Annotated in this window: 53 protein-coding genes (1 of these 53 running past the window's edge); 14 read left to right on the forward strand and 39 right to left on the reverse strand. The window is 43.3% G+C overall.

Annotated elements, in window-relative coordinates; all coding sequences use genetic code 11:
• The 6 genes from sucC to Q0R52_RS09005 all read left to right on the forward strand — a co-directional run.
• Positions 1 to 1,141, forward strand: partial view of an ADP-forming succinate--CoA ligase subunit beta gene (gene sucC, locus Q0R52_RS08980; protein ID WP_295794102.1) — the 3' portion only. The gene continues 53 nt to the left of window position 1, outside the view; the window shows 1,141 of its 1,194 coding nt (coding positions 54–1,194); its start codon lies off the left edge, out of view; its stop codon occupies positions 1,139 to 1,141.
• A gap of 83 nt (positions 1,142 to 1,224) precedes the next feature.
• Entirely contained in the window at positions 1,225 to 1,428 is a 204-nt protein-coding gene (locus Q0R52_RS08985) for a fructose-6-phosphate aldolase (protein WP_094572917.1), read from the forward strand.
• Positions 1,429 to 1,513: 85 nt separating this feature from the next.
• Positions 1,514 to 2,191, forward strand: a complete 678-nt coding sequence (locus Q0R52_RS08990) for an ATP-binding cassette domain-containing protein (RefSeq protein ID WP_295794103.1) — start codon at positions 1,514 to 1,516, stop codon at positions 2,189 to 2,191.
• A gap of 222 nt (positions 2,192 to 2,413) precedes the next feature.
• Positions 2,414 to 2,986 (forward strand): nucleotide exchange factor GrpE, encoded by a 573-nt coding sequence (locus Q0R52_RS08995; RefSeq protein ID WP_295794104.1) that lies wholly within the window; start codon positions 2,414 to 2,416, stop codon positions 2,984 to 2,986.
• A gap of 162 nt (positions 2,987 to 3,148) precedes the next feature.
• A complete protein-coding gene (gene dnaJ / locus Q0R52_RS09000) occupies positions 3,149 to 4,315 on the forward strand; it encodes a molecular chaperone DnaJ (RefSeq protein ID WP_295794105.1) in 1,167 nt (388 codons plus the stop codon).
• 122 nt (positions 4,316 to 4,437) lie between these two features.
• On the forward strand, positions 4,438 to 5,601 hold the full coding sequence (locus Q0R52_RS09005) for an exo-alpha-sialidase (protein ID WP_295794106.1): 1,164 nt from the start codon (positions 4,438 to 4,440) through the stop codon (positions 5,599 to 5,601).
• A gap of 96 nt (positions 5,602 to 5,697) precedes the next feature.
• Here Q0R52_RS09005 and Q0R52_RS09010 read toward each other — a convergent pair whose 3' ends face one another.
• A complete protein-coding gene (locus Q0R52_RS09010; RefSeq protein WP_295794108.1) occupies positions 5,698 to 6,840 on the reverse strand; it encodes a nucleoside hydrolase in 1,143 nt (380 codons plus the stop codon).
• A 239-nt stretch (positions 6,841 to 7,079) separates the two neighbouring features.
• On the opposite strand from Q0R52_RS09010, the gene Q0R52_RS09015 reads away from it, so the two are divergent.
• The 3 genes from Q0R52_RS09015 (at position 7,080) to Q0R52_RS09025 (ending at position 10,254) form a co-directional block, all read left to right on the forward strand.
• Positions 7,080 to 7,988 carry an ATP-binding cassette domain-containing protein gene (locus Q0R52_RS09015; protein ID WP_295794109.1) on the forward strand — a complete coding sequence of 303 codons (909 nt, stop codon included), beginning with the start codon at positions 7,080 to 7,082 and terminating at the stop codon, positions 7,986 to 7,988.
• A gap of 3 nt (positions 7,989 to 7,991) precedes the next feature.
• Positions 7,992 to 9,239 (forward strand): ABC transporter permease, encoded by a 1,248-nt coding sequence (locus Q0R52_RS09020; protein ID WP_295794111.1) that lies wholly within the window; start codon positions 7,992 to 7,994, stop codon positions 9,237 to 9,239.
• An 88-nt stretch (positions 9,240 to 9,327) separates the two neighbouring features.
• On the forward strand, positions 9,328 to 10,254 hold the full coding sequence (locus tag Q0R52_RS09025; protein WP_295794112.1) for an exopolyphosphatase: 927 nt from the start codon (positions 9,328 to 9,330) through the stop codon (positions 10,252 to 10,254).
• 6 nt (positions 10,255 to 10,260) lie between these two features.
• Here Q0R52_RS09025 and Q0R52_RS09030 read toward each other — a convergent pair whose 3' ends face one another.
• Genes Q0R52_RS09030 through Q0R52_RS09040 form a run of 3 tightly spaced genes read right to left on the reverse strand, consistent with a single transcriptional unit; the run spans position 10,261 to position 12,423 of the window.
• Complete coding sequence (locus Q0R52_RS09030; protein WP_295794115.1) at positions 10,261 to 11,070, reverse strand: carboxypeptidase-like regulatory domain-containing protein; 810 nt, start codon at positions 11,068 to 11,070, stop codon at positions 10,261 to 10,263.
• 16 nt (positions 11,071 to 11,086) lie between these two features.
• Positions 11,087 to 11,680: a hypothetical protein gene (locus Q0R52_RS09035; protein WP_295794116.1), complete on the reverse strand. Its 594-nt coding sequence runs from the start codon at positions 11,678 to 11,680 to the stop codon at positions 11,087 to 11,089.
• Positions 11,677 to 12,423 carry a carboxypeptidase-like regulatory domain-containing protein gene (locus Q0R52_RS09040; protein WP_295794118.1) on the reverse strand — a complete coding sequence of 249 codons (747 nt, stop codon included), beginning with the start codon at positions 12,421 to 12,423 and terminating at the stop codon, positions 11,677 to 11,679. The genes Q0R52_RS09035 and Q0R52_RS09040 overlap by 4 nt, the downstream gene beginning before the upstream one ends.
• A 131-nt stretch (positions 12,424 to 12,554) precedes the next feature.
• On the opposite strand from Q0R52_RS09040, the gene Q0R52_RS09045 reads away from it, so the two are divergent.
• Complete coding sequence (locus Q0R52_RS09045) at positions 12,555 to 14,555, forward strand: M1 family metallopeptidase (RefSeq protein ID WP_295794120.1); 2,001 nt, start codon at positions 12,555 to 12,557, stop codon at positions 14,553 to 14,555.
• 29 nt (positions 14,556 to 14,584) lie between these two features.
• On the opposite strand, the gene Q0R52_RS09050 is transcribed toward Q0R52_RS09045, so the two are convergent.
• The 5 genes from Q0R52_RS09050 to Q0R52_RS09070 all read right to left on the reverse strand — a co-directional run bounded on the left by Q0R52_RS09050 (position 14,585) and on the right by Q0R52_RS09070 (position 17,270).
• A complete protein-coding gene (locus Q0R52_RS09050; RefSeq protein WP_295794121.1) occupies positions 14,585 to 15,166 on the reverse strand; it encodes a Maf family nucleotide pyrophosphatase in 582 nt (193 codons plus the stop codon).
• A 95-nt stretch (positions 15,167 to 15,261) separates the two neighbouring features.
• Positions 15,262 to 15,783 carry an HAD hydrolase family protein gene (locus Q0R52_RS09055; protein ID WP_252792373.1) on the reverse strand — a complete coding sequence of 174 codons (522 nt, stop codon included), beginning with the start codon at positions 15,781 to 15,783 and terminating at the stop codon, positions 15,262 to 15,264.
• 75 nt (positions 15,784 to 15,858) lie between these two features.
• Positions 15,859 to 16,101, reverse strand: a complete 243-nt coding sequence (gene iscX, locus Q0R52_RS09060) for a Fe-S cluster assembly protein IscX (protein WP_252792374.1) — start codon at positions 16,099 to 16,101, stop codon at positions 15,859 to 15,861.
• Between the two features lie 34 nt (positions 16,102 to 16,135).
• Positions 16,136 to 16,468, reverse strand: a complete 333-nt coding sequence (locus tag Q0R52_RS09065) for a 2Fe-2S iron-sulfur cluster-binding protein (protein WP_252792375.1) — start codon at positions 16,466 to 16,468, stop codon at positions 16,136 to 16,138.
• Between the two features lie 19 nt (positions 16,469 to 16,487).
• Entirely contained in the window at positions 16,488 to 17,270 is a 783-nt protein-coding gene (locus tag Q0R52_RS09070) for a Rossmann-like and DUF2520 domain-containing protein (RefSeq protein WP_295794125.1), read from the reverse strand.
• A gap of 291 nt (positions 17,271 to 17,561) precedes the next feature.
• Here Q0R52_RS09070 and Q0R52_RS09075 point away from each other — a divergent pair, with 291 nt between their 5' ends.
• Positions 17,562 to 18,278: an alpha/beta hydrolase gene (locus Q0R52_RS09075; RefSeq protein WP_295794127.1), complete on the forward strand. Its 717-nt coding sequence runs from the start codon at positions 17,562 to 17,564 to the stop codon at positions 18,276 to 18,278.
• Between the two features lie 212 nt (positions 18,279 to 18,490).
• Here the strand turns inward: Q0R52_RS09075 and ccsA are convergent, their stop codons facing one another.
• The 23 genes from ccsA to Q0R52_RS09190 all read right to left on the reverse strand — a co-directional run bounded on the left by ccsA (position 18,491) and on the right by Q0R52_RS09190 (position 42,102).
• Entirely contained in the window at positions 18,491 to 20,962 is a 2,472-nt protein-coding gene (gene ccsA / locus Q0R52_RS09080; RefSeq protein WP_295794129.1) for a cytochrome c biogenesis protein CcsA, read from the reverse strand.
• A gap of 9 nt (positions 20,963 to 20,971) precedes the next feature.
• Positions 20,972 to 21,382 carry a cytochrome c maturation protein CcmE gene (locus Q0R52_RS09085; RefSeq protein WP_295794132.1) on the reverse strand — a complete coding sequence of 137 codons (411 nt, stop codon included), beginning with the start codon at positions 21,380 to 21,382 and terminating at the stop codon, positions 20,972 to 20,974.
• A 256-nt stretch (positions 21,383 to 21,638) separates the two neighbouring features.
• Positions 21,639 to 23,318 carry a gliding motility-associated C-terminal domain-containing protein gene (locus Q0R52_RS09090; RefSeq protein WP_295794133.1) on the reverse strand — a complete coding sequence of 560 codons (1,680 nt, stop codon included), beginning with the start codon at positions 23,316 to 23,318 and terminating at the stop codon, positions 21,639 to 21,641.
• A gap of 304 nt (positions 23,319 to 23,622) precedes the next feature.
• Positions 23,623 to 25,059, reverse strand: a complete 1,437-nt coding sequence (locus Q0R52_RS09095) for a Glu/Leu/Phe/Val dehydrogenase (RefSeq protein WP_295794135.1) — start codon at positions 25,057 to 25,059, stop codon at positions 23,623 to 23,625.
• Positions 25,060 to 25,212: 153 nt separating this feature from the next.
• Entirely contained in the window at positions 25,213 to 25,422 is a 210-nt protein-coding gene (locus tag Q0R52_RS09100; protein WP_295794138.1) for a CcmD family protein, read from the reverse strand.
• The gene (locus Q0R52_RS09105; protein ID WP_295794140.1) at positions 25,422 to 26,141 is read right to left on the reverse strand and encodes a cytochrome c biogenesis protein; all 720 of its coding nucleotides are present in this window, start codon (positions 26,139 to 26,141) and stop codon (positions 25,422 to 25,424) included. Before Q0R52_RS09105 ends, Q0R52_RS09100 begins: the two co-directional genes overlap by 1 nt.
• A gap of 250 nt (positions 26,142 to 26,391) precedes the next feature.
• Positions 26,392 to 26,580, reverse strand: coding sequence for a hypothetical protein (locus Q0R52_RS09110; protein WP_295794141.1), 189 nt, complete (start codon positions 26,578 to 26,580; stop codon positions 26,392 to 26,394).
• 137 nt (positions 26,581 to 26,717) lie between these two features.
• The gene (locus Q0R52_RS09115) at positions 26,718 to 27,107 is read right to left on the reverse strand and encodes a hypothetical protein (protein WP_295794143.1); all 390 of its coding nucleotides are present in this window, start codon (positions 27,105 to 27,107) and stop codon (positions 26,718 to 26,720) included.
• A 114-nt stretch (positions 27,108 to 27,221) separates the two neighbouring features.
• Positions 27,222 to 27,617, reverse strand: coding sequence for a hypothetical protein (locus Q0R52_RS09120; RefSeq protein WP_295794145.1), 396 nt, complete (start codon positions 27,615 to 27,617; stop codon positions 27,222 to 27,224).
• Between the two features lie 693 nt (positions 27,618 to 28,310).
• On the reverse strand, positions 28,311 to 28,631 hold the full coding sequence (locus Q0R52_RS09125) for a hypothetical protein (RefSeq protein ID WP_295794147.1): 321 nt from the start codon (positions 28,629 to 28,631) through the stop codon (positions 28,311 to 28,313).
• A gap of 226 nt (positions 28,632 to 28,857) precedes the next feature.
• Positions 28,858 to 29,580, reverse strand: a complete 723-nt coding sequence (locus tag Q0R52_RS09130) for a hypothetical protein (RefSeq protein WP_295794148.1) — start codon at positions 29,578 to 29,580, stop codon at positions 28,858 to 28,860.
• Positions 29,581 to 29,835: 255 nt separating this feature from the next.
• Complete coding sequence (locus tag Q0R52_RS09135) at positions 29,836 to 30,267, reverse strand: hypothetical protein (RefSeq protein WP_295794149.1); 432 nt, start codon at positions 30,265 to 30,267, stop codon at positions 29,836 to 29,838.
• A gap of 110 nt (positions 30,268 to 30,377) precedes the next feature.
• Positions 30,378 to 30,737 (reverse strand): hypothetical protein, encoded by a 360-nt coding sequence (locus Q0R52_RS09140; protein WP_295794151.1) that lies wholly within the window; start codon positions 30,735 to 30,737, stop codon positions 30,378 to 30,380.
• A 52-nt stretch (positions 30,738 to 30,789) separates the two neighbouring features.
• Positions 30,790 to 31,257 carry a hypothetical protein gene (locus Q0R52_RS09145; RefSeq protein ID WP_295794152.1) on the reverse strand — a complete coding sequence of 156 codons (468 nt, stop codon included), beginning with the start codon at positions 31,255 to 31,257 and terminating at the stop codon, positions 30,790 to 30,792.
• Between the two features lie 528 nt (positions 31,258 to 31,785).
• Positions 31,786 to 32,106 (reverse strand): hypothetical protein, encoded by a 321-nt coding sequence (locus Q0R52_RS09150; RefSeq protein ID WP_295794154.1) that lies wholly within the window; start codon positions 32,104 to 32,106, stop codon positions 31,786 to 31,788.
• A 113-nt stretch (positions 32,107 to 32,219) separates the two neighbouring features.
• Positions 32,220 to 33,410, reverse strand: a complete 1,191-nt coding sequence (locus Q0R52_RS09155; protein ID WP_295794156.1) for a carboxypeptidase-like regulatory domain-containing protein — start codon at positions 33,408 to 33,410, stop codon at positions 32,220 to 32,222.
• A gap of 298 nt (positions 33,411 to 33,708) precedes the next feature.
• Positions 33,709 to 34,392 carry a heme exporter protein CcmB gene (locus tag Q0R52_RS09160; protein ID WP_295794157.1) on the reverse strand — a complete coding sequence of 228 codons (684 nt, stop codon included), beginning with the start codon at positions 34,390 to 34,392 and terminating at the stop codon, positions 33,709 to 33,711.
• A 392-nt stretch (positions 34,393 to 34,784) separates the two neighbouring features.
• On the reverse strand, positions 34,785 to 38,423 hold the full coding sequence (locus tag Q0R52_RS09165; protein WP_295794158.1) for a hypothetical protein: 3,639 nt from the start codon (positions 38,421 to 38,423) through the stop codon (positions 34,785 to 34,787).
• A gap of 21 nt (positions 38,424 to 38,444) precedes the next feature.
• Positions 38,445 to 39,332, reverse strand: a complete 888-nt coding sequence (locus Q0R52_RS09170; protein ID WP_295794160.1) for an ABC transporter ATP-binding protein — start codon at positions 39,330 to 39,332, stop codon at positions 38,445 to 38,447.
• Positions 39,333 to 39,355: 23 nt separating this feature from the next.
• Positions 39,356 to 40,093 (reverse strand): hypothetical protein, encoded by a 738-nt coding sequence (locus tag Q0R52_RS09175; protein ID WP_295794162.1) that lies wholly within the window; start codon positions 40,091 to 40,093, stop codon positions 39,356 to 39,358.
• Positions 40,080 to 40,484, reverse strand: coding sequence for a GntR family transcriptional regulator (locus Q0R52_RS09180; RefSeq protein ID WP_295794164.1), 405 nt, complete (start codon positions 40,482 to 40,484; stop codon positions 40,080 to 40,082). Before Q0R52_RS09180 ends, Q0R52_RS09175 begins: the two co-directional genes overlap by 14 nt.
• Positions 40,485 to 40,493: 9 nt before the next feature.
• Positions 40,494 to 41,264, reverse strand: coding sequence for a hypothetical protein (locus Q0R52_RS09185; RefSeq protein ID WP_295794166.1), 771 nt, complete (start codon positions 41,262 to 41,264; stop codon positions 40,494 to 40,496).
• Between the two features lies 1 nt (position 41,265).
• Positions 41,266 to 42,102 carry an ABC transporter ATP-binding protein gene (locus Q0R52_RS09190; RefSeq protein ID WP_295794168.1) on the reverse strand — a complete coding sequence of 279 codons (837 nt, stop codon included), beginning with the start codon at positions 42,100 to 42,102 and terminating at the stop codon, positions 41,266 to 41,268.
• 132 nt (positions 42,103 to 42,234) lie between these two features.
• Between Q0R52_RS09190 and Q0R52_RS09195 the strand changes: the two genes are divergently transcribed.
• A complete protein-coding gene (locus Q0R52_RS09195) occupies positions 42,235 to 42,717 on the forward strand; it encodes a methylated-DNA--[protein]-cysteine S-methyltransferase (protein WP_295794170.1) in 483 nt (160 codons plus the stop codon).
• Between the two features lie 202 nt (positions 42,718 to 42,919).
• Here Q0R52_RS09195 and Q0R52_RS09200 read toward each other — a convergent pair whose 3' ends face one another.
• From Q0R52_RS09200 to Q0R52_RS09230, 7 genes are all read right to left on the reverse strand, one after another.
• On the reverse strand, positions 42,920 to 43,507 hold the full coding sequence (locus Q0R52_RS09200; RefSeq protein WP_295794171.1) for a chemotaxis protein CheB: 588 nt from the start codon (positions 43,505 to 43,507) through the stop codon (positions 42,920 to 42,922).
• Complete coding sequence (locus tag Q0R52_RS09205; protein WP_295794173.1) at positions 43,497 to 44,327, reverse strand: protein-glutamate O-methyltransferase CheR; 831 nt, start codon at positions 44,325 to 44,327, stop codon at positions 43,497 to 43,499. Before Q0R52_RS09205 ends, Q0R52_RS09200 begins: the two co-directional genes overlap by 11 nt.
• A 2-nt stretch (positions 44,328 to 44,329) precedes the next feature.
• A complete protein-coding gene (locus Q0R52_RS09210) occupies positions 44,330 to 47,776 on the reverse strand; it encodes a response regulator (RefSeq protein WP_295794174.1) in 3,447 nt (1,148 codons plus the stop codon).
• A 93-nt stretch (positions 47,777 to 47,869) separates the two neighbouring features.
• Complete coding sequence (locus Q0R52_RS09215) at positions 47,870 to 48,310, reverse strand: hypothetical protein (RefSeq protein WP_295794177.1); 441 nt, start codon at positions 48,308 to 48,310, stop codon at positions 47,870 to 47,872.
• A 120-nt stretch (positions 48,311 to 48,430) separates the two neighbouring features.
• Entirely contained in the window at positions 48,431 to 48,760 is a 330-nt protein-coding gene (gene gldC / locus Q0R52_RS09220) for a gliding motility protein GldC (protein ID WP_295794179.1), read from the reverse strand.
• Between the two features lie 6 nt (positions 48,761 to 48,766).
• The gene (locus Q0R52_RS09225) at positions 48,767 to 49,033 is read right to left on the reverse strand and encodes a hypothetical protein (protein WP_252792401.1); all 267 of its coding nucleotides are present in this window, start codon (positions 49,031 to 49,033) and stop codon (positions 48,767 to 48,769) included.
• A gap of 111 nt (positions 49,034 to 49,144) precedes the next feature.
• On the reverse strand, positions 49,145 to 50,491 hold the full coding sequence (locus Q0R52_RS09230; protein WP_295794182.1) for a DEAD/DEAH box helicase: 1,347 nt from the start codon (positions 50,489 to 50,491) through the stop codon (positions 49,145 to 49,147).
• 240 nt (positions 50,492 to 50,731) lie between these two features.
• On the opposite strand from Q0R52_RS09230, the gene Q0R52_RS09235 reads away from it, so the two are divergent.
• Together Q0R52_RS09235 and Q0R52_RS09240 are read left to right on the forward strand one after the other, a co-directional pair.
• On the forward strand, positions 50,732 to 51,373 hold the full coding sequence (locus tag Q0R52_RS09235) for a hypothetical protein (RefSeq protein WP_295794184.1): 642 nt from the start codon (positions 50,732 to 50,734) through the stop codon (positions 51,371 to 51,373).
• Positions 51,374 to 51,810: 437 nt separating this feature from the next.
• The coding region (locus tag Q0R52_RS09240) for a dihydroorotase (protein ID WP_295794185.1) at positions 51,811 to 52,708 on the forward strand (898 nt) is incomplete at its 3' end.

Below are 52,708 nucleotides of genomic sequence, written 5' to 3' on the forward strand. Positions count from 1 at the left end.
GGTACAGGAAGGCATAGTTGCCGATACCGTTGACCAGGCTGTTGAAGCTGCGAAAAAAATGAAAGAAGATTACGGCTCGGATTGGGTTGTAATTAAAGCACAAATACATGCCGGTGGCCGCGGTAAAGGCGGTGGCGTTAAGCTGGCGAAAAACCTGGATGAGGTAAAAGAAAAAGCAACCAACATATTGGGTATGCAGCTAATTACCCCGCAAACCGGCCCCGAAGGCAAGCTGGTGAGCAAGGTATTAGTAGCACAGGATGTTTACTATCCGGGCGAAAGTGAAACAAAAGAATTTTATATCAGCGTGCTGCTCGACAGGGCAAAGGGCCGCAACATCATCATGTACTCAACCGAAGGCGGTATGGACATAGAGGAAGTTGCACACTCAACCCCGCACCTGATACATAAAGAAGAAATTGATCCTAAAGTTGGCCTGCAAGGCTTCCAGGCGCGTAAAATTGCCTTTAACTTAGGTTTATCGGGCGATGCGTTTAAGGATATGGTGAAATTTATCACATCATTATACAAAGCATATGATTCTACCGATTCTTCTCAATTTGAAATTAACCCGGTTTTAAAAACATCGGATAACAAAATATTAGCTGTTGACGCCAAGGTGAACCTGGATGACAACGGATTGTTCCGCCATCCTGATTTCGCTGCCATGCGCGATGAGGCCGAAGAAGACCCGATGGAAGTTGAAGCCAGCAAAAGCAACCTTAACTTTGTAAAGCTTGACGGTAACGTGGGCTGTATGGTTAATGGCGCAGGCCTGGCCATGGCTACCATGGACATCATCAAGATCGCCGGTGGCGAGCCTGCTAACTTTTTGGATGTTGGCGGTACTGCCAATGCCGAAACTGTAAAAGCAGCTTTCAACATCATATTAAAAGATCCTAACGTTAAAGCAATCCTGATCAACATTTTCGGTGGTATAGTGCGTTGCGACCGTGTGGCCCAGGGTGTAATTGATGCTTACCACGAAATAGGCAATATCCCGGTTCCAATTATCGTTCGTTTACAAGGCACCAACGCTGTTGAAGCCAAAGAACTGATTGACAAATCGGGCTTAAAAGTTTACTCGGCCATATTGCTTAAAGAAGCAGCAGAACGGGTTAAGGAAGTGTTAGCGCTTTAGCGCCTATCATTAGGTCATTGCGTCATTAAGTCATTGTTAAGTGGTATAATGACCTAATGACCTAATGACTTAATGACCACAAAATGTATATAATTAAAGTTAAAGGCGTTGCCAAAATACCTGATTACGTACAGTTAAGGGACGATAAGTTTACGCTACTGGCTTATTTTCGGGTCGACAGGCCTGACAAATCGCTGGATAAAGTGGGGCTCCAGGATAAGACGGAATACATTATGAATATAATTAAGGATTTGCCGTTTGGGCAAATCCTTAAATTAGAACTATAGTCATTTATCATTAGTAGTCGCTGGCCTTTGTGGTGGATTTTAATCAACGCCGAAATGGGTAGGTGATGACCAATAAACAAAAAGTATGAATTCAATTATAAAGCTGCAAAACGTTGATATTTTTCAGCAGGCTCACCTGGTGCTGTCGGGTGTTAATTTGCATATTGATAAGGGCGATTTTGTTTGGCTGATAGGGCAAACCGGCTCCGGTAAAAGCAGCCTGCTAAAAGTTATTTATGGCGATGTTACCATTAACACCGGCTCGGGATACGCTTGCGGCTATGATTTGAACCATATTAAAAGCAATGAAATTCCGTTTTTACGCCGTAAACTGGGTATTGTTTTCCAGGATTTCCAACTACTAACCGACCGCTCCGTCGAAGCAAACCTTGAGTTTGTGATGCGCGCGACCGGCTGGACAGATAAAAAACTGATTGCCGACCGCTCTCTCGACGTTTTAGAGAAAGTAGGCCTTCGCTCAAAACTTAAAAAAATGCCGCACGAGCTATCAGGCGGCGAGCAGCAGCGCGTTGTAATAGCCCGCGCCCTGCTAAACGATCCTGAAATAATGCTTGCCGATGAACCCACCGGCAACCTTGACCCTGACACATCCGAAGAAATTGTATTGCTGCTGAAACAAATCAGCCAATCGGGCACCGCGGTATTAATTGCAACACACGATTATCATATCATCCGTACTTTCCCTTCGCGCATAATTAAATGCGAGAACGGTAGGGTTTTGGAGGATGTGAAGATTGCTTAGTTTAGTTGGCAGTTATTAGCTTGCGGTAGGCAGAAAATGCCCACAAACTGCAAGTTTTTTCAGCTACTACCAACTGTACACTTTCCCTAAACACTGACAATTGCAAACTGACAACTGCAAACTTTTCCCAAATACTGCCAACTGCGCACAGCAAACTGCAAACTGACTGCCACGATGTCGGCTTTCCATCAATGGCAAGATACTTGATCGGCACTATTAGCTATGAATTTTAACGACATGTTGAAGAAAAAAAAGAAAGAACCAGTGGAGAACACCGAAGAAATAAATACAACTGTGAATGAAAACGAGCAGGATATAGATCAGCAGGCCGATGAAAATGTAACCTCGCCGGTTGATACCCTAAAACAAGAACTGTCGCTTGCAAATGACAAATACCTGCGCTTATATGCAGAGTTTGATAACTTCCGCAGGCGTACTATCAAAGAGCGTGAGGAAGCCAGGAAATTGGAAGGTAAAGACCTGATTGTTTCATTGCTGCCGGTACTTGACGATTTTGAGCGTGCGTCGCGCGCGATGGAAACCGCAACCGATGTTGCACCTGTTAAAGAAGGCGTTGCGTTGATACAGAACAAATTAAAAAATGCGCTTACCAAACATGGCCTGAAAGAAATGGAATCCATAGGTACCACTTTCGACCCTGACTTACAGGAAGCCATCACCAATATACCAGCCCCTACCGACGACCTGAAGGGCAAAGTAGTTGACGAAATGGAAAAAGGCTATTTGTTGAATGACAGGGTAGTGCGTTTTGCAAAAGTAATAGTTGGAGCGTAAGTTAATTAGTGAATTGGTGATTTAGTGAGTTAGTGACTGGCCAACCAGTTAATTCGCTAAATCACTAATTAATTTAAACATATATTGAAAAAAGAATTATCGGATCGGAATTGGGTTTAATTCACTCAATCACTAATTCAGTAATTCAATAATTATTCCCCCATGTCTAAAAGAGATTACTACGATGTGCTTGGCGTAGCAAAAGGTGCCGATGCAGATGAGATAAAAAAGGCTTATCGCAAAATGGCCATAAAATATCACCCGGATAAAAATGAGGGTGACAAAGCTGCGGAAGATAAGTTTAAGGAAGCGGCCGAGGCATACGAGGTTTTAAGTAATCCCGAAAAACGTCAGCGTTATGACCAGTTTGGTCACTCAGCCAATGCACATTCGGCCAACGGCGGCGGTTTTGGCGGCGGCGGCATGGATATGAACGACATATTCAGCCAGTTTGGCGATATATTTGGCGGCGGCAGTCCGTTCGAAGGCTTTTTTGGCGGCGGAGGCAGGCAAAGCAGCGGCGGTGGTCGTCGCGTACAACGCGGCAGCAACCTACGCATTAAAGTTCGTTTAACGCTTGAAGAAATAGCCAATGGCGCCGAGAAGAAGATAAAGGTAAACAAGCAGATTGTCTGTAAAACCTGCGATGGCACCGGCGCAAAAGATAAAGCATCGTTCCAAACCTGTAAAACATGTGGAGGCCAGGGCGCGGTGCGCAGGGTTACCAATACCATTTTGGGCCAGATGCAAACTACCAGCACCTGCCCTACCTGTAACGGCGAAGGTTCAACCATCACCTCGAAATGTACCGTATGCCATGGCGACGGCGTTACGCGTGGCGAAGAAACCATCAGCATAAACATACCTGCGGGCGTAAGCGAAGGCATGCAATTAAGCATGAGCGGCAAAGGCAACTCAGCACCACGCGGAGGTGTACCGGGTGACTTAATTATACTAATTGAGGAGATCCCCCACGAGACGCTTAAGCGCGACGGCAATAATGTAATATATGATTTGCACGTAAACTTCATCGATGCTACGCTTGGCACCAGCGTTGAGGTACCAACCATCGATGGCAAGGTTAAAATAAAGATTGACCCGGGCACCCAGGGCGGCAAAATACTGCGCCTCAAGAGCAAGGGCGTTCCCGAGGTTAACTCCTACCGCCGCGGCGACCAGCTGGTACACATCAACATCTGGACACCAAAAGCCCTGAGCCGCGAAGAGCGCGAGCTATTGGAAAAGCTGCAAAGCTCGCCAAACTTTAAGCCTAACCCAGGCAAGAATGAAAAGAGTTTCTTCGAAAGAATGAAAGAGTACTTTGAGTAAGGCATAGTCCGAAAGTCGGCAAGATCGAAAGTCCGGAAGATAATTAAGGAAAGCCCAAAGTTGTGAATGACTTTGGGCTTTTTGTTTGGCATGATTTATTATATTGCGATACATCCGGCAATATGTACTTCGATATCAAATTTAGATTTACGGTAGCTTTACTGCTTAGTTTTTCTTTTGGCTTCTCCCAACCTCTTGCCATTAGTAACAACTATCAAACAAAATCGGGGATACCGCATTTAAAAATTGAACGGTCGATGATCTATGCGCCGGGCAAAGACTGGCTGTACAACCATCACCCGTCCATTATTCATTTTAAAGGTAGGTTCATAGCCATTTGGTCCGATGGGTTGATTGACGAAGATTCACCAGGCCAAAGGGTAGTTTATGCAACTTCGGCAGATTTCTTTCATTGGTCTGCTGCAACGCCGCTAGCATTACCGACAAAAATAAATGACACATTAACGGTACTTACTGCAGCCGGTTTATACCAACATAAAGGAACGCTGGTGGCTTACTATGGTGAATACACACACAACCGGCAAAACACACATCTTTGGGCAAAAACGAGTAAAGATGGTGAGCATTGGAGCCAGCCCATTGATCTTCATGTGCCGCTGATCCCAAATCACGGCCCCGAGCCAACAAAAAACGGAAGATTAATTATAAGCGGTAATTTCCTATTCCCTTATACCGATGATCCTTATGGAATATCTGGCTGGAAGATAAGCAGCCCCTATCCCGATTCCCTTTATAAACAAGATAATTCGGCCGCTTTTTATAGCCCGGCTGCAAAACTTGGCCTACCCCCACTTTGTGAAGGTTCTTTTTTTCAGACTGACGACAACATATTGCACATGTTATTACGTGTTACCGGCAAAGGCTGGAAAGGCCGGTTGTGGGTAACCGAGAGCAAGGATAATGGCGAATCATGGTCCAGGCCAATAGAAACCCCCTTTTCCGACAACGACAGCAAGTTCCATTTTGGCCGCCTGCCTGATAAACGTTTTTACTACGTTGGCATACCCGATACCCTGCATCATTACGAACGTAACCCATTGGTGCTATCCCTATCAGCTGACGGCAAAAAATTCAATGAAAATTACATTATAGCCGACGAACTATATCATCTTAAAAAAGAGGGCTTATGGAAAGGCGGACAATATGGTTACCCACACACCATTATTTACAAGAACTATATGTATGTGATAATTTCCCGGCAAAAGGAATCAATTGAGGTTCTGAGGTTTGGGTTGAAGGGATTGGGGGAGTCCCAAACGTTTTAGGATTTTCAATTAAGAATAACCGGCATTCGCCCAAGTCAGCCAGAAGAACCTTTAATTCCTGTGTTAGTCGCTAAGCTATCTTTGAGCATTTCAGCTTCAATTGCTCTTCTCCGCCTTCGCAATTTCCTTTTCCCGTCTGTTAAGATTCGCCTCTATCTTATCAATCTTCCGGTTTAGCGCTTCAATTTTGGCTATCCTGTCGCTGGTTGAGCCAGTCATCCGGGAACTGCCGGTCGTTTTTCTATTGATGATTTTGCTGGTCGGCTGGTGCATTATCAAGGTATTGACTATGTCCTGCACCACTTTATAATCCACCTTTTCAACTATGTAGGCTTGTTTGGTTCCGCTTTCGTCCCAGCCATTGCTGCCATCCGTAGCTATCGTCATTTTGCCTTTGTGCAGCGTGTACCATTGGCCGTATCCTTTTATGGCAATCAGCACAGCAGTTTCGTCCCAACTGCAACGGCCCAGCGAATCTTCTTTGGCCATTGGTATGGAAAGCTTAAACACATCTTTTACCGGCGAGTTTTTTATAGAGGCATTACCTATCAGCGGTAAACCGGCCTTAATCTTCACCCCTATTTCAAACCCGCTGAATATTACCGGCGTACCCCAGTTATCGTATACATTTTTGGAGGCCGGGGCATCTTTCATAATGTTAAACTCATAGCCCGATGGAAATTTTCCGCCCATAGATACCAGCAGTTTTACCTTTCTTTTCACCAACTCTTTCCCTGTTAACGGCGAATACTCATCAGCCGGGGTATTTAATAAGTTGGATAAATTGGTCAAAAACCCCACTGTAACAATAGTTACGCTGTTATCGGGCTGTGCGGCCAATATTTTACGGTAAAGCGTTACTGCATCAGCAGCTTCAGCGTTTGTTTTTATTTTATGGGGATATTTTGCCAGCAGGGTATCTGTCCAGTGCTGAAAATCGCGCAGGTCCTGGGCATCGCCTTTGGGCACGCCGATTCGGATATCAGGGCGGTTAAAGTAGGTGTTAAATACGTTAAGCACACCTGCCACACCCTCATATTTGGTACTGGCCATGGTAGCCAGTATTTTGGCTTCGCCTTTATCAGCCAGCGCGTGTAAAATAGTTATCGCACCAACGTCGTCATAATCAGGCCCCATATCGCTGTCGAAAATAATATTCACCCGGGCAGGCTTAGCCTGCGAAAATGCATTCATCGCGCAGCAAATAAAAAGAACGTACAGGGCGGATTTAAGCTTCATTTTTATAGAAGTTAATTGAGTTGTATTAAGTTAGATTGAGTTGATTAAGTTTAATACAGCATATTGTTAAAGGTATCAACAATTAACATCCGAAACAATAGGCGTTCGATCCTGCAAATCGTAACATCATAGACGCATTTACAAATAATCCTGTAAATCCTGTAAATCCATAAATCGTGTAACATTTTAAATAAACCCGTATCTTAACCATAATTATTAACTAAACAAACCTTTCCCATATGTTAAGCATCCGCAATATTGTAAAACAATACGCCGGTCACAGGGCGCTGAGCGATGTAAGCCTCGAGGTTAAAAGCGGCCAGGTTTTCGGTCTGCTGGGGCCAAACGGTGCCGGCAAAACCTCCCTTATCCGCATCATCAACCAAATTACAGCGCCCGACAGCGGCGAAGTCTTTTTTGATGGCGAAAAGCTCAACCAATCGCATATTAACCGCATAGGCTACCTGCCTGAAGAGCGCGGCCTCTATAAAAAAATGGAGATTGGCGAACAGATGATTTACCTGGCCCGCCTTAAAGGCCTTAGCCGTGATGAAGCCGTGCGCCGCCTCAAAATATGGTTCGAAAGGCTGGGGATGGAAACCTGGTGGAAAAAGAAGATCGAAGAACTATCAAAAGGCATGCAGCAAAAGGCCCAGTTTGTAGCGACCGTATTACACGAGCCGGACCTTATTATCCTCGACGAACCATTCAGCGGTTTCGACCCGGTTAACGCCGAGATAATTAAGGACGAAATACTCGCTCTAAATAAAAAAGGTGCAACCATCCTGTTCTCAACCCACCGTATGGAATCGGTTGAGGAATTGTGCGATTCGATTGCGCTGATACATAAATCGCATAAAATATTGGACGGGACAGTTAAGAGCATCCGCAACAGCTATCGCAACGCAACCTACCTGGTAGAATATAACGGTACGGCTTTGACCTTTGACGGGAAACAACCGTTCGAAGTTGTGGAAGCGAAAGAGGGAAGCGACAACGACAATACCATCAAAATTAAAATTGCCGAAAACAGCACCTCGAACGATGTACTGCAATACCTGTTGCCAAAAGTGCACATCAATATGCTGCAGGAAGTAATACCGAGTATGAACGAAATTTTTATTGAACAAGTAAACCTAATCCGCTAAGCCATGAACAAAGTTTTGTTAATTATACAGCGCGAATACCTTACCAGGGTAAGGAAAAAATCGTTTATCGTAATGATATTTGTAGTGCCCTTGCTGATTTTAGCCATGGGCGCGGTTATTGCATTGGTGGCCAAGGACAGCAACGAACTGGGCGAGAAACAAGTTGTTAAAGTGATTGACGAAAGCGGGCAATTTGCCGGCAAATTTAAAAATCAGAGAAACCTGGAATTTGAATACACCAAACAATCGTACGCTGAGGTGAAGGCTGAACTTTTGAAGAACGAAAACATATCTGCCCTGCAGATACCCGCTGATTACACTAAAAATGATGCAGTTAAAATATCTTCCAAAAAGAAACCCGGCATTACCATTATTGAAAAGGTTGAGGCCGAAATGAACAATATCGCCATGAACAATGGCATGTTAAAAAACCATATCGATACCGCAATTCTTCGCTCAATAAAAAGTAACATATCGCTTAGCGCGGTTGAAATAACCGAAACAGGCGATAAAAAGACCAGTTTAGGAGCCAATATCGGCGTTGGTATAGCCTGCGCCATATTAATTTACCTGGCGTTATTTATTTATGGTGCGCAGGTTATGCGCGGTGTAATTGAGGAAAAGACCAGCCGTATTATCGAAGTTATTATATCATCGGTAAAGCCTTTTCAGTTAATGCTTGGCAAAATTATAGGTGTAGGACTGGTGGGGCTCACGCAGTTTAGCGCGTGGATAATACTATCAGTTATCTCAACCAAAATACTCGGTCATTCCCCTTCATCATCGGGTGGTATGATGAGTGCGCTTGCTGTACTGCAAACCATCCCTGTTGGCAAGGTTTTGTTCTGCTTTATATTCTATTTCCTCGCCGGCTACCTTCTTTACAGCGCGTTGTTTGCAGCAGTTGGTTCAGCAGTTGATAGTGAGACAGAAACACAGCAGTTTATGTTCCCAATTACGCTGCCGTTATTGTTTACCTACATGCTGTCGGTAACTATTTTGTTCCGGGCGCCTGATAGTCCACTGGCTGTTTGGCTATCTATTATTCCATTCACGTCGCCGGTAGCCATGATGTTGCGGATGCCGTTTGGCCCTCCCGACTGGCAAATATACTTGTCAATGGCTTTACTGGTACTGGGCTTTTTGTTCACCACTTACATTGCTGCCCGCATTTACCGTGTTGGGATATTAATGTATGGTAAAAAGGCAAGCTACAAAGAACTGGTGAAATGGTTTTTCTATAAAGAGTAGAGCCCCCTAACCCCCTAAAGGGGGAACAATTTTTCGATATAAATCCCTTAAGTGTTAAACAATTTAAGGGATTTTTTATTTTAGATGCATGAATACACCCATAGCCGTTATGGACCTTGGCACCAACACCTTTCACCTGCTCATTGCAAAAGGTACCGGCACCGATTTCACAGAAATTGTACATGAACAGCAAGCTGTTAAGCTCGGCGAAGGCGGAATAAATAAAGGCTATATCCAACCAGCGGCGTTCGAACGCGGTATTGCGTGCATGCAGCGTTACCGGCAGCTGATTACCGATAATAAAGTACAGCAGGTCAGGGCAATTGCTACCTCGGCGCTGCGCAATGCATCAAACGGGCAGGAGTTTATTGAGCAGGTAAAAAACAAAACGGGTATAGCTATTGAGATTATTGACGGCAATGCCGAAGCCGTTTACATTTACAAAGGTGTACGTGCTGGCGGTGGCCTATCAGAACAGAATACTGTAATAGTCGATATCGGTGGCGGCAGCGTTGAATTTATCATTTGTAATAACGAAGAAATTAAATGGAAGCAAAGCTTTGAAATAGGTGCCGCCCGCTTGATGGACAGCTTCCACCGGCACGACCCTATTCCACCCGAGTCAATAACCGCATTGAACTTTTATTTACAGGATGTACTGGCTGATCTTTTTACAGCTGCGGCAAAGTATAAAATCCATAACATTATCGGCTCATCGGGCGTGTTCGAATCGTACGCAGCAATTATCGAAACAAGCAAGGGGCATTCCTTCGACCTAAAAAAAACAAGATATTACACATTTGACAAGACCACTCTGCTATCGGTGATTGAAAGCCTTGTTTTATCAGCCCACCAGCAGCGGCTAAGTAACCCAAACATTATCCCTGTTAGGGTTGATATGATTGTTACCGCCTCAATATTAGCACGGTTTATTATCGAAAAACTTGGCGTTGATGAAATTGCCATGTCGGCAAACTCGTTAAAGGAAGGGGTTTTGGCGGAGATGATGGGTTAACTTGTTTTAAAACCAATAAAATATATTATGGATTGGCGTCCTGATGTATTTGTAATACATGCGCCACAACCAGCAGTGTCGTGTTGTTATAACCACAAATAGTCTACCCACTACATCTGTGCGATGCTGAGCAGCGTACCCCGGTATTACCACTACATCATTCATTGATACAACTTGCGGTGTCAGTTTCACTTCGTGAACACCAGTTTGTAAACTATCAATATCTACGGTTTTAGTTTCAAAACCGACAAAGCTTACTGTAAATTGTTTGGCTGCTATTGGTGCATGGAACTTAAACCTGCCGTTTGTATCAGTTGAGAGAGCTATATTTGTGCCCACAACTCTCACAGTTGCTCCCCTTAGTGGCATACAGATGTCGTCAATAATCCGGCCTTTAATTTCTCTTTCATATCCTTTGACAGCAGTGCTCTTTCCTTTAGTAGTACTAGCTTGATAACTCCCTGATGGACTCTGGTCTATCTTTGCATTAACGGGAGTGGTTTGCCCGTGTACTTTATAAAATACCGTTGAACCCAACAAAGCCGTGGTCATTACCCACTTTTTCCAACCGGGTTTGGGTTTTGTATCCTGCCTGTCTAATCGCAAATTAACCCGGTTCAGCTGTGGTTCATTAAACCTGCCACAAACATTATTTTTTATGGTGAAATAATTTATTAGCTCCATGTCGGCCATTGCCGTAAAATCAACAACTGTTTTACAGCAATTTTCACAATGCCGGCCATGGTCAACAGGTGTCATTTGCTGCCATTGTTGGCTGCAGGGTTCTGGGATGCTGATGCTTTTAATTAATTTCATTTAGGTTTAACAGAGATTAATACTTGAACAAAACCCGCCATAACATATAAGAATTTCGCCAATCTTCGACAACATTACCATCAACTTGTACGCCTCCCACCAATGTTGCCACTAATGGCTGTTCAATATTTATGGCGGAATCTTTTAATTCTACAGGTTTAATAGTCGCATCTATTTTGATTTCATTCACTATTATTGGTTTGGCATCAAGGGAAGCGATTCTCAATGAATGTGTTAGCGTATCTTTCTGAATATTTAAATGCTTTACGTGGTGGCGGGGGAATGGTGATTTCTGTACTTGGGCATCAGCTTTCACCGTCGAAAAAAGCCCGGCAATAAACGCCGCTATTCCGAGGTATTTCCAAAATTTACCGCGTGGCTCAGATATTATGAATGACTGATTTATCCGGGGCAACTGGTCGCTGGTAAACCTGCCACAGGTATTACTTTTTGTAGCGAAGTAGTTTATTATTTCAGAGTCGGTCATCTTTGTAAAATCAATAACTGTTTTACAGCAACTTTCACAATGCCGGCCACCACCAACAGGTGTCATTACCTGCCATTGCTGACTGCAGGGTTCAGGTATGCTGATACTCGTAATCATATTCATACCTCCCTGTTCAATTTGCCCAATGATAAACGCTGCACAAGACCAGCATACAGTTGTTTGAGTGAAGAAGTCCTGGTAACTCCCATGCCGCCAAGCATTGTTGTATTTTCCTTTAGTCTTACTTTTAAAACCTTACCTGCTTTCTTTATTTCTATGACTGTGCTCTCGAATCCTATAAAACTAACTTTAACCTGTTTAGTTGATAATGGCACCCGAAGTCGAAAGTTTCCGTCAGTATCGGTTTGGGTGCCGACATTTCCACCATTCACTTTTATTGTAGCACCTGGCAGCGGTTCGTGGTTAAGGTCGGTTACTGTTCCGGTAATAACCTGGTATTTGGCTGAATCGGGCATCGCAATTTTCCCTAAAGGAAAACTTTCTGCATGCGGATTATTGCCATTGATTTGCTCAATAGAAGGTGTTATACTTTGCGCATTTGCCCTGCTATAAGCCGTGCTCATAAATAATGAAGCTGCCACCACCCACTTAGCCCAGCCACCCTTATTCTGGGGTTGCCGGCTAACCAGTTGCATATTCACGCTATCGATCTGCTGCGCTCCAATCCTGGCGCAAACATGGTGGTTAGCTGAAAGGTAGCCGATGATTTCATCGTTACTCATCCGTGTAAAATCAACAACAATTTTACAGCAGCTTTGGCAGTGGCGGCCGCTGTCTGTGGCGGTCATACGGTTCCAATCCTGTGTGCAGGGCTGGGGAATGTTAAGGTGTTTGATTTTGGTCATGTCGAAACAGTTTCCATAATGATGCACACATCCGCACTATTCCATAAATCATTAAAAAAAAATTTAGCGTCGTTGCAGCTGCCAATTTTTACCCCTATCCTTTGTATATTGCAACACAAACTGACCTCCCCATGAAACTGAAATTTATCGGCACCGCCGTTCTTTTGCTTTTAGTTATTTCGGCCGACGCGCAGCGCAGGCGCCGCGGCAATAACAGCAACGATACCATCAGCACCAATTACCAGCCATCCGAACTTTTTTCACCGCTTTTTTACAGCGAAAAAGGCAACGAGGTGCATGCAGCCAATGGTGAACCCGGCATTAAATACTGGCAAAACCATGTAAACTATACTATTGATGCAACCATCGATACAACGGCCAAAACCTTAACAGCTACCGAAAAACTCGATTACATCAATAACAGCCCTGATGCGTTGCAATACCTGTGGCTGCAGCTTGACCAGAATACCTACAAAAAAACGGCCCGCTCCAACTTTTCAACGGGCTTTTATCCCGGCCCCAACCAACATACTGATGGATATAACATAGAATCGGTTTTTATCAATAATGGCGATGTACAAAAAAAGGTTGAGTTTGAAATTACTGATACCCGCATGCAGGTACGCCTGCCAAAGGCTATTATGCCACATGGCGGCGGCATCAGTTTAATTATTAAATACAAATACACACTCCCCGGTAATTTTGGCAACCGCACCGATTACGTACAAACCAAAAACGGCAAAATTTACGAAATTGCCCAGTGGTTCCCCCGCATGTGCGTTTATGACGACACCCGCGGCTGGGATACCCTGCCGTTTTTAGGCAGCGGTGAGTTTTATTTGGAATATGGCGATATCGACTATAAAGTAACCGTGCCGGCTAATATGATCGTTGCGGGTTCGGGCGAGTTGCTTAATCCCAAAGAAGTGCTAACTGCGCAACAAAACACCAGGTTGGATGCAGCCCGTAATAGCGACAAAACCATAATAATACGCGATGTAAACGAGGTAACCAGCCCGTCATCGCGCCCAACAGCCAAAGGCAATCTTACCTGGCACTTTAAAATGCTGAACACCCGCGATGTTGCTTTTGGCGCTTCGTCGGCCTACGTTTGGGATGCAGCCAGGGTTAATTTGCCGGGTGGTAAAAAATCGCTGGCCATGTCGGTTTACCCGGTTGAAAGCGCCGGTGAAGGCGCGTGGGGCCGGGCGACAGAGTACCTCAAAAAATCGATAGAATACTTCTCGGAAAAATGGTTTGTTTACCCATGGCCATGCGCTGTTAACGAGGCAGGCATAGCAGGCGGTATGGAGTACCCCGGTATTGTGTTTGATGGCATTACTGATAAAGGCAAGGAGTTGTATTGGGTTACTGCTCATGAGATTGGCCACAACTGGTTCCCGATGATCGTAGGCAGCGACGAACGCCGTTTTGGCTGGATGGATGAAGGCTTTAACACCTTTATTGACATTTACGCCTCTGACAATTTTAATAAAGGGGAATACGCCCCCAAACGCGATGGCGAATATGCCCCCGGCGGCGGCAATCCCGCAGATGAGATCATCCCAATAATACAGGATCCTAACGCGCCGTCGATAATGACGGCTGCCGATGCTATCCCCGAAAAATACCGCCACCCGCTGGTATATTTTAAACCTGCTTTTGGCCTGGTATTATTGCGTGAACAAATCCTTGGTAAAAACAGGTTCGATTATGCATTTAAAAACTACATCAACAAATGGGCTTACAAACACCCGCAGCCCGATGATTTTTTCAGGTCGATGGATAACGGTGCAGGCGAGGATTTGTCCTGGTTCTGGAAAGGGTGGTTCTATAATAACTGGTCGCTTGATATCGTACTGGTAGATGCAAAATATGTCAATAAAGACCCTAAAAACGGCCTGCAAATAACTGTAGCTAATAAAGAGGCTATGGCTATGCCGTTTACAGTTGAAGTTAAATTAAAAGATGGCACCAAACAGCGTACCTATTTCCCGGTTGAAACCTGGCTGCAAAACAAAGCCATAACCTTTACCCTGCCGACAACAACCGAAGTGGAAAGCGTAACAGTAGACCCTGATGCCGCTTTGCCGGATATTAACAGGAAGAATAATACGATGATGGTAAAATGAGGATTATAGAGACGCGAAGGATCGCGTCTCTATAATTTTTCCAATTCGCGATACAGCTTTTCCGTAGGCAGCCCGACCACATTGGTATACGAGCCATTTATTCGCTCAATTCCGATCAAACCAATACGTTCCTGTATACCGTATGACCCAGCCTTGTCGAAGGGTTTGTATTTATCAACGTAATTGATAATTTCCTCAGCCGTAAGCTTTCCAAAGTACACTTCAGAAACATCGTAAAAACTATGGTATTGGTGTTTATACAGCAGGCAAACCCCGGTAATCACCCGGTGCATCCTGCCTGAAAGCAATTGAAGCATTTCAACAGCGTGCGCTGCATCTTCCGGTTTACCTAAAATCAGGTCATCAATGCAAACAATGGTATCAGCGGTAAGCACAATCTCTTCGCCAACCGTTTCATCAAATGCCTCCGCTTTTTTTGTGGCGATATAAACTGCCACTTCTTCGGGCGTTAAACTATCCGGGTACGATTCATCCACATCCTTCAGCACCATCCTGAATTCTATATCCATCAGTCGTAACAGTTCCTGCCTGCGTGGTGATTTTGATGCGAGGATAATATTGTAGTTCATAGTTGATAGTTCATGGTTCATAGCCGCTGCAATTATCACAGGTGGTTTCGTGGTGATTCTTGGTTCTTGGCTCTTGGTTCTCTTCTACCATGAACTATGAACCATAACCCATGAACTCACCAGCTATACGCCTCTTCGGTCATCCACTTATCCTGAATTTTCAATACCTTTTCAATAACATCACGGGCGCAGCCTTTACCGCCAACAAAGGGCGAAACATATTTACTGATGGCCTTTATTTCTTCCACCGCATCGGCAGGACAAACAGGCAGGCCAACGTATTTCATAGCTTCCAGGTCGGGAATATCATCACCCATATACAGCACATTTTCGGGACTAATGGCCTTTTCTTCAAGGTATATCTTCAGTTTGGTAATTTTGGTGTGTATACCCATGTAAACATCCCGTACACCCAGGCTGTTTAAACGGTGCATCTGCGCCTTTGAGCGGCTGCCCGATACAGTAACAACATTGTATCCGCACTTTACCGCCAGTTGTAGCGCATAGCCATCCTTAATGTTAAAAGCCCGGCTTTGCAAACCATCGTCTGTAACAAAAACAGAGCCATCGGTAAGTACGCCGTCAACGTCAAAAACAAACGTAGTTATTTCTTTAAGCTTGGATAAAAATGATTCCACTAATTATATTTTTTTGATTTCACCGATTGTTGAATGATTTCACCGATGACCACAACTCACCACTGCCAACTGCAATTACTGATTATCTCTCCACTCATATACCCAGGCCGACTGGATTTGCTCCAGGTGCCCTTCGTTAGATTCTTCGCGGGTACCGGCAAAGTTGGGCAGGCTCAGCACCCACTCCAGTAAATCAGTAAAACGGATGCGGTATATTTTCGATTCGCCAAAGTCGTCACCAAACTTTTCATAAAGCTCGATAGCAATGTCTTCGTGATCTTTCCAGTGTATCGGCAGGCTAAACTTTTCGTCGTTCATTTGTTGAATATAGTTATAATAGGTATAAATGCTACTAATGCCCCAGGAATTGGTTTTGATCCGGCAATGTAATCTCTATGTCGCCGTCAACAATAACACACTGGCAGCCCAAACGCGAGTTGATGCGCGGGTTAACCGCCCTGTCGATAAAATCTTCTTCTTTGTCAGATATCTCCTGGATATTATCCATACCCTTGTTTACATATACGTGGCAGGTGCTGCATCCGCATACCCCGCCGCAATTGTGCTGCAGCTCAATGCCATTTTCCAGGCAGACGTCCAAAACAGATTCACCTTCGGCAATGGGTAATTCAACACTGTCCATACCCTTCTCCTCAAAGCTTATCTTAACTTTAAAAATGTTCATTTCAGCAAAAGTAACAAAATTACCCGTGCCCGTGCCCCGTATTGTTGTTTTTGATAATATCCTGACTTAACAACTCATAAATAGTCTTTAAGTCCGGCTTTATATCAAGCATTTGCAAGTGTGCCGCCATGGTGTTTTCATCATTGCGGATAGCTGGGCCGGTTTGCACCTCCGCTGGCAGGTGGGTTTGTACTTTTTGGGCTGTTTCTAAAATCAATGGCCGCAACATTTCAAAACCCATTTCATTTTCTGCCAGTAATTGCTGTGCTATATTATAAAGGTAGTTGGGGAAATTACATGCAAACACGGCAGCCAGGTGTAATATTTTGCGCTGTGTCGAGCTTACCCGGTAAACGTTATTGCTTACGGTTCGCGCAAGGTCAATCAATAGGGTGGTTATGCTTTCATCCGCTCCCTCTATGCAAAGGGGCACCGTTAAAAAATCAACTTCCTTATTTTTACTAAGGGTTTGCAACGGATAAAAAACGCCTGCTTTGGAGGTAAAATTCAATAATGTCCGCAAATCAGTAGCACCGGAAGTGTGGGCTATCAGCCTCTTGTGCTTCGCCAACGTTTCGGCAATTGAGCCGATGACATCATCCTTAACCGAAATTATAAAGATATCGGTCTCCGGGCTAACATGGCTTAAATCATCAATCGCTTCGGCGCCTAAGTGGTAGGCAAGCAGTGCCGCGTTTTGCATATTGGGACTGTAAACCTGCACAATGCGGCGACCTGCGTTTTTAAAAGCAGCCGCAAGGTGTGTGGCAACATTCCCCGAACCTATTATACTTATGCGCATATATTGTAAATTATAGGTAGCGATAACACAAATATTTCCCCTATTTTTAAGTTTTCAGAAACGTTTATATTATCCAATTAACCAGGGCATGAAATTACTTAAAGTCATCTTTACTACCATCTTATTTTTAGCCATATTAACAAGTATTTACTTTTTGATTATGTACAAAAAAAGCGACATGGAAAAAAAGAGCTGACAGATGAAGAAAGGAAAGGAACTACAGGCCAATACATAAAACTAAGCCAGGGCGTTACCCACTATGAATTAGCAGGGCCCGACACCGGACAGGTAGTGATATTGGTACATGGTTTTAGCGTACCTTATTTTATCTGGGATGGAACTTTTGAATACCTGGTGAAACAGGGTTTAAGAGTGGTGCGATATGACCAGTATGGCCGTGGCTATTCAGATAGGCCCGATGTAATTTACAACAGCGCCCTCTATCAAAATCAACTGGCTGAATTGATAAAACAATTGCACCTGAAAACCCCTGTTGATTTGGCGGGCGTTTCGCACGGCGGCAAGGTTGTTACGGATTTCACTTGCAGCCACCCGGAATTGGTTAGCAAGGTGGTTTTAGTCGACCCGGCTTACCCCTATGCTAAACCATCAGAATCAAAGCTATACACTGACTATCACGAAGCTACCCATGGCGACGAACGTGCCACTGGGCAACTGGCAGATTTTAAATACCCGCAGCGGCACCCCGATTGGGTTGCAAAATACCGGGTGCAAATGCAGTACAAAGGTTTCAGGAATGCTCTGGTATCAACCATGTATAATTATAATTACAACGGTCGTGCAGCCAATGCCTGCCTTAACGGCACGCACAAGCCCGTGTTGCTGGTATGGGGGAAAGAGGATCACACAGTGCCAATTGCGTTCAGTGATTCTATCCGTAGCGTATTGAAAATTGATTTTTTTCCGGTGGATGATGCCGGGCATTTACCGTATATCGAGCAGGCAGATAAAGTTAATCCGAGGATTGCGGAGTTTTTGAGGAAATAGCCCATTTTTAGGTCACTTTTTGATTTGATATTATCTCTAGCACGTCATTGCGAGGAACGAAGCAACCTCTACATATGCAAATCAACGAAATAAAGGCTTTGTGGTGACCTATCAGCCGCATTTAGGTCACACAAACATTAAGATCCATGAATGTCCTGCGTAGAGTTTGCTTCGTTCCTCGCAATGACGATGATATTTAAACTTGGGCTATACTATACCGTCTTCAGCTCGCTATTCCTTCTTCTTATCGACATTAAAAACCCTATTATCATAATAATAGTACCCGACCATAGGAAGTTGATATAAGGGAAATCAAGCGCACGCATTACTATCCATGGCTTTTTGTTTTGCGGTTGCTGATAAACGACTATCTCCACCTTGTTTTCGGCAGGGATAATTTTTGAAAGGCGCAGCTTCAAGCCTGCGTCCTCTACCTTGCGGGCAAAATCAAACACGCTTTTGTTTTTTATCATATAAACCGGCTCGGCTTCGTATTTTTTGTTGTGCGATATCACTTCCAGCTTTGCGCCGATGGCTACATCATTGCCTGTAATAGGAATATTCTGCACCTTAACTTCCCGGTTTAACGACTTCAATATGATGTCGCCGTCCCTGTAGTGAATGGTATCGCCAACAGCAATCTGATGAGGAACAGGTTCGTCGTAATTTTTATCGTCGTTTTCTTCACCATGTGCATCCCCCGCAGCAGCAGCCTGGGTATTGGTACCAACCGGCAAAGCGGTTATGTGAGTATACAAATCGTGCAGCAAATAATGTTTGGTATCAGGCACCGGCGATGGCTCCGAACCCATTTGCGGGTTGGTAAGCACGTTGGGTCTTAGTATAAATTCTTCTGTAACTTTACCAGTTTCATCCAGGCGTTTATAATTCACTTTAAAATAACGGTTAGGCGCTGCCACTGAGTCACCCAGGTAGGTAACCGTGTAGTCGCCCATTTTTACCGGCTCGTTTTTATAGATCATTACGTTTTCGCGCGCACTGCCCATACCCTCGGCCTTATCAAAACCACTCATTTTGATCACTCCCGACTCGTTAAGCGATACCACCTTGCGTGTTCCGGCAGCAATCAGTGCCCCCACCAGCATCAGCGCAAAACCAATGTGCGCCACTGCCGAGCCTGCAAGCTTAAACTTACCTTTAACCGCATCGGCCAATACCTTGCCGTTTGCCAAAACCGAGTAAATAGACCCAAACATTACCAGGTTAAACACAAAGTGTAATTTGTAAAGGCCGGTAGCATAAACCACCAGCGCAGTTATCAGCGCCGCTAACACAAAGTAAACCGCAGTAGTTATGAAAAAGCGGGTGATGTCTGATTTTTTGTATTTTAAAAACTGGGTAAAGCCGGTAAGTATTGCAATAACCATAGCAAACGAGGCCTGAATAACGTTATAATGCCCCACCAAATCAACCGGTGGTGCTATTTTGGTACCAAATGCCCTGTTAAATACCGGGATGGATGTTACCAACAGTAAATGGAAGCATGAAAGCGCCAGGAATATTGCACCTACAAACATCCAGAACTCGCGCGAATAAGTGTCTTCGTCCTTTTTGGTAATCGGCATCTCTTTAAACCGGGCTACTACCAGCCATACGGAAATTGCCAGGAACACCACCACATATAATACCAATTGCCCGAACATACCCAAATCGGTAAACGCGTGCACTGAAGTATCGCCAAGTACACCGCTTCTTGCCAGGAATGATGAATATAGCACCATGATAAAGCTCACCAACACTAGGATTGTAGCTGTGACGTATGAGTGCCCGGTATTTTTGTAAACAATCATTACGTGCACCCCGCCCACTAAGGTTAGCCATGGAAAAATCGATGCGTTTTCAACCGCGTCCCAGGCCCAAAAGCCGCCAAAGTTTAGTGACTGGTAGGCCCACAACGAACCCATTATTACACCGACACCCAATATCATAGAAGCAAAAAGCCCCCACGAAATAGCAGGCGCAATCCACTCTTTATAGCGTTTTTGCCAAAGCCCGGCTACAGCATAGGCGAATGGTACAACTACTGATGCCGCGCCTAAAAACAAGGTTGGTGGGTGGATAACCATCCAATAATTCTGCAGTAAGGGGTTCATACCCTGACCATCCTTTATGTAAGTAAGATAATCAGACCGCGAAAATATCGGCCCTTCAACTGCATTCCTTAAAAGCAGGAAAGGCGAACTGCCTATCCTCGCGCCAAAAAGCTCGATGCCTAATAGCATTGATGCCAGGAATAACTGTGAGAGTGAAATAACCGTCATTACCGGCCTTTCCCACGATTTTGCGCGCCAAATCAGGATATTGCCTAAAACCGCCTGCCAGAACGTCCACAACAAAAAGCCGCCTTCTTGCCCGTTCCAAAATCCGGATACGATGTAGTAAACCGGTAACGACCGCGAGGTATAGGCCCACGCGTAATGATATTCGAAATAATGATTGTAAATAACGTAGAACAGTAATACTGCTACGCCTAAAATAGATATGGAATTCGCCCAGAAGGCTATGCGCCCCATTTTTAGCCACGAAGTATCAAGTTTATTGGTACTGGTGGTAGCAAAATAATAACTTATGGTTGATAGTAATGCCGCGCCGAATGATAGAATAACAAACACTTGCCCTATATGGCCGGGCAAAAGGTGTTCGCCTTTAAAAGCTGTATCCATTAAATGATTTTATATTTCGGCTGTTTTAGCCTTGAACTCGGTAACTTCTACTTTGTCTTTGGTGTACTTCGACGGGCATTTCATCAGGATGGTTGATGCATGGAATTCCTTGCCAGTCATGCGGCCGGTAAGCACAATCTGTTCCGACTTCTCGAAATCCTGTGGCTTGGTGCCGGTATATATCACCTTACATTCCTCACCTTTATTGTCTTTCACAAAAAATGCAAAATAGTTAGCATCCTTTGCAGCGTCGTAATAAAGTTCCTTGCTTTTATCTAAATGACCAACTACGTGAAGCTCATCAGTTGTTTGTTTAGCGTCACTAAACGAGCCGTAAGTGCTTGAGCTGGAATAGGTACTGATAATAACTGCTATCGCGATAGCAATTACAACCAAACCAAATATTGCGCTTTTTTTCATTAGGGTCTATCTCCTCTTATTTCGGTTTACAAAAATACGAAACGTTAATGTAATAATGTTTATTACAAGGGATTAATATTATTTAGAATCATTCTTGATTGAGTCCAAAAAGTCGGCAAAGTCAGTAAAGTCCGAAAAGAAAAAAGAAAAACGAAGTTGATTAGATTGATTGAGTTGGATTAAGTTAATTAAGCTTCTCAAAACTTGCAGCGTCTTTACTGACTTTCCCAACTTTTCGGACTTTCCAGACTTCCGGCTAACGTATCAGCGCTATGCTTCCCCCCTTGCTTATCCTTATCTGATTATAATCATCATAGCCGTCCAGTATCCAGTAGTAAACCCCGGTGGGCAAGCTGTGACCGCCAAAATTGCCGTCCCAATAGCCCGTGGTCGATTTTGTTGAAAATACCAGTTTCCCGTAGCGGTTAAAAATTTTAACGTCAGTAAATGTTGCTACGCCATTCAGGGTAACCAAAAACTTGTCGTTTACACCGTCGTTGTTAGGCGTAAAGGCAGTTGGGGCTACTATGGTATAAGGCGGAGGCGGGTGTATCACCACGTTAACTTTCGCTATTTTTTGGCAGCCATAGCTACTTTCGGCCTTTACATAATACACGCCGCCATATTTTATGGCTGTGTAGTTATAAACAGGCTTTGTGGCCCCGGCATCACTATAGTAGCTATATCTTAAATCATTTTGATGGGCAAAAGTCGTGGTAAGGTCAACCGTAACCGGGAAATCAACCGGCGCAGGATCAGTGATATTTATTTCGGGGTAGGCAATAGTCACATGCACGGGTAGTATATTCATACAGCCTTCCTTGTTTATTCCTTGTATGTAATAGGTGCCGGTATCGGTAACATGCTTGGGCGTGTACACGTAGCTTGTTGCCAGCGAATCTGTAAAATAGGCGAATGTGGTTTCAGGACTGGTGCCCGATGTTACTTCAGGCCGGGTAAGGTCAACACCGTCCCCGGGACACCCTTTTACAGTATCTTGTACCTTTAACTTAAACCCCTCGTCAATTTTATTTACAAGGGTATGCAGGGTGTCTACGCAGCCTACTCCGTCATAGGGCAGTGCAACCAGGGTATAGCCGGTATTGTCGGGTGGTGGCGGCGATAAGGTAAAAGTTTTGCCAGCTCCCAGCTGTTTCGACATATCACTATTATACCAAAAATATTGCGCAAAGCCTGTAGGTCCATATAAAGTAACCGACCTTTGGCCCAGGCAATAAGCATTTCCTGCTATAGCGTTCCCGTTGTCCTCTTTCATGTCAAGGTAAGCATAGCCAAAATGCTGCCCACGGGTACAGTCATTCGTTGTAAATTCAAGCCTGATGGTTTTACCAAGATAGTGGCTAAGGTCTATCGTTGCTGTCGACCAGTCTTTATAATAAATGCTCTCTCCCTTGTGGCCAACCGCCGTTGATAATTTAAAACCCGGCAAGGTAGAAGATGCGGCAAAATCAAAAGCCGGGCATTCAATACTTGTATGGTCGGTTACATCAAAAACGTGCGCGGTAAATTTGGGTTGCTGAAATGGTTGGTGATCAGGATTTTCAAGCACTACGGCATAATTAAAAACTATACTGTACGATTTTATATTAGGCACCTTAAAAGTATACGAAATGCGCTCCGCTTCCTTTTGTACACTGTCGTTGCCTAATTTAACAGAATAGTCGCCGCCTGTGGGGCACATTACCGGAAAGTTGCCGTAAGGGTCCCGCTGCGAGCCGTTATACAGCCGGCCAAGTAGCGTGTGTCGGGTATTGACGGGTCCGGAAGGTGTAAGGTCTATCTTGCCCAGGGAGTCGATATGCCCGATAAAGCAATCCCAATATGCAAAATTGCCATTTTCGAACCCGATGTTTGGTGTTTGGGCAAATGTTTTAAAGCTGATAAATAAAAATATTACGACTAACTTTTTAAACATCCCCATTCCATTAATCAATTAAAGGTAAACGTTTTAACCATTAATGCTAAAGCACCGGTTTTAAAAGTATGTAACTTATTTAACATAAATATTAAATATAACCGCGCGCAGCAAGAAAGGATGATTTGGCATATAGCCGTGCCCGTATGTTTACCTACGGTATTTTTGGCAGGTCGGTTGCCTCAATAGCGGTTTGACTCTCCAATTTAAAAGTAAAAAGCCCTTCATACCGAAGTACAAAAGGCTTTTCTTTATTTTAAATCCGACATCGATCCGCTACATAGCGGACGGCTTCCGAAATCCGTTATGGCCAAATACCAAGATTTTGGTACGATACCGCAATTTTATTAATGGCGCCAACCATTGCCGCACTACGCAGCGTGTCAATTTTAGGATTGGCTTTGTAGGTTTCCCTTATTTCGTGGTACGAGCGTATCATGGTGTCTTCCAAACCGGAGTTAACCAACTCAAGCTCCGAGGCTCCCTTAATAATAGTCGACCGTTGCATTGGCGTTAGTGCCACACCGGTTAAGCCTTCAACCATATTTACCAGGTTAAGGTTAGAGTTTTCTTCAAACCTGCGGTTCATACGGCCAAATGCCACGTGCGAAAGGTTTTTTAACCACTCGAAGTATGATACGGTTACACCGCCGGCATTGGCATACATATCAGGGATAATTAAGCCGCCGTTTGCATAAAATATAGCTTCGGCTTCGGGCGAAGTAGGCCCGTTTGCACCTTCGGCAATAATTTTTGCTTTAATATTTTTAACGTTTGCCAGGGTTATCTGGCCTTCTAAGGCTGCAGGCACCAAAATATCGCATGGTTGCTCCAGGCCTTCCATCGAATTTTTAAATTCTTTTTTAGCGCCGGCATAGCCAAGTATCGATCCGGTTGCCTTGCGGTGCTGGAATACTGCATCAACATCCAGTCCATCTTCGTTGTAAATAGCGCCTTCAAATTCGCAAAGACCTACCACTAGGGCGCCAAACTCAGCCAAAAACTTAGCTGAATGGTAACCTACATTACCCAGGCCCTGTACAATTACTTTTTTGCCCGATATGCCCGGCAGCAAGCCTATTTTCTGCATATCCTCGCCCACACTTACACATTCGCGAATGGCGATGGCTACTCCCCTGCCGGTTGCTTCTTTACGGCCTGCTATACCATGCAAAGCAATTGGCTTGCCGGTTACCGCGCCCATAGCATCAAGCTGACCCGGGTTCATGGTGGCATAAGTATCGGCGATCCAGCTCATTTCGCGCTCGCCTGAACCATAGTCAGGGGCGGGCACGTCGATACTTGGGCCAATAAAATTCTTTTTGATGAGCTCCACCGTGTATCGGCGGGTAATATTTTCAAGTTCGGTTAAGCTGTAGTTTTTGGGGTTTATTTTGATACCGCCTTTAGCACCACCAAACGGCACATTCACAATGGCGCATTTGTAGGTCATAAGGGCTGCAAGCGCCATAACCTCGTCTTCGTTAACCATTTCGCTGTAGCGGATACCGCCCTTGGTTGGCGACTGGTGCTGCGAGTGCTCAACGCGCCAGGCATCAATTACTTCAAAGCCATTGCCCCGGCGTATAGGGAAACGGAAACGGTAAACACTGTTGCATGATTTAATCTGGTCTAACAGGCCGGAATCGTGCTTGGTAAATTGAGCTGCGTAATCAAAGTTTTTACATACGTCACCAAAAAAGTGGGTATCTTCATTAGCGGCCGGGTTGGTAGTAGCCATAAATTTTGTTTGATAATTATTAAATCGTTAAAAAAGTGCACAAATTTGATACATTTTTTATCAATATCGCAAATTTATTATCCCCAAATTTGGGCTGCACGCATAATATTACATTAAAATGCAGGTTTAAATTGAATAGGCTTATTTTTTGAACTATTTCTCTTTTTCGATTTTTCTTAACCGCCTGTCTATCGAGAACAAATAGATGGCTATACCTGCAAGAATTATGACCACAATGGCCACTACAACGTAAATTTTACCAGAACTGCGGAACACGTCGGCCATTTCGGGGCCCGTACCGTTTTGGGCAAAAACAGCGATATTGCTTAGCGTCAACAGTATTAAAAACAGTAATTTCTTCATTAATCCAGCGAATTATTTTTGTACTCAATTAAACGGATGCGGTACCTTAGGGTAGCTATCCAAACCGCCAACAGGCTCCAGCCGGCCATTGCCGGGTAAAAAACGGCCCTCATCCGGCCATCCAGGTCATAACGGCCAAAGGCCGGGTTGCCCCCGTTACCCGGGTGCAGTGAATCTGTCATCCTCGGGATAACAAATATCAATACGATCATAATCGGGAAGGCGAAAATATTGTATATGGCTGATATTTTTGCGCGTTTTTGCTCCTCATCTATCGAGTTGCGCAATACCAGGTAGGCACAATACAGCAAAAAGGCAATGGCGGCGCTGTTTTGTTTCGGGTCGCCGCTCCAGTAGGCGCCCCAGGTATATTTGGCCCACAGCATACCGGTGAGTAGGCCAAGCACATAAAAAAACATCCCGGTGTTAACACATTCTACGGCAGCCAGGTCATCCTTCTCCAGCCCTTTGTCCAAATACCTGATGCTATAAAAAACCGACATCACGAAAACCGACAGCATGGCCATCCACATAGGCACGTGGAAGTAAAGGTTGCGGATGGTTTCGTTAAGGATAAACTTGTCAGGGACGCCCAGCAGAAAGCCGGCAATCAGCGTGTAAAACAGCAGGATTATGGTGCCCACCTTCCACCACATTCTCGTCATTTGCCTTTGCAGAAAATGGTAAAAATTGGCAGCTATCTGTGAAATAATCTTCATAAAAACTTGTACGGCAAAGGTAGTATTTTTAGTTGATTAGGTTGATTAAGTGAGTGGTTGTTTTTTGTATAAAAAATCGCCAAAAACGTTCCTGTTCACAGTGAAACACAAGGAACAGGGTGGAACAGTAAAATCCAACACATTTTGTGTAAAAAGTATATTCACGGCTCATCACGGCGGTTTTTTATTAAAAAACGCCACAAAAAATGAAAAAAGTACTGACAAAATAGTGTCAGCACTTTTATAATATTTAATGCCGATATAAGGCATCACCGATATCCGGCTGGTGTATTGTCCATTTTGCCTGCGGGTGCCCCACCTCTATAGGCCAACGCTGCCTTGCGCAAGGTTGGCGGTGGCGGAAGAACCGCGTACGGTAGCTTGTGAAGCGTTCCATTTTTGCACGCGGAACACCCGGAACGCTGTAAAACGTGCTCATTTTCAGATATTTAAAAAATGTAAATTCTACTTTAAACGCGTACCACAAGGCTATAGCCTTGCGGTAGCAAAAAAATCACTGGGGCAGCCGGGACTTCACCATTTCATCATTTGTGGCTCAACAGATAGTATTCGTTCTTATTTATTCCCGCTTTTTTTATCAAATAGTTCCGGATGATAGTATCTATTCCACTCCTCATATGTAACTGACGAAATTTCAACTCTGTATTTATCAAAAATTTGCTTCCGTGAATAGATGTTATGAGATTGTGAACCGAAAAATCTGATAAATATAGTGTCCTTTTTAATATTGATATCTGTTATTTGACCATCCTGACAATCAAGAATAATTTCTTCCTTTCCACCAATATTGGCCGAAACAAAAGCCCTAGTATTGCTGATGTAACTTTCTCTATACCAAGTTGCCACCAACTTATCCGTATGAATTTCTTTAATGATTAGTTTTTTAGCACTATATGCACATGCAGACAAAAGCAGAACAAAAACGAGATATTTGTTATTTTCCATATTTAGAATCAAAAAATCCATAATAAATATCAGACCTCCGCTGCAGCAAGGCTCCAGCCTTGTGGCCCGCTGACAGGAAACAAAGCGACAGGTAATGCAACAACCAGCAATATTCTATAACCATCTATTTTTTTCCAGTAGCTTTTTTAAGTCATCCGTGAATCTTACCAAATCAAAATCTTCGAATTTATATTTTCCAATAATAGAGGGAACCTCGGAAATAAGCCTTTGTGCGACAATTTTCTCTCGTTCCTTTTGCTCTATTTTACTAAATTGATACAAATCAAACATAATATCCATGTACACCTTCTTTTCCTTTTTAGAATGTTTAATCCGTTGTTTAAAATTAAATTCCGGATTCTTACACATAAGGATTATTGTAATGCCATCAATTGAGCTACCATAATCTTTTTCGTCAAAAATTCTTCTATAGCCAAAACCCGAAAGAGCGCTTAGTACCTTGTCTATTCCAGATTCCCAATCGGCATCACATAAAATGTTAAATCGCATATTTTATTCCATCATTTTATATCTTGGTCCCGCTTGCATTTTCCTTTCCTTTTTCCGCTGCCGCACAGCCTTATTTTAGGTGAAAATAATAACTATTCCACAAGTAACTAAAAACGAGACAAAAATGAAAACTATTGATAATACGATCCCTACATTTGTAGCTATATTGAATGGCTTAGTTCGGGATGCGACTAACCTTTCGTATCGCCCCCTGTTTCTATAAATATATTTATAAAGTTGACTACTACCAAAGCCTGCTGCTACAAAAGGTAACAACTGATAGTTAAAGACAACAACCTTATAAATAAAAATATCACATATTTCACAAATACTAAATACCCATAACATTGTGACCATCCCAATCACATAACACGCTCGTTCAAGCGGGGTACTCCATTTTAATCGGTTTCTATGACCGTCGTACCAGGCCGTTAGATTAAAAATTAAAAAATCTAAAATTATCATTTCGCTTGTTTATGCGTGTGGTGAGTATGGTTATATTATTTAGTTCCACTATCTATTGCGAAAAGAAGCCACAAGCTAAACACAAACACCTTAAAAATACAGATTTTGAATCGCAAATAGCCAGAATCGTTTGCGTAGCTGGCTAGCTGAATACGGACCATAAGCTCTGGCCTTGTGGTAGCGAAAAAAAACTTTCGCGGAGGCAGCCGGGGAAATGACGATCATTACTTAGGCATCGTTTATTCTATACTCCAATAATCGTCGGGCTATTTTTAAATCATCATCGTAACCAAGTCGTGAGAAATCTTCAATTAGCTCCTTTGCGTAATTGACAGGAAAAAGTTGAATATAACTGATGCCATTTTTTTGAAATAAGAGATCGTCCTCCGTTTCCTCTATTTCAAATAAAACGATTTCAGAGTCAATAGTAAGAAACTCAATCATATATATTAGTATAACTTCTGACTTGATATTAAGATTATTCAACTTGAAAAGCTCAGCTATTCCATTAGCGGATTTTAAGTATGGTATCAAATTAATAAGTTTCATAATCTTTATTGTTTATTTTCCGCTGCCGCACAACCTCCCGCCTCGTGCCCCGCTGACATGTAACAAAGCGACAAGCAGCCACCATCTAACCATGGATATCTTAAAAGTACAAATTTTGAATTGCAAATAGCCAGCTACGTTTGTAAAGTTGGCTACCTGAACGCGGACGACAAGGCTATAGCCTTGCTGTAGCAGGTAGTCGGCAGCTTAGGAATTTTTCAATAACTCAATCACTGTTTAGCTTTACCACATCCTTACTATCTACAAGTTGTAAAAAGTCAGGCTTACCCAAAAAGTAGATATTGCCATTTTCTCTGTTTATAAAGCTTATCGATTTAGATGATAGTATATGCGATTGACCCATTTTGTATTTAATTTTTATCCCTTCTCTTAGCATTAAAGAAAAATTACCATCCCCATCGTCTGATAAATTGCATTGAAGATCTCGTGTAGATAATAAGCGACCACTCTCTGTATTTCTTATAGTCGCTACGTTTATGAATGAAATATTGTCTTTAATTTCAACTTCTTTAGGTGCTAAAACTTCAAAAAGTAACAATGTGTCCTTTCCCTTAGATATTTTTATATTTCCACTAAATGGAAATTCCAAGGGTTTAAAATCACTAAAATCCACCCCTTTTTTATTCGTTCTAATTTCAAGATTTTCATAATAGCAGGTTTGATTTATTCCGGACTTAAAATAATAGCGAACCTCTAAGATGTGTGAGTAAATTTTTCCGTTTTTATTTAACGGCCCTACTAACTCCACCCAGGCAAAAAGAGGCTCAACACTTGAACCAAGATTTAACAACGTAGCGTTGGCCGGAACATACGACGGTTTTTTCAAGGTGTCTCTCATAATTTGCGCCGGTGTTTTGTCGGCTGCACCATTGCTCACGCAATTGACAAATAAGGTCACTATTAATAACACAGCTAATAAATTCTTCATATAATTCTGATTATTGTTAAAATCATTGAGTTGAACGAGGGACTTCCCCGCTGCCGCACAGCCTCCCGGCTTGTGGCCCTTTGACGGGTAACAACGCGACAAGCAGCCCGCGGCAATCACAAATAACTTAAAAGTACAAATTTTGAATTGCAAATAGCCAGCTACACTTGCAAACCGGCAACCTAAACGCGGACCACCCCGGTAAATCGGGCGGTAGCAAAAAAATTACTTGTTGCAGTTAGGGATGATGAGGCGTTATTCTTTTTTATATGACAGTTTCATCTTGCTTAATATTTCTTTTTCAAGTCTGCCTTTTGCACGATTTTCTTCATCCCTATTTAAATCCCGGGCAAAGTGCCACAATTTTCCGTCAAATAGCCCAATCAAAGCTAATATGGATTCATTTTTATCAGATAATTCCTTATATTCTCTAAACCCTACTACGTATAACTCTTTAGGGTTCGAATCAAAATAAATAAATATATCGTCTTTGGTTTCTCCTAATTCATAATTATTCCAATGCAATGGCGCCTTATATTTATCATTTAAGTTAATTATACTTATTAACTCTTTTTTGACCTCTGATTCAGGCACTGTAAAATCATAAAACTGTATATGGCCCGAAGTGCCACATGAAGTTGATAATATTAACAGAAGTGCTATTGTATATTTTTTCAGTTTATTCATATTAGTGCGCTGGCATAGGGGTCGAATGAGCTATATCCTTATTTCGTTTGTGGAATTATGTTATCTCAGCTTCAGGGCGCTAGCGGAAAATCACATGCGGCTTCCGGGCATTATCGCAAAACTACCCCGGCGGGAAATTTTGTCACCAAATCATTGTTTTTGGGGTTATTGTTTTCATAACGTACTAACACTGTATCGCCTTTAATGCAACAAGCCGGGCATTGGTCGCAAAAACCTCTTTTCACGCTCCCTGTGTATGATCCGTCATCTGTATTAAAAGTATAAGTAAGGTAATAATTTCCACGTGCGCCTTTGTTTAACCCCAGGCTTATACCTTTTACGTAAACAGGGTTATTTTCCAGGTTGTTCTTGCTAACTTGCATATACGCCAACACCAATATAAATATGCAAATTGCCACTATGCCTCCCCAGCCAATGCGCTTCAAAATATGATGCAGTAATTTATTCATTTATGACGGATTAGGGTATAAACTTATAGGTCAACTGTGTTATTTCAATTATTCATTTGTCATTCAAAAAATCGACATGCATCTGCTTTAAAATTGATATGTCGTAATCAAAAAACTTATCATTAACATCATAGGATAAATTTTGATAGTACCCTTTAATCACCTCATTTCTGCCAAAATCCGATAATTCTTTAAAAGTAAATGGCTTTTTTCGGTTATGCAACTGCCGCGACATAAACATTGTTGGTAATGACTCAAGATAAAAATTCCATCTTTTATTCTCATAATTGCCGAACATAAGATCTACTGCGTCCAATTTTGCATTTCGTGATGTATCTCTTTCCAAAATCATTAAAAAGCATTTTTTATTACTCGAATTAAAAAAAATGGCGTCATCGAATTTATACTCCAAAATTGTTGTCAAAGGAGGTATGCCCGCTGCCTTAATGCCTTTTTTAATCCATGAATCAAGCGTATCACGCGACGCATTTTTAACAACATTATAAACCTCACTTTTCATTAACCCAGGCAAATTTTTGTTATAGAAGCCTACTTTATCTTGCTGGGAATGGCAACTCCAAAATAAGATTATGATTAACAGGCTTATACAAGTTATTTTCATGTTTAAAATTTTATATATAAGCAGCTATATTTTCACTCTTGGGCTGATAAGGCTGAGGTGCTTGTTGCGTTTGGTGTCGATTCAAGCAACGTTTCCGGGTGCAATATATTCTTTATAACCCATAGGGGCGTCGAATATCCAATTTTAATAATTCGTTAACCGAAAGTCCAGTATAAGGATTTCCATTGCCGTGAGAGTTTCCATTTTCCGCTACCGCACAGACTGCCGGCTTTTGCCCCGCTGACAGGTAACAAAGCGATAAGCCGCCACAGGCCAATCACGAACATCTTAAAAGTACAAATTTTGAATCGTAAATAGCCAGCTACGTTCGTAAAGTTGGTTACCTAAACGTGGGGCACAAGGTTCTGGCCTTGTGGTAGCGAAAAAAAACTTTCGCGGAGGCAGTGGAGAAATGACGATCATTACTTAGGCATCGTTTATTCTATACTCCAATAATCGTCGAGCTATTTTTAAATCATCGTCGTAACCAAGTCGTGAGAAATCTTCAATTAGCTCCTTTGCGTAATTGACAGGGAAAAATTGAATATAACTGATGCCATTTTTTTGAAATAAGAGATCGTCCTCTGTTTCCTCTATTTCAAATAAAACGATTTCAGAGTCAATAGTAAGAAGCTCAATCATATATATTAGTATAACTTCTGACTTGATATTAAGATTATTCAACTTGAACAGCTCTGCTATTCCATTAGTGGATTTTAAGTATGGTATCAAATTAATAAGTTTCATAATCTTTATTGTTTATTTTCCGCTGCCCGCACAGCCTCTCGGCTTGTGACCCCGCCGACAGGTAACAAAGCAACAGGCAACCCAATCCAACCTAATCAACCACTCACCACCCCTCACTTCACATCCGGCACATAATCAACCGGCAACAAATCCGACAGCCTGGACTTTGACCAGGCCCCTTCCAGCAACGGCGGCTGACCGATAACAATGCCGTTCATATCAAACAACGTATAACCAGGGTCGAACATGGTGAGGATGCTGGTTTCATAGTTTGTCATGTCCAGCGGGCGGTATAAATCCTTATTATAGACCTCATCGCGCCTTTTGGTGTAAACCACGTATAGGTAGTTAAGCGGGTGAAAAGCGTATATGCCCTGCTTTTCGGTAGTTGTAAATATTTCGTAAGGCATAACCGGCACCTTGTTAAGCGACTCTTTATAGTATTTCGACAGGGTCGACAAATCCTTCCAATAATTGAACGAATCAACCATCCCCCTTTGACCAAAAAAATTCGCCTTCTTTCTTATCACATCGTCGGGCGGCCGGTTGGGATTAATCTGCCTGTTCAGATGGTACATAATAAAGCCATCCTCGGTTAGCTTATTGGTATACAAACTCCTGAAAAAGTGCATAGCCGAACCGTAGTAACATTCTTCGCGTTTTTCGTGCCATTTCTTTTTTTGCGCGGCGTTGCCCTGCAGTTCCTCAAAAAGCCGCTCGCCACCCCACGAAATAACACCTGCCAGGCGGTCGCTTATAAAACCTTTGAGCAGGAATTTCACCCGGTAGCCCAGCGCCTTGTTATCAACAATTAAAAATTCGTCGCCACTGGCTTCCAGCGTTTGTTTGGTGCGGTTGAACTGCAGGTTTAAGATATGCGGATTCTCGACCACGCAATTTTTGGCATTTTCATCAACCCCGATAAAGTCTTTTCGAAATGCTTCGTAATTTTTCTTCCAGTCTGCAGCCGATGATATCGTTACCTCGCGCAGCATTAATGGTTTTGGGGTCAATTCAATATCCAGTTTTATTGGCTCGTGCCCTACCAATATGTCTTTGGTGAAATCCTGGTAGCCTAAAATGGTAACCGTTAAATTGTATTGCCCCGGCCTAATGCCGTTAAGCGTAAACCGGCCTTCGGAACCCGAGGCCGAACCAACAGACGAATTACTTAAAAACACACTCGCGCCTGCCAGCGGCTTTTTTGTTTCGGCATTGGTTATCACGCCGGTTACCGTGCCATACTGCGCAACAGCTAAGGCCGGAAAGACTATTAAAAGAAAGATGAGCCAGGGGAATCGCATCGTTTAAATTAAAAATTGATTTAAAGATGCTAAAAAACGGAAAAATTGTGAAGTCCGGAAGACCGGGAGTTCGAAAGTCTGAAAGAAAGAGCGGATATGATGTAAAAGAATTACTACATAACATTAATCGTGTCAGAAATGAAAGAAAGAATTTTGTCATTGCGAGCGAGGAACGAGCGTGGCAACCGCGAACTCTACAGAGCGGTCTTGCATAGTTCGCGATTGCTTCGTACCTCGCAATGACATAGTGGATATATGTTCTTCTGCTTTTACTGACTTTCCCGACTTCCGGACTTTGCTAATCCCTCCACAAAAAAGGAAACAAAATAAGCGAGGTAGTAATCACAATAACATTAATGGCCACCAGCACGCCAATATCGCCGTAACTTATGCTGCGCTGCAGGCCATCCATAGCAGCCTTGCTAAGCCTTATGAGTATCAGGATTATTGGAATAATTACCGGGAAGCTTAATATCGCCATCAGCGTGCCGTTATTACCGGCCTTTGAGGCAATGCCCGATATCATGGTAAAAACCGTGGAAAAACTCAGGCTGCCCAAAAAAACGGTTAAAAAATAATAAAGTGGGTCGCCAAGGGTATTGTTAAAAAATAACATATACACCGGCAACGCCAATGCGCTCAGCAACGACATCAGCAATATATTGTAAATAGTTTTTGAAAGGATGATAGCCTGCGGACTGGCAATAGAATAATAATACAGCAACCGGCTCTTACTCTCCTGCATAAAACTTTTGGCAATGGCATTAACCGATGCAAAAAGTATAATTATCCAGAACAAAATGTTCCATACTATTGGATAACCCGGCGAGTTTTTAAAACCGGGGTTCAGGTGAAACGACATATAACAAATAAACACCGTCGACACCACGTACAGCAATACCCCGTTAAAGGCGTATTTTGAACGCCACTCCAGCACAATTTCCTTTTTTAAAAGATGGATGGTTTGGTTGTACAGCTGCATGGGCGCAAAGATAGGGTTTTGGGAGGATGTGCGGATGTGCGAATTTGCAGATGTGCGGGCGAGTCCGAAAGTAGGTAAAGTCAATAAAGACAGAAAGGGAAATCGCTTTTAAATTCCATCCCACATTTTTAGCGCAGGCCTGCGACCTGCGCTAATGAGTTGTGCCCCTTTGGGGCTTTTTAGATTATTCTTCAATTTAAATATCCGGCTCTTTTAAAGGTAGTTTGACGCTACCTTTCATAAATAGGAGAATCACCCAGCCCCAAAGGGGCGGCCTCCGTCAGCGCAGGTCGCAGGCCTGCGGTAAAAGCGATTTCACAGGAAAGACAGAAAAAAAGGGAGAGTTAAGACTTACGAAATTTTAAAAACTTCGTAAGTCTGGTACAATCCTCCTATAAATCCTTAAAATTATCCCCCGACATCCGGTCAATCAGCTTCCCAAGCGGGTCAATACCAGCCCGTACCGGTTTGCCTTTTACGGTAAACGAAAACTGGTGGCTGCCATAGCTAAGCTTCATCCTTTTAAGATACAGCGGATTGGTAACATTTTGCCCGTCCTTATTTTTAGCATCTGCAGCAAACACACCAATGTCGATGTAATCATTCATTTGTTTGGCAGGCACATCATTCCCTTTCGCATCTATGTAAGTTTTCGCTGCGGTTACTTTCAGGGTAACTTTGTACTCATCATTTTTACCGGTTGGTACGGCTTTAAAGTCTTCTACCCTATTTTCGTACAAGGTTATTTTCTTCCAGGTATCCTCCAAGTAATATTGTACCGAATCGGAGGTGTGTTTCTGCAGGTAACGGTAAAGGTCATTCGAGCCGGCATAGGGTGGCGTGTTTTTAAATGCATAAGCATCTTTAAACTCGCGCAGGGCGGCGTTCATGTTGTCTTCGCCGAGTAAGTCCCTTAATCCGTATAAAACAAAGCCGGCTTTTCCACCCCATTCAAACCACTTGTCGGCTGTGATAACCGGGTGCTCGCGTTCTTCTATCCTGGTTCGAATAAATGTGTAGAAGTTTACCTGGTCCTGCAAGAGCCACCGAATGTTGTTTTTGCCGTATTTTTTCTCGGCCATTACCAGTGCGCTGTAGGTGGCCAATCCTTCGGGTATCACCAGCGAGCCAACCGTATTATTTGGCGACACCTGGAACCGCCACCATTGCTGGGCCAGTTGCCGGGTAAGGTTAAAATAGGCAAAATCAAATTTGTCAGTACCGCTAAAATCAGTGGGCCAGGTGGTGTACTCGGCATAGGTATCAAGGGTAGTCAAAGATGCTTCACGCGGACCATAGTGCGATGTTTCCGCCAGCCGCATATTTTTGAATGGGAATGGTCCATATGCCGATTCAAAATAATGCAGGCCGTCTTCATACGCCTTCATGAAGCGTGCAACATTTTGACCATGCGCAGGGTGATAATAAATATCAACATCAACCGGGTGGCCCACATTAATGGTTTTGTGCAAATCGGCATACCGCGCCGAAAGTATCCCGAAAGGCCCATACATTCCCGGCTTATCCTGCACGTAATGGAAATAATTGCGCCCTTTTTCTTTCCATTGTTTTACCAGTTCGCCGGGCGCTACAGCAGTTTGGTCGCCTGCAGTGCTTACCGTAATGTCCATGGTTATCAGGTCTGACGCCGCACCGGCCTTCAGGGTTTTTATTCCTTCAGGGTCGTTCTGGGCTACTTCTTCTTCCTGCTTTGGTGGCAGGCCATTCTTTTTACGTACGTAGGGGCTGCTTATTTCGTCATCATCATCGTACCCCATCCCCGGCAAGCCGCCGGTAAAGAATATGCCATTCTTTAACAAATTGGCGCTATACAAACCATTTTGAAAGCCTGTATTGTAAACAGTGGAGTTAACCTCAAGCAGGGCTGAGTCACCCGGGGCAATGGGTTTGTCAAACTTGTACAAACGAAAATCTGCAGTATCCTTAGCCGACCTAAAGAAATTGAACATCCCCCGGTCGTACAGCAGCGGGCTGGTAAACGGTACAAGTTTGCCATTTAATTTAATGGAGTATTCCGTTAACCCGTCGGCATCAAGCAGTAGCTGCGAAATTGGTTCAGCGTTTTTGTTTTTTATGGCAACCAAGGCCATTACCTTTTCCCGTTGCTCATTAGGGTATAAATCAATAAAGAATTTAAACGCGGTAACTTTAGGCAGCGGGAGCTTTGCATAACGTTTTAGTGATTTTTCGTAGATGATCGCCCTGTCTTCCGACTCGCCCTTAGTAAGGAAAGCATTTAAATAACTGACATTATAATAATTGTAAGCCCCAACCGCTAAAAATGCAAACAGCAATACGGCAGTAATTAACTTCGTTTTGCCGTCAAAACGCTCCCGTACCAACTGGAGCCGCTCTTTAAACGAACTGCTTACGCCCCTATAGTAAAATAATGCCGCTACAATAACAAGCAGCCCTGCACACAGCATCCAGTACAGGTTGAACCAGGTTACCGGTGCGAGCATATGCCCCATCCCATCCATATCCGAAATACCGTACCATGGGGTGTATGAATAATTCAGCAGGTTATAATTGAAAGTTCCTGTAGTTTCTAAAAAGAATACCAGCACCCAAATGGTAACGCCCACGCCATGAGCGACAAACTTGTTATTGATAACCACATGTACAACGTAACTAAACACCACCATCTCCAGCAATCGCGGCAACAGAATAGCAAAAACGGTGGTGAAATATACCTGCAGGTTATAGTGGAAAAACCCCTTCGCCGTTTGCACCACCATGCCGGTAACCATCGGGATTAATGACAATCCAAACCCAATAATCAACAAAGCCACCAGCTTTGAACCATTCAGCACCCAGTTTGGCGGTGGCAGCGAATCGTTGATAAATGCATAGCGTGTTACCTTGTCGCGGTGCAGCGTTTCGCCGGTATAGAATATTATAATGAAAAAGATAAAAAACGGGAAGACATCATTAAATATCCCCAAAAGCATCACCGTTCGCGGGTAGTAAGGCACACCGTAGTCCCGGTTACCCAGCCAAAATACAAAGCCGAGGAATACCAGCCCTGCAATTACTATGATCCAGAAGTAATTATCGCGGAGAATATTCATCAGCTCGAGCCTGCTTAAATTGAACAGGGTTTTGCGGTTGTAAGGCTTGGTGAAGCTAACCTTTACGTTTTGGTTAATAGCTCGTTTCACTTTTGCCGGCTCATCATCGATAGCGGCTTTATCCCTTTTCCCGCTGAAGAATTTCTCGAAGGTGAAATTGAAGTAGGTAAATAAAAGTATCACCAGCCCTATGCCTGTCCATAACAATCGGTTAAGCAACACCGTGCCTTCAACAGGAAACAGCGTTGTATTTTTGATTAATGATGGCGTGCTGCCCGATAGCAACCTGACGGCGCTTATCCCAAACGGGTCTGCCAATATAGTTACCGTAGCATTGTTGGTATTGTTGAGGAAGAAAACTGAAATGAAATAACCAAGGAATAGTAATATACCTCCGGCATAAATTACCTTCACATTCCGGGTAAATGCCACCAACCCAAAAAACAGCGCAGAAGCGAAGAACAAATTTGGCAGCGCTATGGTAACAAATGGCTGAAAGTAATACATGAAGTTATTGGGTCCATATTCTTTGGCGTCCCTCCAGCCCATTATGGGGCCAAGTTTTGTACCGATTATAGCGCCAATAACTACCGAAGTTGCAATCAGTGCCATAAACAGGAACGAGCCCAGGAACCTCCCCCAGAAATATCCCGGTTTTGTTATCGGATAAGTGAGGTAATAGTCCTTAGTGTTGTACTCAATATCGCGGTACAGCGCCGTGCCCATAATCGATGAGCTTACCAGCATCATCATTAATGTTATAGCGGAGCACCAAAACGAGATAATGTATGGCGAATTGATATGTTGTTTTTCGCCCAGGGGAAGCGAACCGGTGGCGAAAGTGCCGATAGTAAATATGAGTGCAGCTGCAAAGTACAGGTACACGGCGGGCCTGCGGGTCCGGTTTTGGACCTCGAACAGAAAAATTTTCCAGAACATATTTATATGATTTTAAGGAGGTTAAATGGTATTTACATCCACGCGGGTTGCAATATTACTAAAGTACACGTCTTCAAGATTAGGCACCGCCGCAACGAAGCCGCTGCCGGGATTAGTATCACTAATGATCCTGATATGCAGTCTGCCGGTTTTTAGCTGGGTTGATATTACTGTGAAGTCGTCTTTATAAAGCCCCAGCTCGTTTTTGCCAATGGCCTTGGTAAATATTTTGCCTTCCATTTCGGTAACGGCAGTATCCGGCTCCCCGGCGTACAGCACCTCGCCCTGGCAAATAATGGCAAAGTTTGAGCAAAGCGTGCTCACATCTTCTACTATGTGTGTTGATAATATCACGATGGTATTTTCGCCTAACTGGCTCAGCAGGTTGTAAAAACGGTTGCGTTCAGCGGGATCCAAACCAGCGGTTGGCTCATCCACAATTATTAGTTTAGGGTTGCCAATCAAGGCCTGCGCTATCCCGAAGCGCTGCTTCATGCCGCCCGAGTAAGTGCCTAAGTGTTTCTTTCTGTCTTTTGATAAGTTCACATTTTCCAGCAGCGAACTCACAAGCTCTTTGCGTTCGGCGCTATTACCGATCCCTTTTAACTGCGCGATATGATCAAGCATTCGTTCGGCCGAAATTTTGGGGTAAACGCCAAACTCCTGTGGCAGGTAACCCAGCAGTTGCCTAACCTGGGTTTTGCTTTTCAGCACGTCAAGGTCGTCTAAAAAAACGCTGCCTTTGTCGGCCTCCTGCAGGGTGGCAATGGTGCGCATTAACGATGATTTACCCGCTCCGTTTGGCCCAAGCAAACCAAACATGCCATTGTTTAATGTTAGCGATACATCCTTTAAGGCATGCACGCCGTTTGCGTATGTTTTTGAAAGTGAATTTATAACAAGTTTCATATTTGTAAGGATTAAGATTTATATCATTTTTTAATTATAAGATTTTTAGCTGCGCCGGTGAATATCAGTTTTGCGCTATCGGCCAGCTGGTATTTCAGGTCTGGGATGCTGGCTTCCAATATTTGAAGCCGGCTTTTATTTAGCACGGTTAAATCTGCTTTTTCAAACCGGTTACCGGTACCGATGGTCAAATCTGATGCGCTCCCGTCATTAATTCCAATCACAGCCTTTAGGCTTTTAATATTGTTTTGGGTTAGTATAATATTGCTTCCGTGTTTGGCGGTGATTGATAGACTGTCTGAAGTAAATCCCCGGATAATGGATGGTCGCCATTTAAAATCGGCAGCTGCCAGGGTATCAGTAACCGGGAGATCGCCGGCCATATACTTCGCGTCGGCATCAAAATTCACAAGGTTGGGGCAGGTTATTACCATCACATAGTCATACCTTGGGTTTTGATAGTTTCCGGAAAATGCAACGTCAATGTTCAACGTGGTGCCGTTTTGCGCAACCTTTACATAATTATTGCCATTCGGGTCAATTTTTACGCTGAAAGGCCCCTGTTTTACTACAATGTTTGCAGCGGTTGAGGCATTAAGTTTTATGGAATTAAAATTTTTAAAGTTCATGGTAACAAAATCCCTGAAAGGGTTCTTGTAGTCGCCCGAAAGATAGGCTGCCTTTAGTTTTAAATCATAAAAAAACATAGCGGCCAGTATCAGTATCACAGCGGCGATGGCCAGTTTATTACTTGTCTTCATCTTCCTTTTTATTTGGCGTTAAACCGTAATTTTCAGCTTTAAATTTTTCGTACCTATCCTGTATTTCGGCAGCCGAAATATCAAGCATGTACATATTTTTGAATAACTCCGGCAGGTTTTGCTGCAGAAAATTTTCTTTCCTCAGTTTCTTTACCGTTTCATACCCATCCGGCGATACAAATAGGCCCAGCCCCCTTTTATTGTAAACCACCTGTTGGTTTTGCAAAAACTCGTACGAACGCATCACCGTGTTCGGGTTTACTTCCAGTTCAACAGCCAGGTCTCTAACCGAAGGGATTTTTTGCTCGGGTGGCCATTTTTCCAGTAAAATATTGTCGCACACATAGGCAGCTATCTGCAGGTATATGGCTTCGTTGTCTTTAAATTCCATAGTCTGCCGTTAAACTTGCTTTTCCTTTAACCTGTGATATGCCGCCACCCAAAAAACTATCGACACGGCGAATATTATGTATGCAACCATGGGTTCAAATGCAGTTGATGCTGAAACCCCGTAGTCTTTGCCACTTTCCCCAAATCTTATACCGCTGAATGGGGTAGCAGTGTAAATATCCCGGCCTATTAATGCTTCAAGCAGCGAAGTATTTAACAGCGATAAAAGTATGACAGCTATAAAAAAGCTAAACCCGGTTTTTATAAAATGGAGTTTTTCAAAAAACAGGGAGCCGCAAATAGTGATGCTATGCAATAGCATAAAAACCAGGAATATGCTGCTGTATGGATACCCAAAAACATTTAACACGTAGATATGCTGATGCGGCCAATGCCTCAGGTTGAGTAATATCGTCGGTATACAATAAAACGAACCCGTATACATCACCGTAAATACCACGAGGGAAAATAGCCAGCCGACAAGGAACTTTTCGAAATGTGAGGCGGGCAATGTCAGATAACCTAGCGCCTTTTTCCTGTTACTGACATCAGCAAAAATGGTACTTGTAAAAATAGTGCCTGCTAACATATACAGCCCGGTAAACAGTATCACTTGTGTACTTATATCTAAAGGCGAAGGTATAAGGTAAACAAAAAAACTTCCGCCTACCAGCATCACTCCCAGCAGTACCGATAATGCCATCAGGTAAGTTTTATAATGCTCGGCAAGTTGCTTAATAAACAGCCGGCCAAAACGTTTTGTATCAAATATATTGTTCATTTCAGTCGGCTTTTAAGATTTGAATAAGGGTATTACTCCCGGTAGTTACCGCGTTAAAAAATAATTCAAGGTCCATTTTACTGAATTTGCCGCTGGTGTTTTTGATGATGGCATTTTTACCACGCATGCCATCCTCTTCATACAAAACCTGCATGCCGGTAGTATCATTGAAAACTCCGAATGTTATTTTTTCAGTAATTTCTTCTATCGGGTGGTTAACTACAATTTCACGGTCGTGAAGTATCAATAATGTATCGATCAAACTGTCCAGGTCGCGCACCTGGTGAGTCGATATGATAATGCACCGGTCTTCAGTTAATAGAGATGCAATTAGTTTGCGAAACTGAACCTTTGATGGAATATCAAGGCCATTCGTAGGCTCATCCATAACCAGCAGACTGGTGTTGGTTGCCAGGCCGAACGCTATCATTGCTTTTTTTTGTTGCCCGAAGGATTGTTTGTCCATCGCAGCAGTAGCATCAACATCAAGCGCTTTCAGGTACTGGTAAAAATCGGCATTACTGAATTTTGGGTAAAATGCGGCGGTACTTGCAGCAAACTGCTCGGGTGTTAACGATGGCACAAATACCTCTTCGGCTAAAAAGTATACCTCCTCCAAAACTGCAACCGGCCTGCCCGAAACGTTAATGCCATTAAAAGAACAACTGCCGGCTTGCGGATAAGCCAGCCCGATCATATTTTTTAAAAGCGTTGATTTACCCGCGCCGTTTTTACCAAGCAAACCGTATATGTGGCCCCGGCGTAACGACAAATCCAAATCTTTAAACAACAACGATTTGCGGGTGTAACCAAAACTCAAATTTCTAATTTCTATCATGTTCAATAGTGTATTAGTATAATAGTACACTACAAATGTAAGCACATTTTTATCAATTCAAAATATTATACAATTTATTTTTTATGCTGATTTATTGGGATTAATTTTGAAATCGGTCTACAATATTGATGCATGCAAGCTGCCTACTATAAAAGCCCTATCGGAATCCTGCGTATTACGGAGGAAGATGGCTTCATCACTTCCATATACGCGCTGGATGAAGAACACGAAGTGCCGCTACCCAAAACACCGCTGTTAAAAGAAGCCGCAAAGCAGCTTGACGAATATTTTGAAGGTATAAGAAAGGACTTTGATTTACCGCTTAAACAGCAAGGCTCCGGTTTTCAGCAGGGAGTGTGGAACGAATTGAGCCGTATAGGCTACGGTAAAACCATTAGCTATCTGCAACAGTCCAAATTTCTGAATAATCCGTTGGGGATAAGGGCCATCGCATCAGCCAACGGTAAAAATCATTTGCTGATAGTGGTCCCCTGCCACCGGGTGATCGGCACCGATGGCAGCCTTACCGGCTTCGGCTGCGGTATCTGGCGTAAAAAATGGTTGCTGGAACACGAGCAACGGGTGATGGGGGTTGGACAAATGACGATGTTTTAGCCAAAAAAAGCGTCATTGCGAAGAACAGCCTGTCCCGAACTTGTTTCGGGAAAGCAACCTCTACACAGGACGATCATGAAACTTTTGGTTTATGGAAACCTAAATGCGGCTGATAGGTCGCCTCAAAATTTGTGTTTCTTTGATGAGCGAGTGCAGTCCGTCAACTGGCGGATCGTTCCTCGCAATGACGTGGTGGGGAGACTCAACTCTGCAGCAACTCGATAATCTCCTCCGTGCTTAACACATAATCGGCAGCGTTTAAGTTAATGGCCTCTTGGGGCATTTCGGGTAGTTCGGCATCTTCCGGATTTTGGGCAATGGTTAATGAGCCTGCATTACGCAATTTGAGCAAGCCGGCTGCTCCGTCCTGGTTGGCACCGGAGAGCAGGATGGCCGTGCATTTATCTTTATAAATTTCAGCAGCACTTTCAAACGTGATGTCTATTGATGGCTTTGAGAACCATACGGCTTCTGATACGTCCAGCGCAAAGCTCCCGCCCTTTTCAATTAAAACATGGTAATTTGGCGGGGCTATGTAAATTGTTTTTTTGTCGACCTTATCTTTGTCGTTGATTTCTTTAACATGCATCCGGCTATGTTGTGCAAACAGTTTTTCCACCTCGCTTGCAAAGTTCCTTTTCCGGTGCATTACTATTATCACCGATTTATTTAAATCGCCGTCAAGAAACCTTACGATATTAAAAAGAAGTTTAAACGAGCCCGCAGAACCGCCCAACAGCAATATATCAGAGCTGTGCCAGCGGGTGGTTATGTTTTTGTCAAGAGCCAATTTTCTGGTAAATATTTTCCTTCTGATTTATTGCCTTAAACTTTTTCTTGAAAAACTCGCTTCGTATGGTTTCTTTACTGCCCAGGCACAAAAAACCGTGCGGCGCAAGGCTTTTGTAAAAAAGTTCAAGTATTTTTTCCTGCAGCTGTGTTTCAAAATAGATGAACACATTACGACAGCTTATCAACTGAAATTCATTAAAAATGGTATCGGATATTAGATTATGTACCGAAAACAGGGTGTTCGCCTTCAATTCGCTGTGAATGGTGGCGGCATCATATAAAATTGTAAAATGGTCAGTTAGTGTGCCCTTTAAACCGGCCATCTGGTAGTTTTCGGCGTAACTTTTAATTGCCCTGTAGCTGTAGATACCTTTGCGTGCTTCCTTCAAAACAACCGTATTTATATCGGTTCCATAAATAAACGCTTTATCCTTTAGCCGTGACTGCTCCATCAAAATAGCGAGCGAATAAACCTCTTCGCCCGATGAACAGCCTGCCGACCATATTTTTATATGCTGATAAGTTGAAAGATAGGGTATTACCTGGGTGTTAAGCGCTTTGTAAAAGGTTGGGTCACGAAACATCTCCGTAACGTTTACCGTGATCTCTTCTAAAAAGTCCTGGAAAAAATCCGGATCGTTCACCAACACATGTTTCAGGTCATAAAACTCCAGCTTTTTTATCATCATTACCCGGGTAAGCCTTCGCTTTAACGATGCTTTGGAATAATCAGAAAAATCAAAGCCATGGACCTTTCTTACAAGGTCGATAATTTCTGTTACCTGCTCTGCACTTAATCCGGGTGTGGAAACATTCATACTTAATTACCTAACCAAAGCTGCATTAACGAAACTAACCTGTCCATATCCACCGGCTTCGTAATGTAATCATTAGCACCGGCCGCTATGCATTTTTCGCGGTCGTCCATCATTGCTTTTGCTGTTAAAGCTATTACGGGCAACTTTGCCCATTTGTTTTGCCTGCGGATATACCTTGTGGCCTCGTAACCGTCCATTACCGGCATCATAATATCCATAAGCACAATATCAATATCATTTGTAGCTTCCAGTTTATCAATGGCTTCCTGGCCATCACCAGCTACTTCAACAATCATGTCGTAACCCTGCAGGGCGCTGCTTAGCGCAAAAATATTGCGCATATCGTCGTCAACAATCAATACCTTCTTTCCTTTTATCACGTCCTTACCCTGTGTAATATTTTTTCCTTTCGGTAGATTAACAGAGTCGGCCACCTGGGTAGATACTTCGCGAACCTTGTTTAAAAACAAATTAACCTCGTCAATCAGCCTGTCGGCCGACTTATTGGTTTTCACCACCATTGCGTTGGCATACTGCATCAACCGGCTTACTGATGTTTTATCAAGCTCCATGGCGGTATTAATAATAACCGGTAGGGTCCTAAACCGTTCGATAGCTTTGATCTTATCTAAAAAATCGAGACCAGAGATATCAGGCAGGTTTAAATCAAGTATTACACACTGGTAGTCCTTTTCGTGCAACATCCTGAAAGCCGACTCGCCATCAAAAGCCTGGTCGACAGATATTTCCTGCTCTTTCAGCATATCAACCAGCGCCTGGCTCTGGGTTCTGTTATCTTCAACAAGTAAAATCTGGGTAAACTTAACACCGCTTTGCAGCATTATATCGGCGAACAGTTTGTCGAGCGTATTGGTATCCACAGGCTTTTTAAGAAAACTGATCGCGCCTTCGCGGCGAACCCGGTTGGCCGCAGCATCCCCCGCCGACATCATGTGAACAGGTATATGCAGCGTTTGCTCATCCTGCTTCAGCTCTTTTAATATCTGCCAGCCATCCTTACCCGGCAGCATAATATCCAGTATAACAGCATCGGGCTGGTTTTCTTTTACAATTTCTACTGCATTGGTTCCTTCACTTACCATTATCGATTTATAGCCATGGTCGCGGGCATAGTCGTGTAATATGTCGGCAAAATTCTTATCATCCTCAACAATTACCACCAGCGGATCGCGGTTAGCGCCGCCAGCAATATGTGCAGCCGGCCTTAAAATTTGCACTTCGGGCGAAAAGGATTCTACAGTTTGTACAAACGTTTCCTCTGGCTTTACAACCACGATGGCCGTTATAGGTATAGTTAATATAAATTCGCTACCAACACCAGGTTCGCTGGCCACGGTTATTTTGCCGCCAAGTAAAGTAACCAGTTCCCGGCTTATTGATAAACCCAGGCCGGTGCCACCAAACTTGCGGCTGGTTGAACCGTCTGCCTGTTGAAAGGCCTCGAATATTATTTTCTGCTTATCGGCCGGTATGCCGATACCTGTATCTTTTATTTTAAAGCTGATGGTTTTTTCTTCCTCGCCGGGTACAGCATTTACCGTTATCGAGCCACCTTCCAGTGTGAATTTAAACGCATTACTTAACAAGTTTTTCAATACCTGCTCAACCCTTACCTTATCGGTAAATATACTTTTCGGCAGGTTCTTGCTGGTTATTATGTCGTACTTTATCTTTTTGTTACGGGCAACTTCGGCAAACAGCATTTCCATGTCATGAAGCACATCGGCAACTTTTATGTTGTCGTTCTGCATTTCCAGTTTACCCGATTCAATTTTTGATAAATCGAGAATATCATTTATCAGGGTCAACAAATCATTACCAGCATTAAATATAACGCTGGCATATTTAACCTGGTCTTCTGATAAGTTTGCCGGTTTGTTGTCCTTCAATATACGAGCAAGCACCAAAATACTATTCAAAGGTGTGCGCAATTCATGGCTCATATTCGCCAAAAACTCCGATTTGTATTTACCCGTCGTTTCCAGTTCCAGCACTTTTCCGTTGATGGCTTTACGGGCCTCTTCTATGGCCTGGTTCTTTTCTTCCAGCAGGCTTGCTTTCTCCTCCAGTTCGGCATTTGTATTGCGCAGTTCTTCCTGTTGCACCCTCATTTCCTCTTCCGATGCCTGCAGCATTTCGGTTTTGCTCAGCAGTTCTTCGTTGGTAACGCGCATTTCCTCCTGCTGCGCTTCCAATTCCTCAGCCTGCTGCTGCACTTGTGAAAGCAACTCGTGCATTATTGTACGAGCCTGCGCGGTATTTACCGCAATGCCAATATCGTCGGCTATTGCTAAAATGTAATCTTTAGCGTTGTTATCAAGTTCGTTATTAAATGCTATCTCGATGATGCCCTTCAACGTTTTATCAAAAAAGAAAGGTACTATAAAGCTCTCGATAATCTCCTGGTGAATTAATGACGAGCCCAGTTCAAGCTTTTCATTTAATTTGCCTTTCACTACTGCCGCCTGCTGGTCCTTGGCCACTTGGCCCAGCCAGCCTTCTGATATCTTTACCGTCCGCTTTAAAACGTCAGGGTTATTAAACGCGTACGATGCATACAATTCAAGCGTTTGCACTTCCTCATTAAATAAATAAAGTGTGCCTGTTAACGCTTTGGTATAATTGCAGATTTCGGTTAGGATATTGCCTGCCAATTCGCGCTCGCCCTGCTGCCCCTGCATTCGTTCGTTAATAATACCGGTGCCGGTTAACAGCCAGTTTTGGCCTTTATTTTCGCCAAGCACCCTTTCAAGCTCAATGTTGGCAACTTTCACTTCGGCCTCAATTTTCTTTTGCCGCTCAAACGTGCCTTGTATATAAAAGAAAAGTACAATTATTATTACGAGGAAAACAATCGACCCAACAATTATGGTATCGATGGACCTTGAAGAGGCCTCCGCGGTGCTTGCCTTACGCATCGCCAGCAGCTTGTTTTCGGTCCCTTTCATATGGTCAATTATCAAACGTATTTCGTCCATATTATGCTTGCCGTTTATAAGCATATTATTATTGACCATATAATCCAATCCCTGAACCTGCCTAACCTCTATGTTGGTTTTCAGGATATTCAACTGCACGTTGATTAAAGTATTCAACGAGTCTACCCTTCTAACCTGGATGTTGTTATCCTGTATTAATTCCCTAAGCTGCTCTATATCGTATTTGATATTTGGGAGTGAAGCATTATAAGGGTCAAGAAATGCCGGTTTGTTAGTTGCAACGAAACCGCGCATACCGGTTTCAGCGTCAGTAAGCAATTGCAGCAGGCTGGTTGATGTATTGATTACCTTTTGAGTATGCTCAACTGAGCCGGAATCGCTTTCAAGTTTATTGATGCTTTTGTAGGATAATATCCCGACGAGCAATACCAAAAATACAGATATAGCAAAGCCGGCAAATACCTGCTGGCGGAAGGAAAACTTTAACATTCAGTGTTTTTTAAGTAGAATACAAATATGTTAAAAAAATTAATTCAAAACATACTTACATGTTGCTGGCAATTGTAAATGATAAATTACAATCTACTGATTTTGTTTTACCTGTGTGTCAAAATTGTTTGTGAATGCCGGTTTACGACCAAAAAGAACGCCCGCCACGGCCAGTAACGGACCACCAAACAACGGGTACCAACCCCATTTAAACTTAATTTGCCTGGTTAAAAATGCGTCGATGGAACGGAAAGGTATGAAGCTAAAAGATGTGTGGATTTTAAACCACGCGCCAAGGCAAAACAAAGCAACCAGCCCAAGCGATATAAAGGCCGTAAGCTTTGTTATGTTAGGCTGATTAAATACCGTAGCTATTATGCCGACAACTGCTACCAGGAGCAACACAATACCATAGGGTTTGTTAGCACCAAATGCATCGATATTAAACAGGTGAAAGGGGCGTAATATAGGGCAGTACAAAGCGGCTATAAGGATCACAAAGCCGGCAAAGGAGGTTAAAGCATTAATGCGCATAGTGTTTAAGTTTGTATAAAGAGACGAGACTAGGAATTAAGACAGGAAATGGATATTCAACTTGTAAACTATCCGATATTGCCCTTTTAATCTTGGTTCCTGGCTCTTGAATCTTGACTCTTATTTAGTAATTTCCATTTTATCGGCAAAGTGAGCACAGTAATCGCGCAGGTCCTCCACTATATTCGTCTCACCGGTTGCACGCAAAAAGCTGTCGCCCATAGTTTGCAGGGTTTCGTAAAAAAAACGTTTCATTTCATCAACAGGCATATCCTTCGTCCAAAGATCAATTCGCAGCGTGTTTTTGTAGCTCTGGTCCCACAAGGCCAGCATCATTGATTTTACAGGCAGCTTTTCCTTGTTTTGCGCATCTGTCGATTCCCACATAATATTTTCAGGAACGTTATTATCGTCGAGTTGTATAGTAAGCTTTATTTCAGCAGTCTTCATGTACGTTTATTTAACAAGTAAAAATAATATAGCCGCCAAAGTTATAAAGCTTAACTCTACTATCCATAATTTTTTGGTTTCGGGAAAGAAATTACGGAACATTATATCCATAAATGACACTACAACTGCAAATAGTATAAAAATCCACCCCACAGCGGTGGTCATGGTTTTAAAATGTGTCCCTGAAATTTGTACGCCATATATCCAGCTGTAAACGGCAACAAACAATAAAAATGCGGTGGCAAAGTTTAGTGGAGTAATCCTTAGTTTCATTTATGTGGTGATACTTTAAGCTGGTTGTCATGCTGAGGCTCTCGAAGCATTGGCGGGCAAAGGCCTTTACGCGAACCCTTCGAGTGCCTCAGGGTGATACCCCTCTCTTTTTTAACGTTTCTTTCTATATGATTTTGGCGATTTGGTCCGCTTCGCAGCCGGCTTACCAGTTGTTTTCGCTTTGGCAGCATCAAACTTCTTGCGCTGATTCAAAGTTTTCTTTTCATGGAAGGCACCTTTAAATTCGGGGTCGTCCTTACGCTTTTGCATATCCACTTCCTTGGCCTGTTCCTGGCGCTCTTCGTAAGGGGTTTCCTCTACAAATACGTCTGCAGGTATGTCAGTCACCGGGATGGTTTGCTTAATCAGTTTTTCAATCTTCCTGATGTAATACTCTTCGGCAGGCCCACAGAATGTAATGGCCTCGCCCGATTGATAAGCCCTGCCTGTGCGGCCTATACGGTGCACATAATCCTCAATCACCACCGGCACGTCAAAGTTTATCACGTGGCTCACATCGCTAACATCAATCCCGCGCGAGGCCACATCAGTTGCAACCAATATCTTCACTTCATCCGCCTTAAATGCATTGATGGCATTGATACGCGTATTCTGTCCTTTGTTGGCATGTAAAACCTTTACCTCTTTTTCGCCGAATTTGCGCAACAAAAACTTGTAAACGTCTTCGGCCGCGATACGGGTTTTGCAGAAGATGATAAGTTTTTTAATATCGTCCTCAACATCGAGCAGCTTCTTAAGCAGGTTTATCTTGGTCCTAACATTGGGTACAAAATACAAATGCTGGTTTACTGTTTGCGCTGGTGTAGCCTGTGGTGTTACTTCTATTATCGTCGGAAACTCCAGGAAGTTGTTAGAGAGCTCGTGAATTTTATCAGACATGGTCGCTGAAAAAAGCAAATTCTGCCTTTTAACCGGTACTACTTCCAAAATGCGGTTTATTTGCGGCATAAAGCCCATGTCCATCATTTTGTCTGCTTCATCCAGCACCAACACCTGCAACGTTTTGGTCACAATGTGGCCAGCCAGGTAAATATCCATAAAGCGGCCCGGCGTAGCCACTATAATATCAACGCCCTTGTTTATCTGTTCAATTTGTGTTTTTGGGCCAAGGCCACCATATAAAACTACCACCCGCAAATCGGTATTGGCGGCAAAAGCTTTCACATTTTCCTCAATCTGCATGGCCAGCTCGCGCGTTGGCGAAATAATAAGTGCGCGTGCATTTTCGCCCTGCGCATACTTAAGCTTCATGAGTATGGGTAACACATAGGCCGCGGTTTTTCCCGTACCTGTTTGCGCTATCCCCATAACATCCTGCCCGTTTAATATCGGCGGAATAGCTTTTTGCTGGATAGGCGTTGCCTCCGTATAACCGGCATCGGCAATGGCATTTAAAATCTGCCGGTTAAATTTAAATTCTTCGAAGAGTACGCCCATGGGGCAAAGGTAAGCTTTTGAGTCCGGAAAGTCGGAAAAGTCAGTAAAGTCCGAAAAGAAGCTTCACTTTTCGGAGGAAACTTAATCAACTCAATCAACTTTTTTCTTTTCCGTCTTTCCGGACTTTCCCGACTTTACTGACTTTCGGACTAATAATTCATCGGCACATTGTAGCTATTCATCCCATCCTTGCGTAATAATTAAATGCAACACCTTATCTTGCACCCAAATTTTAATCCCATGAAACAGAAATTACTCATTTTTTCTTTTTTCCTGTTTGCTTTAGTTGGTTCGGCCGTAGCACAGGGCCATAAAGGCCAGTACTATCTTGGTGGCAGCCTTGCGTATGACTACAGCAGTTTCGGTTCATCGAGCACCGTTAATTTTGCAGATGGCTACACCAATTATACCACCAGCAAAATAAGCAACTTTAGCTTCCGCCCTGAGTTTGGCTTTTTTATAAGCGACAAATGGTCGATAGGCGTTCAGCCCGTTTACTCGCGCAACGGCGGAACTGAAACTTCGGATTTCCACTCTTACACCGATGCCACAACCAACTTCACATCAAGTGATAAATACCATACCGATGTGGTGGGTTTTGGGGTACATGCCCGTTACTACTGCATGATAAGCGACAAATTTGGCTTCTTCCCCGAATTTGGCATCAGCACGGTAAACAATACTACTTACTTTTCATACGGCACCTTCAGCCTGGGTGGTACACCAAATTTTGTATTTTTCCCATCACCAAAGCTTGGTATTAACCTTGGCTTTGGTGGAGCAGCGTACAATCTTGATTACAAAACAAAAGATGCCACTTTCCACCTTGGCTTAAATGATAATATCTCTTTCGGGCTGAACTATTTTTGGGGAAGAAAATAAATAGATGTGCGGATTTTTGATGTGCGGATGTGCGGATGGTTGTTTCTGATTCCAGACCTTCAATTTCGGAATTATCTAAAAGTAGTTTATGAAGTCTCCTCCTACTGGGGGAGACTTATTTATTCCCGGGCTTTTTTCCCCACGCCGTTTCACGAATGGCTTCAATGGTTCTCGGCTTTTTCGACCAAATGCCAAATAGGCTTTTAGGGTTGATTTTTTTACTGCCTTTTGTTATAGGAATTGATTTCACTTGACTTTTGTCCATTTTTAACAAATATCCAAACAAAACTAACGATTTATTACTTTCACCTTTCGAATAAATCCACAGCCTGGTCAACTCCATCACTTTCCTATCTTTCGGACTGACTTTCCGGACTCATCCGCACATCTGCAAATTCGCACATCCGCACATCCTTCCAAAACCCTATCTTTGCCACATGAGCTCAATCCTTATAAAATCGGCAACAGTGGTAAATGAAAATCAGCAATTTGTAGCTGATATTTTGGTGAAGGATGGTTTTATTGAGCGAATTGATAAACAGATTGATACTACTGCCGACAAGGTTATTAACGCCGAAGGCCTCCACCTTTTCCCCGGCTGTATTGACGACCAGGTACATTTCCGCGAACCTGGCTTAACACATAAAGCTAAAATTTACACAGAATCGCGCGCTGCCGTAGCCGGTGGTATAACTTCGTTTATGGAGATGCCCAACACCGTGCCAAATACGCTTACGCAGGAGTTGCTGCAGGATAAGTATGATATCGCCGTCCGTACCTCACTGGCTAATTACTCGTTTTTTATGGGCGCATCGAACGACAATCTTGATGAAGTTCTGCGAACTGACCCAAACACTGTTTGTGGTGTTAAAGTGTTCATGGGTTCGTCAACGGGGAATATGTTAGTCGATAATGAGCAGGTTCTAGATGGATTATTCCGACAAAGTCCTATGCTTATTGCCACTCACTGCGAAGATGAGGCTACCATCCGCGTTAATACAGAACACTACAAAGCCGAGTATGGCGATTATGCAACAGCAGGCCTTCATCCATTGATTCGCGATGAACACGCTTGCTTTAAATCCTCGTCGCTGGCTGTTGAACTAGCCCGGCAACACAACGCCCGCTTGCATGTGTTGCACATTTCAACCGCCGACGAACTGGCTTTATTCGATAATAAGCTGCCTCTCGCTGAAAAGCGTATTACGGCCGAAGTTTGTGTGCATCATCTCTGGTTCGATAGTACTGATTATGCGACGCTGGGCAATCAAATCAAGTGCAATCCAGCCATTAAAGCGCCCTATCACAAAGAAGCTCTTTTGGCCGCGTTGCTAG

The organism is Mucilaginibacter sp. (genome assembly GCF_025359345.1).
GTDB lineage: Bacteria > Bacteroidota > Bacteroidia > Sphingobacteriales > Sphingobacteriaceae > Mucilaginibacter.

Coding starts and splice junctions, on each gene's coding strand:
- Q0R52_RS08985 (WP_094572917.1), top strand. CDS start 1,225: ATGTATATAATTAAAGTTAAAGGCGTTGCCAAAATACCTGATTACGTA.
- Q0R52_RS08990 (WP_295794103.1), top strand. CDS start 1,514: ATGAATTCAATTATAAAGCTGCAAAACGTTGATATTTTTCAGCAGGCT.
- Q0R52_RS08995 (WP_295794104.1), top strand. CDS start 2,414: ATGAATTTTAACGACATGTTGAAGAAAAAAAAGAAAGAACCAGTGGAG.
- dnaJ (WP_295794105.1), top strand. CDS start 3,149: ATGTCTAAAAGAGATTACTACGATGTGCTTGGCGTAGCAAAAGGTGCC.
- Q0R52_RS09005 (WP_295794106.1), top strand. CDS start 4,438: ATGTACTTCGATATCAAATTTAGATTTACGGTAGCTTTACTGCTTAGT.
- Q0R52_RS09010 (WP_295794108.1), bottom strand. CDS start 6,840: ATGAAGCTTAAATCCGCCCTGTACGTTCTTTTTATTTGCTGCGCGATG.
- Q0R52_RS09015 (WP_295794109.1), top strand. CDS start 7,080: ATGTTAAGCATCCGCAATATTGTAAAACAATACGCCGGTCACAGGGCG.
- Q0R52_RS09020 (WP_295794111.1), top strand. CDS start 7,992: ATGAACAAAGTTTTGTTAATTATACAGCGCGAATACCTTACCAGGGTA.
- Q0R52_RS09025 (WP_295794112.1), top strand. CDS start 9,328: ATGAATACACCCATAGCCGTTATGGACCTTGGCACCAACACCTTTCAC.
- Q0R52_RS09030 (WP_295794115.1), bottom strand. CDS start 11,070: ATGAAATTAATTAAAAGCATCAGCATCCCAGAACCCTGCAGCCAACAA.
- Q0R52_RS09035 (WP_295794116.1), bottom strand. CDS start 11,680: ATGAATATGATTACGAGTATCAGCATACCTGAACCCTGCAGTCAGCAA.
- Q0R52_RS09040 (WP_295794118.1), bottom strand. CDS start 12,423: ATGACCAAAATCAAACACCTTAACATTCCCCAGCCCTGCACACAGGAT.
- Q0R52_RS09045 (WP_295794120.1), top strand. CDS start 12,555: ATGAAACTGAAATTTATCGGCACCGCCGTTCTTTTGCTTTTAGTTATT.
- Q0R52_RS09050 (WP_295794121.1), bottom strand. CDS start 15,166: ATGAACCATGAACTATCAACTATGAACTACAATATTATCCTCGCATCA.
- iscX (WP_252792374.1), bottom strand. CDS start 16,101: ATGAACGACGAAAAGTTTAGCCTGCCGATACACTGGAAAGATCACGAA.
- Q0R52_RS09065 (WP_252792375.1), bottom strand. CDS start 16,468: ATGAACATTTTTAAAGTTAAGATAAGCTTTGAGGAGAAGGGTATGGAC.
- Q0R52_RS09070 (WP_295794125.1), bottom strand. CDS start 17,270: ATGCGCATAAGTATAATAGGTTCGGGGAATGTTGCCACACACCTTGCG.
- ccsA (WP_295794129.1), bottom strand. CDS start 20,962: ATGGATACAGCTTTTAAAGGCGAACACCTTTTGCCCGGCCATATAGGG.
- Q0R52_RS09085 (WP_295794132.1), bottom strand. CDS start 21,382: ATGAAAAAAAGCGCAATATTTGGTTTGGTTGTAATTGCTATCGCGATA.
- Q0R52_RS09090 (WP_295794133.1), bottom strand. CDS start 23,318: ATGTTTAAAAAGTTAGTCGTAATATTTTTATTTATCAGCTTTAAAACA.
- Q0R52_RS09095 (WP_295794135.1), bottom strand. CDS start 25,059: ATGGCTACTACCAACCCGGCCGCTAATGAAGATACCCACTTTTTTGGT.
- Q0R52_RS09100 (WP_295794138.1), bottom strand. CDS start 25,422: ATGAAGAAATTACTGTTTTTAATACTGTTGACGCTAAGCAATATCGCT.
- Q0R52_RS09105 (WP_295794140.1), bottom strand. CDS start 26,141: ATGAAGATTATTTCACAGATAGCTGCCAATTTTTACCATTTTCTGCAA.
- Q0R52_RS09110 (WP_295794141.1), bottom strand. CDS start 26,580: ATGAGCACGTTTTACAGCGTTCCGGGTGTTCCGCGTGCAAAAATGGAA.
- Q0R52_RS09115 (WP_295794143.1), bottom strand. CDS start 27,107: ATGGAAAATAACAAATATCTCGTTTTTGTTCTGCTTTTGTCTGCATGT.
- Q0R52_RS09120 (WP_295794145.1), bottom strand. CDS start 27,617: ATGCGATTTAACATTTTATGTGATGCCGATTGGGAATCTGGAATAGAC.
- Q0R52_RS09125 (WP_295794147.1), bottom strand. CDS start 28,631: ATGAAACTTATTAATTTGATACCATACTTAAAATCCGCTAATGGAATA.
- Q0R52_RS09130 (WP_295794148.1), bottom strand. CDS start 29,580: ATGAAGAATTTATTAGCTGTGTTATTAATAGTGACCTTATTTGTCAAT.
- Q0R52_RS09135 (WP_295794149.1), bottom strand. CDS start 30,267: ATGAATAAACTGAAAAAATATACAATAGCACTTCTGTTAATATTATCA.
- Q0R52_RS09140 (WP_295794151.1), bottom strand. CDS start 30,737: ATGAATAAATTACTGCATCATATTTTGAAGCGCATTGGCTGGGGAGGC.
- Q0R52_RS09145 (WP_295794152.1), bottom strand. CDS start 31,257: ATGAAAAGTGAGGTTTATAATGTTGTTAAAAATGCGTCGCGTGATACG.
- Q0R52_RS09150 (WP_295794154.1), bottom strand. CDS start 32,106: ATGAAACTTATTAATTTGATACCATACTTAAAATCCACTAATGGAATA.
- Q0R52_RS09155 (WP_295794156.1), bottom strand. CDS start 33,410: ATGCGATTCCCCTGGCTCATCTTTCTTTTAATAGTCTTTCCGGCCTTA.
- Q0R52_RS09160 (WP_295794157.1), bottom strand. CDS start 34,392: ATGCAGCTGTACAACCAAACCATCCATCTTTTAAAAAAGGAAATTGTG.
- Q0R52_RS09165 (WP_295794158.1), bottom strand. CDS start 38,423: ATGTTCTGGAAAATTTTTCTGTTCGAGGTCCAAAACCGGACCCGCAGG.
- Q0R52_RS09170 (WP_295794160.1), bottom strand. CDS start 39,332: ATGAAACTTGTTATAAATTCACTTTCAAAAACATACGCAAACGGCGTG.
- Q0R52_RS09175 (WP_295794162.1), bottom strand. CDS start 40,093: ATGAAGACAAGTAATAAACTGGCCATCGCCGCTGTGATACTGATACTG.
- Q0R52_RS09180 (WP_295794164.1), bottom strand. CDS start 40,484: ATGGAATTTAAAGACAACGAAGCCATATACCTGCAGATAGCTGCCTAT.
- Q0R52_RS09185 (WP_295794166.1), bottom strand. CDS start 41,264: ATGAACAATATATTTGATACAAAACGTTTTGGCCGGCTGTTTATTAAG.
- Q0R52_RS09190 (WP_295794168.1), bottom strand. CDS start 42,102: ATGATAGAAATTAGAAATTTGAGTTTTGGTTACACCCGCAAATCGTTG.
- Q0R52_RS09195 (WP_295794170.1), top strand. CDS start 42,235: ATGCAAGCTGCCTACTATAAAAGCCCTATCGGAATCCTGCGTATTACG.
- Q0R52_RS09205 (WP_295794173.1), bottom strand. CDS start 44,327: ATGAATGTTTCCACACCCGGATTAAGTGCAGAGCAGGTAACAGAAATT.
- Q0R52_RS09210 (WP_295794174.1), bottom strand. CDS start 47,776: ATGTTAAAGTTTTCCTTCCGCCAGCAGGTATTTGCCGGCTTTGCTATA.
- Q0R52_RS09215 (WP_295794177.1), bottom strand. CDS start 48,310: ATGCGCATTAATGCTTTAACCTCCTTTGCCGGCTTTGTGATCCTTATA.
- gldC (WP_295794179.1), bottom strand. CDS start 48,760: ATGAAGACTGCTGAAATAAAGCTTACTATACAACTCGACGATAATAAC.
- Q0R52_RS09225 (WP_252792401.1), bottom strand. CDS start 49,033: ATGAAACTAAGGATTACTCCACTAAACTTTGCCACCGCATTTTTATTG.
- Q0R52_RS09230 (WP_295794182.1), bottom strand. CDS start 50,491: ATGGGCGTACTCTTCGAAGAATTTAAATTTAACCGGCAGATTTTAAAT.
- Q0R52_RS09235 (WP_295794184.1), top strand. CDS start 50,732: ATGAAACAGAAATTACTCATTTTTTCTTTTTTCCTGTTTGCTTTAGTT.